This window comes from Massilibacteroides sp., from assembly GCF_028705895.1.
Lineage (GTDB): Bacteria > Bacteroidota > Bacteroidia > Bacteroidales > Tannerellaceae > Massilibacteroides.
In genome coordinates this window covers 1-52,526 of sequence record NZ_JAQWCQ010000021.1, presented here as the reverse complement: position 1 = coordinate 52,526, position 52,526 = coordinate 1, and the positions used below count along the sequence as shown (strand labels likewise).

At 38.9% G+C, this 52,526-nt stretch carries 42 protein-coding genes, 2 tRNA genes, 1 other RNA gene and 1 pseudogene; 19 read left to right on the top strand and 27 right to left on the bottom strand.

What is annotated here, in order from left to right:
* The first annotated feature begins 834 nt into the window (after positions 1–834).
* Positions 835–2,331 carry a hypothetical protein gene (locus tag PHT93_RS07245; protein ID WP_363318631.1) on the top strand — a complete coding sequence of 499 codons (1,497 nt, stop codon included), beginning with the start codon at positions 835–837 and terminating at the stop codon, positions 2,329–2,331.
* 433 nt (positions 2,332–2,764) lie between these two features.
* Here the strand turns inward: PHT93_RS07245 and PHT93_RS07240 are convergent, their stop codons facing one another.
* Positions 2,765–3,694, bottom strand: coding sequence for an endonuclease/exonuclease/phosphatase family protein (locus PHT93_RS07240; protein ID WP_300241220.1), 930 nt, complete (start codon positions 3,692–3,694; stop codon positions 2,765–2,767).
* A 7-nt stretch (positions 3,695–3,701) separates the two neighbouring features.
* Complete coding sequence (locus PHT93_RS07235) at positions 3,702–5,045, bottom strand: UDP-glucose/GDP-mannose dehydrogenase family protein (protein ID WP_300241218.1); 1,344 nt, start codon at positions 5,043–5,045, stop codon at positions 3,702–3,704.
* A gap of 12 nt (positions 5,046–5,057) precedes the next feature.
* Between PHT93_RS07235 and PHT93_RS07230 the strand changes: the two genes are divergently transcribed.
* From PHT93_RS07230 to PHT93_RS07215, 4 genes are read left to right on the top strand one after another with little or no spacing between them, the layout of a single operon-like run.
* Positions 5,058–6,416: an O-antigen ligase family protein gene (locus tag PHT93_RS07230; protein ID WP_300241215.1), complete on the top strand. Its 1,359-nt coding sequence runs from the start codon at positions 5,058–5,060 to the stop codon at positions 6,414–6,416.
* Positions 6,409–7,407 (top strand): NAD-dependent epimerase/dehydratase family protein, encoded by a 999-nt coding sequence (locus PHT93_RS07225; protein ID WP_300241212.1) that lies wholly within the window; start codon positions 6,409–6,411, stop codon positions 7,405–7,407. Before PHT93_RS07230 ends, PHT93_RS07225 begins: the two co-directional genes overlap by 8 nt.
* Positions 7,404–8,150 (top strand): WecB/TagA/CpsF family glycosyltransferase, encoded by a 747-nt coding sequence (locus PHT93_RS07220; protein ID WP_300241209.1) that lies wholly within the window; start codon positions 7,404–7,406, stop codon positions 8,148–8,150. Before PHT93_RS07225 ends, PHT93_RS07220 begins: the two co-directional genes overlap by 4 nt.
* Complete coding sequence (locus tag PHT93_RS07215) at positions 8,147–9,178, top strand: glycosyltransferase family 4 protein (protein WP_300241207.1); 1,032 nt, start codon at positions 8,147–8,149, stop codon at positions 9,176–9,178. Before PHT93_RS07220 ends, PHT93_RS07215 begins: the two co-directional genes overlap by 4 nt.
* Here the strand turns inward: PHT93_RS07215 and PHT93_RS07210 are convergent.
* The 10 genes from PHT93_RS07210 to PHT93_RS07165 all read right to left on the bottom strand — a co-directional run bounded on the left by PHT93_RS07210 (position 9,175) and on the right by PHT93_RS07165 (position 20,472).
* The gene (locus PHT93_RS07210) at positions 9,175–10,230 is read right to left on the bottom strand and encodes a sialidase family protein (RefSeq protein ID WP_300241204.1); all 1,056 of its coding nucleotides are present in this window, start codon (positions 10,228–10,230) and stop codon (positions 9,175–9,177) included. The genes PHT93_RS07215 and PHT93_RS07210 overlap by 4 nt on opposite strands.
* Before the next feature lie 50 nt (positions 10,231–10,280).
* Positions 10,281–11,342 carry a pseudaminic acid synthase gene (pseI, locus tag PHT93_RS07205; RefSeq protein WP_300241202.1) on the bottom strand — a complete coding sequence of 354 codons (1,062 nt, stop codon included), beginning with the start codon at positions 11,340–11,342 and terminating at the stop codon, positions 10,281–10,283.
* Positions 11,339–12,796: a bifunctional UDP-2,4-diacetamido-2,4,6-trideoxy-beta-L-altropyranose hydrolase/GNAT family N-acetyltransferase gene (locus PHT93_RS07200; protein ID WP_300241200.1), complete on the bottom strand. Its 1,458-nt coding sequence runs from the start codon at positions 12,794–12,796 to the stop codon at positions 11,339–11,341. Before PHT93_RS07200 ends, pseI begins: the two co-directional genes overlap by 4 nt.
* Positions 12,793–13,494, bottom strand: a complete 702-nt coding sequence (gene pseF, locus PHT93_RS07195) for a pseudaminic acid cytidylyltransferase (RefSeq protein WP_300241198.1) — start codon at positions 13,492–13,494, stop codon at positions 12,793–12,795. The genes PHT93_RS07200 and pseF overlap by 4 nt, the downstream gene beginning before the upstream one ends.
* 3 nt (positions 13,495–13,497) lie before the next feature.
* Entirely contained in the window at positions 13,498–14,658 is a 1,161-nt protein-coding gene (gene pseC / locus PHT93_RS07190) for a UDP-4-amino-4,6-dideoxy-N-acetyl-beta-L-altrosamine transaminase (protein WP_300241196.1), read from the bottom strand.
* Position 14,659: 1 nt separating this feature from the next.
* Positions 14,660–15,661, bottom strand: a complete 1,002-nt coding sequence (gene pseB / locus PHT93_RS07185; RefSeq protein ID WP_300241193.1) for a UDP-N-acetylglucosamine 4,6-dehydratase (inverting) — start codon at positions 15,659–15,661, stop codon at positions 14,660–14,662.
* An 18-nt stretch (positions 15,662–15,679) separates the two neighbouring features.
* The gene (locus tag PHT93_RS07180) at positions 15,680–16,609 is read right to left on the bottom strand and encodes a hypothetical protein (RefSeq protein WP_300241190.1); all 930 of its coding nucleotides are present in this window, start codon (positions 16,607–16,609) and stop codon (positions 15,680–15,682) included.
* Positions 16,610–17,749, bottom strand: a complete 1,140-nt coding sequence (locus PHT93_RS07175) for a hypothetical protein (RefSeq protein WP_300241188.1) — start codon at positions 17,747–17,749, stop codon at positions 16,610–16,612.
* A 318-nt stretch (positions 17,750–18,067) separates the two neighbouring features.
* Positions 18,068–19,663 carry a GNVR domain-containing protein gene (locus PHT93_RS07170; protein WP_300241185.1) on the bottom strand — a complete coding sequence of 532 codons (1,596 nt, stop codon included), beginning with the start codon at positions 19,661–19,663 and terminating at the stop codon, positions 18,068–18,070.
* A gap of 8 nt (positions 19,664–19,671) precedes the next feature.
* Complete coding sequence (locus PHT93_RS07165; protein WP_300241183.1) at positions 19,672–20,472, bottom strand: polysaccharide biosynthesis/export family protein; 801 nt, start codon at positions 20,470–20,472, stop codon at positions 19,672–19,674.
* Positions 20,473–20,653: 181 nt separating this feature from the next.
* On the opposite strand from PHT93_RS07165, the gene PHT93_RS07160 reads away from it, so the two are divergent.
* On the top strand, positions 20,654–21,487 hold the full coding sequence (locus PHT93_RS07160) for a S1-like domain-containing RNA-binding protein (RefSeq protein ID WP_300241180.1): 834 nt from the start codon (positions 20,654–20,656) through the stop codon (positions 21,485–21,487).
* Positions 21,488–21,545: 58 nt separating this feature from the next.
* Here the strand turns inward: PHT93_RS07160 and PHT93_RS07155 are convergent, their stop codons facing one another.
* Together PHT93_RS07155 and PHT93_RS07150 are read right to left on the bottom strand one after the other, a co-directional pair.
* On the bottom strand, positions 21,546–22,406 hold the full coding sequence (locus tag PHT93_RS07155; RefSeq protein WP_300241177.1) for an RNA polymerase sigma factor RpoD/SigA: 861 nt from the start codon (positions 22,404–22,406) through the stop codon (positions 21,546–21,548).
* A gap of 132 nt (positions 22,407–22,538) precedes the next feature.
* Positions 22,539–24,032 (bottom strand): Do family serine endopeptidase, encoded by a 1,494-nt coding sequence (locus PHT93_RS07150; RefSeq protein ID WP_300241174.1) that lies wholly within the window; start codon positions 24,030–24,032, stop codon positions 22,539–22,541.
* A 406-nt stretch (positions 24,033–24,438) separates the two neighbouring features.
* Here PHT93_RS07150 and rnpB point away from each other — a divergent pair.
* The 12 genes from rnpB to PHT93_RS07090 all read left to right on the top strand — a co-directional run bounded on the left by rnpB (position 24,439) and on the right by PHT93_RS07090 (position 39,705).
* Positions 24,439–24,801: RNase P RNA component class A (gene rnpB / locus PHT93_RS07145), an RNA gene on the top strand.
* A 16-nt stretch (positions 24,802–24,817) separates the two neighbouring features.
* Complete coding sequence (locus PHT93_RS07140; protein WP_300241172.1) at positions 24,818–26,182, top strand: YihY/virulence factor BrkB family protein; 1,365 nt, start codon at positions 24,818–24,820, stop codon at positions 26,180–26,182.
* A 10-nt stretch (positions 26,183–26,192) separates the two neighbouring features.
* Positions 26,193–27,557 (top strand): MATE family efflux transporter, encoded by a 1,365-nt coding sequence (locus PHT93_RS07135; protein ID WP_300241169.1) that lies wholly within the window; start codon positions 26,193–26,195, stop codon positions 27,555–27,557.
* Positions 27,558–27,678: 121 nt separating this feature from the next.
* A complete protein-coding gene (locus PHT93_RS07130; protein ID WP_300241167.1) occupies positions 27,679–28,185 on the top strand; it encodes a hypothetical protein in 507 nt (168 codons plus the stop codon).
* A gap of 59 nt (positions 28,186–28,244) precedes the next feature.
* On the top strand, positions 28,245–28,817 hold the full coding sequence (locus PHT93_RS07125; RefSeq protein WP_300241165.1) for an RNA polymerase sigma-70 factor: 573 nt from the start codon (positions 28,245–28,247) through the stop codon (positions 28,815–28,817).
* A gap of 51 nt (positions 28,818–28,868) precedes the next feature.
* Complete coding sequence (locus PHT93_RS07120) at positions 28,869–29,813, top strand: FecR family protein (protein WP_300241163.1); 945 nt, start codon at positions 28,869–28,871, stop codon at positions 29,811–29,813.
* Positions 29,814–29,958: 145 nt separating this feature from the next.
* Positions 29,959–33,423, top strand: coding sequence for a TonB-dependent receptor (locus PHT93_RS07115; RefSeq protein ID WP_300241161.1), 3,465 nt, complete (start codon positions 29,959–29,961; stop codon positions 33,421–33,423).
* A 25-nt stretch (positions 33,424–33,448) separates the two neighbouring features.
* The gene (locus PHT93_RS07110) at positions 33,449–34,933 is read left to right on the top strand and encodes a RagB/SusD family nutrient uptake outer membrane protein (RefSeq protein ID WP_300241158.1); all 1,485 of its coding nucleotides are present in this window, start codon (positions 33,449–33,451) and stop codon (positions 34,931–34,933) included.
* Between the two features lie 97 nt (positions 34,934–35,030).
* Positions 35,031–37,322 carry a GH92 family glycosyl hydrolase gene (locus tag PHT93_RS07105; RefSeq protein ID WP_300241155.1) on the top strand — a complete coding sequence of 764 codons (2,292 nt, stop codon included), beginning with the start codon at positions 35,031–35,033 and terminating at the stop codon, positions 37,320–37,322.
* Between the two features lie 161 nt (positions 37,323–37,483).
* On the top strand, positions 37,484–38,698 hold the full coding sequence (locus PHT93_RS07100; RefSeq protein ID WP_300241153.1) for a cysteine desulfurase: 1,215 nt from the start codon (positions 37,484–37,486) through the stop codon (positions 38,696–38,698).
* 10 nt (positions 38,699–38,708) lie between these two features.
* Complete coding sequence (locus PHT93_RS07095) at positions 38,709–39,101, top strand: VanZ family protein (RefSeq protein ID WP_300241151.1); 393 nt, start codon at positions 38,709–38,711, stop codon at positions 39,099–39,101.
* 4 nt (positions 39,102–39,105) lie between these two features.
* The gene (locus tag PHT93_RS07090) at positions 39,106–39,705 is read left to right on the top strand and encodes a ribonuclease HII (RefSeq protein ID WP_300241149.1); all 600 of its coding nucleotides are present in this window, start codon (positions 39,106–39,108) and stop codon (positions 39,703–39,705) included.
* A 9-nt stretch (positions 39,706–39,714) separates the two neighbouring features.
* Here PHT93_RS07090 and PHT93_RS07085 read toward each other — a convergent pair whose 3' ends face one another.
* The 6 genes from PHT93_RS07085 to PHT93_RS07060 form a co-directional block, all read right to left on the bottom strand.
* On the bottom strand, positions 39,715–40,134 hold the full coding sequence (locus tag PHT93_RS07085) for a SufE family protein (RefSeq protein WP_300241147.1): 420 nt from the start codon (positions 40,132–40,134) through the stop codon (positions 39,715–39,717).
* Positions 40,135–40,152: 18 nt separating this feature from the next.
* The gene (locus PHT93_RS07080; RefSeq protein WP_300241145.1) at positions 40,153–41,139 is read right to left on the bottom strand and encodes a M28 family peptidase; all 987 of its coding nucleotides are present in this window, start codon (positions 41,137–41,139) and stop codon (positions 40,153–40,155) included.
* 5 nt (positions 41,140–41,144) lie between these two features.
* A complete protein-coding gene (locus tag PHT93_RS07075; protein WP_300241222.1) occupies positions 41,145–42,923 on the bottom strand; it encodes a gamma-glutamyl-gamma-aminobutyrate hydrolase family protein in 1,779 nt (592 codons plus the stop codon).
* A gap of 15 nt (positions 42,924–42,938) precedes the next feature.
* Positions 42,939–44,894 carry a DNA topoisomerase (ATP-hydrolyzing) subunit B gene (gene gyrB / locus PHT93_RS07070; RefSeq protein ID WP_300241143.1) on the bottom strand — a complete coding sequence of 652 codons (1,956 nt, stop codon included), beginning with the start codon at positions 44,892–44,894 and terminating at the stop codon, positions 42,939–42,941.
* A 237-nt stretch (positions 44,895–45,131) separates the two neighbouring features.
* Complete coding sequence (locus tag PHT93_RS07065; protein ID WP_300241140.1) at positions 45,132–46,076, bottom strand: aldo/keto reductase; 945 nt, start codon at positions 46,074–46,076, stop codon at positions 45,132–45,134.
* Positions 46,077–46,088: 12 nt separating this feature from the next.
* Entirely contained in the window at positions 46,089–46,481 is a 393-nt protein-coding gene (locus PHT93_RS07060) for a MauE/DoxX family redox-associated membrane protein (protein ID WP_300241138.1), read from the bottom strand.
* 161 nt (positions 46,482–46,642) lie between these two features.
* Between PHT93_RS07060 and PHT93_RS15160 the strand changes: the two genes are divergently transcribed.
* Positions 46,643–46,897, top strand: a complete 255-nt coding sequence (locus PHT93_RS15160; protein WP_363318632.1) for a winged helix-turn-helix transcriptional regulator — start codon at positions 46,643–46,645, stop codon at positions 46,895–46,897.
* On the opposite strand, the gene PHT93_RS07055 is transcribed toward PHT93_RS15160, so the two are convergent.
* The 7 genes and pseudogenes from PHT93_RS07055 to PHT93_RS07025 form a co-directional block, all read right to left on the bottom strand.
* Positions 46,860–46,931, bottom strand: a tRNA-Glu gene (locus PHT93_RS07055). The genes PHT93_RS15160 and PHT93_RS07055 overlap by 38 nt on opposite strands.
* Before the next feature lie 64 nt (positions 46,932–46,995).
* The gene (gene rpsT / locus PHT93_RS07050) at positions 46,996–47,250 is read right to left on the bottom strand and encodes a 30S ribosomal protein S20 (protein WP_300241136.1); all 255 of its coding nucleotides are present in this window, start codon (positions 47,248–47,250) and stop codon (positions 46,996–46,998) included.
* A gap of 41 nt (positions 47,251–47,291) precedes the next feature.
* Positions 47,292–47,363 (bottom strand) — tRNA-Glu (locus PHT93_RS07045).
* Positions 47,364–47,694: 331 nt separating this feature from the next.
* Positions 47,695–48,975: a phosphopyruvate hydratase gene (eno, locus tag PHT93_RS07040; RefSeq protein ID WP_300241134.1), complete on the bottom strand. Its 1,281-nt coding sequence runs from the start codon at positions 48,973–48,975 to the stop codon at positions 47,695–47,697.
* 68 nt (positions 48,976–49,043) lie between these two features.
* A complete protein-coding gene (locus tag PHT93_RS07035) occupies positions 49,044–49,787 on the bottom strand; it encodes a CpsB/CapC family capsule biosynthesis tyrosine phosphatase (protein ID WP_300241132.1) in 744 nt (247 codons plus the stop codon).
* 55 nt (positions 49,788–49,842) lie between these two features.
* Entirely contained in the window at positions 49,843–52,194 is a 2,352-nt protein-coding gene (locus PHT93_RS07030; protein WP_300241130.1) for a tyrosine-protein kinase family protein, read from the bottom strand.
* An 11-nt stretch (positions 52,195–52,205) separates the two neighbouring features.
* Positions 52,206–52,526 (bottom strand): annotated as a pseudogene (locus PHT93_RS07025) (polysaccharide export protein); the annotation flags it as partial.

Below are 52,526 nucleotides of genomic sequence, written 5' to 3'. Positions count from 1 at the left end.
GGCATAGGGTTGAGTATTTTATTCTTTAGACACTATAAATATACTCATTTTCAGTGATATATGAAAATCCCTATGCCTTTTTTATGCCTTAATAGCAACTCCTGTTTTTAACTTGCGAAACTTCAAGATTTAATAGAATAAAGAAAGTTAATATCCTTAGAACAAAGTTAATCCGTTTCTTCAAACAGATAGTATAACTCAAAGTAAAAATAGCCTTATCAATTGAGAAAAAAATCACGCACTTTATCCTTTTTTTAACCTACCTCCATTCGGTGTAGCACAGTATAGATGATATCAGTGCAAATACGTAGCACAAGCCGAATGGATACCCCTCAACAAAGGAGTTGACACTGATGCCCTATAAATGCAATAACAGATAATAATCAAAACAATATTTCATGAGTAACACGGCTTTTTCATTTAAACTTTGATTTATGGGTATAATCCCCCTACCCATGCCGGTGCGGTATTGGTGGAAATTCCATAGTTGTTAATCAATGTGTTACGAATATATCAAATCTAAATTTTTCTCATTTTTGGGACAGAAAATGCAACATATTAATGAAGCTTACCGATAACTCCCTTATTATCTCAACCGTACCTTTTCGCTTATCTGATACTTTTTTCCTTCTGTTCTTCCAAATGGCAATCAAATGTTAAAAACGAACGATAAGAAGAAACACCTAAGGCGGTGCTTCCGCATCGCTGCGCACGAATATAAGAGTTTTTACTACAACAACAAGCGATGAATAATATTTCTTAAATGAAAAAGCCGGGCATGAGTAAGACAAATAGAGACAAATAATATCAAGACCTCAATAAAAATATGTATTTTTGTCACAAACAGAACAAGTACCCATGTCGGTCAGGATTTTAACACTACTACCACTACTATTATTTATATTTTCTTCCTGTATAGAAAAGGATCTTTACAGAGGAAAAGAAACAAATGATAGCGATGATTCAGAAGAAACTATATCAGGTTCCTATGAAGCGTATCTATATCCTTTTGGTAATGAAATAAAAAATCCTGTAATTGAAATTCTGATCGAGACAAACGGAAATTTAGATTTGGATAAAGTTGACACAGAAATTCCTGTACTGAAATATAATAAATCCTGGTTGTTTTTATTAACACAAGACGACTGTAAACATGCAGCTTATTCGCGAACATGGGCTGCGATTAACGGTCGGCCCGTCTCTGGTTCTTTAGTGCTCCCAAATGGAAGTGAGCCTGAACTTTATTATGATGCCCGACAGCTTTATTTCGGAGACACTCCTCCTGATTCATATCTTGTAGGCAAGACCCTCGGTTCGACGGATGGCGCAGGAAACGAAGTTCGATTCCACTTTTCCACTACTATTGCTTCTGAAGAGGAATGGATGCATGCAAAAACAATTGTCGACAAAGGATTCACAGACAATTATTATCGTTTTTATATGAAATCAGGACTTATTTGGGAGAATGTAAAAGAGATGTTGAACTACGGAACCGGAATTGCCTTTCACGATGTTCTGACGGAATCGGTCAACAACGCAGATTCAATAGCTAAACATTATATAATTGCTCAAGACAGCATTCTCAAAAACCTGAATGGCAGAGGATGTAAGTTTTTAGCAGAGCCAAACGGAAACAAAACTTACATTACCGCTGCAACCGGATACAAACCTATTCAAACAATAACATTACAAAATGGCGGAATCAAGCTTTACCCCTTTCAGGTAAAGAATGATTTAGCCGGAAGCCTCATTGAAAGAGTTTTCTACTCTCCTGATGAGAATCTAAAACAAAACATCCAATCGCTTGTAAAAGAAAAGCAAGAAAACAGAGGAGCAATAGCTATTGGAGTCCATGGCACGGGAAAAGACTGGGTGGATTTTTTAATCTGGTTGAATAATAATTTTGGAAAAGATGGAGATGACTCCGTCTGGTTCCCAAATCAGGAAGAGTATTACGAATACAATTACTATCGCATCCACAGTATAATTACTAAAACCATTTCCGGAAACGCCCTGAAGATAACAATTCCTCTTCCGTCAGGTCAATATTTCTATTACCCCTCAATCACTCTCAACTTAAAAGGATTAACGGACGGGAATATAAAATCTATCCAAGCAAATGATGCGGTTTCTGGGCTATCTCATGCCGATTATAAAGAGGGGACAATGATTAATGTTGATTGTCGGCAGTTTTTAAAAGAACACGCTGAGCATTACGTTGAAGTTTACGAAAATAATAAATCAAAGACGGGCTTGAATGATGCCATTTATTTTGTCAATATGCTGAAAGACTCTCAGCGGAAAGAGGCGCTAATGGAGAGATTGAAGTGAATCTTTATGCTGCGTACAGTATATATCAATATCCAAATAAAAAAGTAACTTTACCTCCTGATTTAAGTCAGATATAAACGTACTAAAAATAAAAAAACAGGAACTGGATGAAAAGGTTATTGCATTTTCTCATCACCCACTTTACACATCTCCTGGACTGACAGCATTAAACGATCTGGGAATTCTGGAGCTTCTGTTTGCATATTCTTGTATCAAAGCGTGGATTGGGTAAGGATATAGCAAAGACGATAAAGGTTATCTTTTAATTTACACCTACCTCTAAATCATTTTTAACCTACCTCTAAATTTGATTAGACCTACCTCTAAATTTAGGTTAGTCGGGGGATTGATAATTTTCACTATTTATTCCCCTGTAAAAATTATTTTCATCATTAAAGGTTTACAATTGAAACCCGATCAATTAATCTGTCACCTATTTAGAGGAAATGACAAGATCTACAACGACAGGAAGATGGTCTGAGCCAAATTGTCCATCGACTAACTCATCGTCTAACACTCTATAATTTAAAACATCAACCTTTTCATTTACCAAAACATAATCAAGCCGCACTGTCGCCTGGTCACTAAATCCATGAAAAGTACCTTCGGGGCCACTTACCTTAGGGGATAAAGCTCTACTATCCTTTAACAGTTGATTATTTAACAAAAGAGCCAGGGTAGCAGATCCAGGAGTAGAATTAAAGTCACCGGTACAAATTACAGGATATTCACCTGCTAATTCTTTTATTTTAGCTTCTAATATAATAGCACATTGCGTCTTGGCTTCATGCCCTTCTTCAAAAACATAAAAGTGAGAATTAAAAACAAAGAAAACTGTACCCGTTGTTTTCACCTTAAACTTAGCCCATGTACATTTCCTCGGATATCCCGAATTCCAACTGTTTGACCCAGGAACATTCGGAGTCTTTGAATACCAAAAATCTCCACTTTCCAGCACCTCCAATTTATCTGTTTTATAAAACAATGCAGCATTCTCAGCTCGAGAATCATTCGTATGACCTCCCAGATCGAGCCCAAGTTTCTTGTAACCTTTTAAAGATTTTAGAAGATCATTTATTTGGAAAGTCAAAGCCTCTTGCGTTCCAATAATATCACAATCCATCTTTGAAACATACTTCTCAATCGTTTTAATACGATTCTCCCATTTTCTTTCATCTTCCACAGGAACAGATTTTTCAAACAATAAATTATACGAAACAACGCGCACACTATCGTCCAATAAAGGAGTAAAGGCATTACGACCCTCTATCAGGTTAGAAGGATCGACTGACATATCAGCCGAAGAAAAACAACAAAAAGTAAGAAGCATTGTAAACAATGCATAATAAATAAAATATTTCATATCACATTTAGTGTCTCTTATTAACGTTACATACTGAAGGACATCCTATATTATTATAAACAAAGCCTTTTTCTTCTAATTCCTTCGTATCATAAATATTACGTCCATCCAGAATAAGCGGTGTTTGCATCAGCTTTTTAATCGTATCCCACGAAGGCAACCTAAACTCCTTCCATTCTGTGACTACTAATAATCCATCGGTATCCAAAACAGTCTCGTAGATATCCTTACAGAAGACAACAGAATCTCCTAACCGACGCTTTGCCTCTTCCATTGCTACAGGGTCATAAACCCGAACTGTACATCCTGCTGCTAATAATTTGTCGATTAAAACCAATGAGGGCGCTTCCCGAATATCATCTGTCTCCGGTTTAAAAGACAACCCCCACAAAGCAATCTGTCTGCCCTTCAGATCTCCTTGAAAATAATCCTCAAGTTTTGTGAAAAGAATCGACTTCTGACGATCATTCACATCTTCAACCGCCTGCAGAATACGCATCGGATAGCCGTATTCTTTAGCTGTACTGATCAGGGCCTTGACATCTTTCGGGAAACAAGATCCTCCGTAACCACAACCGGGATAAAGGAAACGGCTGCCGATACGATTATCTGTCCCGATACCTTTACGTACCATATTTACATCAGCACCAACCAGTTCGCAAAGATTAGCAATATCATTAATAAAACTAATACGCGTTGCCAACATAGCATTAGCCGCATACTTCGTCATTTCCGCTGAAGGTACATCCATAAATATCACACGAAAATTATTCAGCAGGAAAGGACGATACAAGCGAGTCATCAACTCCTTCGCACGCTCTGTCTCTACTCCTACCACGACCCTGTCCGGGCTCATAAAATCTTTAACGGCAGCCCCCTCTTTTAGAAACTCGGGGTTAGAAGCTATGTCAAAATCAACTGTCACACCCCGCATATCGAGTTCCTCCTGAATTGTCTGTTTAATTTTCTTCGCCGTTCCGACAGGAACCGTACTTTTGGTAACAACCAATAAATAATTAGTGATATTCCGCCCAATCTCACGTGCCACATCCAACACATAATGCAAATCAGCACTTCCATCCTCATCAGGAGGCGTGCCCACTGCTGAGAACAAAACCTCAACATCATTCAGGCAGTCTTTCAGATCAGTAGTAAACCGCAACCTCTCCGCATGATAATTCCTCATCACCATCTCCTCAAGCCCAGGTTCATAAATCGGAATTATACCATTCTTCAGGTTATTTATTTTAGTTTTATCCACATCAACACAATAAACCTCCGTCCCCATTTCCGCAAAACAAGTACCCGTCACCAATCCCACATATCCTGTTCCTACGATTGCTATTTTCATTTTGTTAGTTTTATGTTCAAAGCAAAAATAATCACTCTTCGTGAAATAGCCTATCTTTGTATCATTAATATAAAACAACGAGCAATAAAGGGGGCTATATCGCGTTATTTTCATACTAAAGCAGAACGAGAAATCATGTTACAAGACACAACATCACGATTATTATATATACTATTTTTCGTTACATTACTTTTTGGAATATTACTTTATAATATTATTCGGTTTAAAGGTGCAGATGAATTATGTGCCCTGTTGTTACTGGTCATTTATATCTATCACGTTTTTAACACCAAAGACTGGGATTTCAGCAAAGGCTTCCTGACCACATTAGCGCTATTCCTGTTCTATCTGATCTACTCCATCACCATACAAAGCAACTCAACCAAAGGAATCCTGTTCGACCTGATCATCCAACTCAAGCCCTACTTGGCCTTCTTTACGATGTACCAGATGGCACCTATATTTTCCCAAAGGCAAAAAACAATACTTAAACAGACCTGTATCTTGGCTTGGTGGATTTTATTACCGATCGGACTTTTAGGCTTTCCTGACGAAGGCTTTTTTAGAAAAGTAATGGAGCACCCGACAAATTTTGCCACTTGCATCATGTCGCTTTCCATGGTCTATTTGTTATTCAGCAACTATACCCAAAAGGAGAAAATAGCTTTTATACTGATGCTTGCTATCGGTCTTGCCTCCGGACGATCCAAGTTTTACGGGTTTTTCGTACTTGCTACAGCCCTCATTTTTTATCTGAATAAGCCGGAACGACTAAAATTAAATTTCAAAACGGCATCTGTTCTTTGTGTAGTATTAGTCGGAATGTTCGTTGTGGCCTACGATAAACTCCAGCTTTATTTCATTACTGCGGCAACAGGCGAAGAGGAAGACTTGAAAGCCAGAGCAGTTTTGTATATGACTTCATTTGATATATTTAAGGATTATATGCCCTTTGGTAGTGGATTAGCCAGTTTTGGAACGCATGCTTCTGCTGTTTTTTATTCCAAAACGTACGAAGAATACGGCATAGATACGGTATGGGGGCTCAGTAAACAAATGTCTTCATTTATAGCCGACACCTATTATCCGTCTCTCGCACAGTTTGGCGTATTCGGTGCTTGCTGCTTTATCTTTTTCTGGATTTACATTATTGTAAAATCCTATAAGTATTTCAAAAAGGGACAGGATATTCAATATTTTTTATTAACCATTCTTATTACGTGCTATTTAGCTATTGAAAATGTAGCAGAAGCTTCTTTCACGAGCAATAAAGGATTTTTTATGATGATGCTTCTTGGCTTAATACTGGGGGTGCAAAATAATAAATCAAAGGAAATTGAAAATAAAAACAACATAAAGATCCATGAATAAAATATTAGTTACCGGCGGAGCAGGAATGATTGGCTCTAATTTAGTTAAACGATTAGTCAAAGAAGGAAAAGAAGTGTTCGTTGTGGACAACTTATGGCGCGGAAAATTAGCCTACCTGAATGATGACAAAGGGGAACCGGTTATTCCCCTGAACACCCATTTCTTTGAGTGCGATTTGTCTGTCGCAAATAGCTGTGACGATCTTGCATCAAAAGTAGAATGTATTATTCATTTAGCGGATATCGTAGCAGGGATCAGTTATGTATTTAATAATCAGGGAGACCTATTCAGACAAAATCTCCTGATCAACTCAAATGTCATCACTTCTGCGAGAAAAGCAAAAGACACACTTAAGGGGTTTCTATATGTTGGAACGGCTTGCAGTTTTCCGCTTACCCGTCAAAACAGTCTCGATGTTATCCCTCTGAAGGAATCCGAGCTCTACCCGGCCATGCCTGAATCTGCCTATGGATGGAGCAAACTGATGGGGCAATATGAAACGGAATTACTGGAAAAAGAAACAGGCATTCCTACCTGTGTATTGATGTTCCACAATATTTATGGTACTCCTTGTGATTTTGGAGAAAGGAGTCAGGTTATTCCGGCCTTAATCAGAAAAGCGATCAATTACCCTAAAGAAGAATTCATTGTTTGGGGCAGTGGCACACAGGGAAGAGCATTCATCCATGTTGACGATATTATAAACGCTTTATGCCTGGCCTTGGAAAAAGGCTGGAGCCAAGGTGTGATTCAAATAGGTCCGTCCGTCTGTACATCAATCAAAGAAATAGCGGAATTAGTCGTTGGCATATCCGGAAAAGAAATTTCCATCCAATATGATTTAACGAAGCCAGAGGGTGACAAAGCCAGAGCAGCAGACTATTCTAAGGCAAAACAGATTTTAGGTTGGGAACCTAAAGTTACACTAAGAGAGGGTTTAAGACAACAGTACGATTGGATAGCAAAAGAAATAGTAGAATCAACTCTATGAAACAATATTTTAATGTAAATCTGGAGTTTGACAAAACTAAAGTTGATAAGATTATTCAATCAACAATTGCGAATAAAGGGAAAGGATATGTTTGCTCAATAGAAAGTAACAATCTAACAATCGCCAATACTAACCCTGCATTCCTTAATGTTGTCAATAACGCTTTAGTAAATATTTGTGATGGTTCTAATATTGCACGTATTTTAGGCAGAATTCATAAACAGAATCTCACGTCTTATATTGGTGCGGATTTATTCACTAAGTATGTTTCTTTATGCCGATATAAACAGTATTTCTTAGGTAATACGGATGAAGTACTTGCAGGGTTAAGAACCAACCTATCAATGGTTGATCCTACGATAGAAGACATGCCATTCATCGGACTACCATTTAGGACTGTAGAAAATTTTGATTATCAAGAAATTGCCCACAGAATAAACGAATATAGTCCGGATATCATCTGGGTTTCTTTAGGCGCACCAAAGCAGGAAGAATTTATGTTTCGTCTTTTACCGTACATCGACAGAGGAGTCATGTTTGGTTTTGGCGCAATTTTTAATTTTAATGCAGGTGGAGCAGGACAGGTTAAAAGAGCACCGAACTGGATGTTAAAACTAAAATTAGAATGGTTATATAGAGCATTTGAAGAACCGAAGAAAAACATTCCACGATATGCAAAATTCATTAAAATATTACCGCGTTTAATTAACGATGAATACAATAGGATTAAAGAGAAAAAATGAACAGGCAAAGGGTTTTAATGATCGCTACTTCCAAAAAAACGAAGGGAGGAATTACAGCAGTTCTGAACATATATGAAAAGTTTCCATTCTGGGACAAATACCATGTGAAATGGCTTGAGACGCATTCCGATGGGAGTAACTTTCATAAACTAATGTTTGCAATCAAGGCTTACTTTATTAGTTTAACCATAATTCCACGTTATTCCATAATACACATTCATTTAAGTGAAGCTCCTTCATTAGTACGAAAGCTTCCTCTTTTTCTATATTCTAAACTATGGGGAAAAAAAACAGTAATTCATTTTCATACTAATACTATCAACAACACCTTCTTTCCTTTATATAAATTCGTTTTTAAAAACGCAAATGCTGTTATTACGCTTTCACGATCTGTAAGAGATTGGGTTATCAGTAGTCTTGGAGCCAAAAAAGAATGTATTGTAATTTACAACCCTTGCAGACAAGTCAATACTTTAAATATTGAGAAAGAAAAAATCGTTTTATATGCAGGTGTTCTAAATAAAAAAAAGGGATACATTGATCTAATTGAAGCTTTTGCACAAACAACAAAAGAGTATCCGGACTGGACATTAGTTTTGGCAGGGAATGGAGAAATAAAGCAAGGAAAAGAATATGCTAAAAAATCAGGCATAGAAGACCTTGTTATTTTCCCTGGATGGATTACTGGAGAGGAAAAACACAACTTATTTTCAAAAGCCTCTATTTTTTGCTTGCCAAGTTATGCTGAAGGCTTCCCTACTGCGATTTTAGACGCATGCTCTTATGGAATACCTTTCATTACCACTCCCGTAGGTGGAATACCTGACATTGTTATAGATGGGAAAAACGGCTATTTATTCCATCCTGGGGATATCGTTGAGTTAAAAGAAAAAATATCATTATTAATGGGAAGTACATTGCAACGACAAAAACTTGGTCATGCAGCAAAAGATTTATCACAGAACACATTTGGACAGAAAAAGATAAACGAGGAATTAGATAAACTATATCAGGGGTTATTGAACTAAAACTCTATAGGCTTTGTCATACAAAAAATCATATTTCTCCAATAAAAACAAATGAGATATTCCTTTTCAAGAAGCAATACATCTCCATATCCCAAATCGAAAGAACTATCAGTTATTAAAACTTCAGGTTCAGAGAGAAGAGCTTGATCAATTCCCATGGTAACCACAGAGAAATTAAAATTCGAAGTTGACGAAACATCCCGATAAGACAGAATAAAACGATCTTTAGCAAAAGTAAGAGAAGGAGCATGTCCTTGAATCGATATTTTTTCCCATGTCCATGTCATCCCGAAGTTTTCACTGATTCCGGCAAGTAGTTTTTTATCACCATTTTCCGCCTGACGACCAATGAGCAACATCTTTCCTTTATCATAGCCAATGGAAACTTCATTAATTCGCGTTCCGGGGTAATATGGGTTAATAGTTCCATCCAAACTGGTAACATACTCCCAGGTCTTCCCCATATCTTGTGATTTGACTAACCAAGAATTAGACCATTGATTATAACTCACTGAAAAAATTTCATTATTCACAAGCAACATATTCCCCCTTGCTCCACACAGATTGTTCTGTGATATATTAGGTAGTGTTGATAAATAAGTATAAGAGTGCCCATTATTTTTTGAGATAAGGCATTTCACATCTGATATTTCTTTCCCTTCAGCAGAGAAACTCCGTTCAAAGAAACGACAAAGTATAGTACCATCTGGAAGTCTCAAGAATTGCGGATCACGAGCATCAGCACCCGAAGCTGGTTGATAAATAATCTTTTTGTTAATCCATGTTTTCCCTTTATCTATACTCTCTTTCTGCATAAGAACACCATCATAACTCACATGAGTTTTACCTTCGCGATAAACAATAAAGATTTTTGGAAAATCAGCAGTTGCAGAAATAGAAGGAAAAGCTAAGTGAAAACCATCTTTTTTTTCGACTAAACTAGCATTTGTCAACGTCAAGAGAGTCCCAGAGCGTAATTCTCTTTCTACTTCCGCTTTAGAGCACGACAGTAACGTGAGAGCAAAAAACAATAAAAAGAGCTTATTTTTCATAAAATCATGTATGCCTCAATTTATTTATGGTATTAATTTGTTTCTATAGTCTATTTACGTTTTATAAATTTAAAATCAAAAGGGGTCCCGGTTTTTATATTACAAATTACTTCTTCACCCATTATTTCCGGTAGATATCTCGGAGCTAATCCATCTCCCGGCCGAATAGATTTTACATTTTCTTCCGTTATAATATCCCCCTTTTTCATGTCCTTAACTACAAAAAGAGATCGAGCAAATTTACGATTATTTTTCACTTTCTCAGATAATTCGTAAGAAACTTTCCCTAAGGCCTTTTCTACTTGCCTAATATCTTGAACCATTTTTTTAAACTCATCTTTTTCCATAGAAAAGGTAGAATCTGGCCCCCCAATAGAACGATCTAAAATAAAATGTTTCTCTACTATCCTTGCACCTAAAGCGACTGCAGCAACAGGAACTATTCCTTCCATAGTATGATCTGACAAGCCTACGGGGACGCCAAAGTCTTCGCGCATAGCAGGTATCATTTTTAGATTGGCTAATTCTATAGGCGCTGGATAAGAAGATGTGCATTTCAACATAGCAATATGTTCATTACCCACCCTTCTGCAGGCTTGTATAGCATCTTCAATTTCTTCACGGGTAGCAATACCGGTAGAAAAGATTACTGGCTTTCCTTTTGATGCAACATATTCGATCAAGGGAATATCCGTGATCTCAAAGCTGGCAATCTTATAAGCCGGTACATCCATTGTTTCCAAAAAATCGACAGCAGATTTATCAAATGGAGAAGAAAAAAAGACAAGCCCTTCTTCTTCGGCAATTTGTTTCAATTTAGGCTGCCATTCCCAAGTAGTATAGGCCTGTTGGTATAATTTATACAATGTTGTTCCATCCCACAAGGTATCTTGTTTTATCTGGAAATAAGGATTGTCACAGTCTATCGTTATTGTATCAGCTGTATAGGTTTGCAATTTTATTGCATCAGCTCCTGCCTCCTTTGCTGCACGGATTGTTTCAACAGCGATCTCAAAATTCTGATTGTGATTCGCAGAAAGTTCTGCAATCACAAACACTCGATCTGAATTCGGATCATTCAAGCAATACTGTTCAAATAAATTCATTTTCATAAACTATAATAATACTTCAACGTCTTTTCTTTTTCACAATCACAAGAGAGAAATCCAGCTTTCAAGAACAATTTCTGAGATGCAATATTATCTTCTTTTACATAAGCACAGACTAACTCCACTTCTATTCGTTCTTTTTTTAATTCCGACAAAGCCAGACGCAACATTTCAGATGCCAGACCAAGCCCCCTATATTCTGCCTGAAGACTAATACTTACCACCGCCTTGGCATCAGCTATATCCATACGTACCTGACCGACAAACGAATCACAGACAAAGAAAACAAAAAGTAACCGGTTTGTATTCTTTAGAACAGACAGAAACCAGTTGCTATGCTCCTGAAGTGTAATAGGATTCGTAGAGAAAGATTGTTTTCTGACTTCCTGATCATTGGCTAAATGAAAGAGCGGAATCAAATCTGCGTCCGTTGCCTTAGCTATTCTCATCTTTTTTATACAATGAGATGAAACGGCAGCCTTGCCAACACGTATTGCACCTTTACCATCAATAACTGATTGCCCCAAAAGAGAACGTTTTTTCCGTATATCGGCAGTTTCCAGAGCAGCTAAAGCATCCAGCAATTCATCAACCGACCATGGTTGAGTGGCATCAATATAAGTCGTAATAAAACCACTCTCTATCCAGCCCTTAATATTATTTTCCTGGTTGGCTGCCACCTTAAAAATAACGGTGGGTAATCCGGTTCGTCCCAATTCATTTATGGTTTGTCCGGCTGCAGAAACTGCCACATCAGCTTCCGCCATCAATTTCCCCATTTCTTCTGCTGTGACATTCCTGAAAAAGACAGTTTGCTCATCTCCGAGTAATTCTATTTTATTCGCTTCCGAAAAAGAAGATCCCAGAATCACATACTTTTTTACATCAGGATAGGCAGCGGTTAAAATAGGAAGAACTATTTGGCTAAGTCCCAAAAGGTCGGTTCCTCCAAAGGTTATCAGGATTGTTTCAATCCGCTCTTTGAAGAAAGTTCTTGGAGGCATATCCGGAAAAGGAGGGCGTAACAACACGTATTTTCGTCCAAGAAGAAGATCAGATTTGGCTTGTGAAGGATAGGTTAAGATTTCCGTACCGACAGTTCCGTTAACGATTATACCCGGAGGATAATCTATACGGTTAAAATCATCCAGAAAAAGGCAGGTTCCAACCGTTTCTGCAATTGACTCATATATGGTTTCGGCTGCCAAATAGGAATCTACCACAACGATATCACAAGCCGACAATCGTTCAATGAGTTGCTCTTCCTCTTCCAGCCAGTTCAGCACAACTGTATTATAATCCGCCAAAAGAGTTAACGCCGGTTTATCACCATTCAGAATAAAGGAAACATCAACATTATTAAGTTGCTGAAAAGCTTTGGCAATTGCCGTACAACGGGTAATATGTCCATAGCCGGTGTATTTGTATCCTTCGGTGACAATAACAGCCTTTATCATGGCGAGGGAAATTTTAATTTGTATTTTAGTTCGGCCAGTAACCAATCGGTTTCCGTATCAATGTCTTGTATGGAACGTTCATCTAAAACGATAGCTGTACCCTTTGCAGTAAAAAGCTTTTTCTCCGACAGTAATGTGTCCCGTTTGATCCAATAGAAAGTTCCCGTATCATGGTAAGCCGTTTTTAAATCCTGGCTACGCGTAAAAGCATATTCCGGCCATCTCATACTCAATATACCATCATCGGCAAGGTCAAGAGCCCGAAGGATAGGATAAGAAAAAGGGACAACCGCACAGGCAGAATCAAAGCCTCCTTCTGCTAATGCCGCATATCCAGCTTTCAGATCATCTATTGCCAGAAGAGGAGCTGTAGCCAACAAACAACAAAGGGTATCAAAAACTTCTCCCCGACTTTCATATTCCTGCACAACTTCAATCAAAACATCAGTCAAGGTAGCATAATCACCAGCCTTTTCTACTGAACGAAAGAAGGGAACCCTTGCCCCATATTCGACGGCAATCGCTGCAATTTCCTCATCATCCGTAGAAACCATGACTTCATCAAACAAACCGGAGCGAATGGCTATTTCTATTGAATAAGCAATGATGGGCTTTCCAAGAAAACTACGCTTATTCTTTCCGGGAATGCGTTTGCTTCCTCCACGGGCAGGTATGATGGCAAGTCTCTTTTTCGACATAGTTCAGCTTTTTCCAACAAAAGATAAGACCTTGTCTATAATGTAATTCTGTTCTTCATCTGTCAAGGTTGGGAATAGAGGCAGACTCAAGCAATGCTTATAGTATTCTTCCACCACGGGACAGTCACCCACCTTGTTCCCTCTTTCCAGATAATACGGCATCGTATGAAGCGGAACATAATGCACCTGGGCAAAAATCTGATGTTCACGCAAATAATTATATAAGCCAAGTCTGTCTTCTACCTGAATTACGTATAAATGGTACACATGACATATTCCTTTCTCTTCGACTGGAGTCTTTATCTTATCGGTTCTTGAAAAGGCGCTATTGTATCGTTCAATCAACCGACGCCGGCGTTCCACTCCCGAATCCGCTCTTTTTAGCTGCGAATAACCAAGTGCTGCTTGAAAATCGGTAATCCGGTAATTATAACCCAGTTCCTGCATCTCCATATACCAGCCGCCTTCTTGTCGCATTAGCTTTTGGGGGTCTTTTGTGATTCCGTGCGTACGATATAATAATAAGCGTTCATAAAGCAAAGGGTCATTGGTCGTAACCATTCCTCCTTCACCTGTTGTGATATGCTTCACCGGATGAAAAGAAAAGACAGTAAGGTCTGAATAAACGCCATTTCCGGTTTCTTGTTTCTGCCCTTTACTATTCAAGAAATAAGCTCCCGGTGCATGACAGGCATCTTCTATTATCCACAAACCGTAAGAATCGGCTATTTCCCGGAAAGCTTCTGCCTGAATAGGATACCCGGCAAAATCTACGGGGATAATCCCTTTGAATGTACCTTTCGGGTAAGTAGAAAGCAAAGCTCTCAACTTCTCTAAATCCATTAGGTAGGTATCTGCATTTATATCGCAGAATACAACCTCACCCCCGCAATAACGAATGCAATTTGCACTCGCGGCAAAGGTCAACGGGGTGACGATCACTTTATCCCCTGTTTTGACCTGCAAGGCCAATGCAGAAAGATGCAAGGCGGCAGTTCCGTTATTAACGGCAACAGCATACTTAGCACCGACATACGCAGCAAATGCTTTTTCAAATTGATCGATCTGTGGGCCTTGTGTCAGATAGTCAGATCTCAATACATCAACAACTGCCTGAATATCTTCCTCCGTAATATGCTGGCGTCCGTATGATATCGGTTTCATCTCAGAATTTATAGGTTGGATCGACATATTTCAATATTTTCTCGCGCATACTCTCAACGGTCTCCCAGTCTGTATTTTCTCCTGAATTATATTTAAATCCAAGAGGAACGTCTTTCGCATTATAGGCTTGTTTAAATTTCTCCTTATCTACTCCGGAAGCCAGTATAGCATAATAACGGTCGAATTCGATTGTGTTATATGAATCGCTTTCCGTAATCATTTCTTCATGCAACTTTTCTCCGGGGCGAATACCGACATATTCTAATTTAGCATCCGGAGCAATAGCCTTGGCTACGGTTTCGATCCGATAGGATGGTATTTTGGGAACAAAAATTTCTCCGCCAATTGCGTTTTCAATAGCCCACATGACCATGTCAACACCTTCTTCCAATGAAATATTAAACCGGGTCATATCCTTGTGCGTAATAGGAAGTACTCCCGAGCTCTTTTTATTCATAAAAAAGGGGATCACAGAACCTCTGGAACCCATTACGTTCCCATAACGGACAACTGAAAAGCGGAGGTCTCTTTTTCCTTTGATATTATTGGCTGCAATAAATAATTTGTCGGAGCAGAGTTTGGTCGCACCATACAGGTTAATAGGTGCTGCAGCTTTGTCCGTTGAAAGAGCCACCACTACTTTTACGTCAGTCGCCAAGGCAGCATCAATTATATTCTGGGCACCTCCTATATTTGTTTTAATGCATTCGTCAGGATTATATTCGGCTGTGGGTACCTGCTTCAATGCGGCAGCATGTATAATCACATCAATACCTTCACATGCACGTTTCAAACGAGCGGCATCACGAACATCACCAATAAAAAAGCGCAGTTGCTTAAATTTATCATGCGGATAAATCTGAGCCATCTCAAATTGTTTTAATTCATCTCTGGAATAAATAACAATCCGGGAAATTTCGGGGTATCTCTTTATTATTGTTTCAACAAATTTCTTTCCGAAAGAACCTGTGCCACCTGTTATTAAGACTGACTTATAATTCATATTTCTTATATTTTGATTCTATTGTATATTTTCTTTAATGTAATCAGCGACAATATTATACGCTTCTAATGGCTCTCCCCGGTTAACACTCTCCAATTTGTTTTGAAACCAGATAACCGATGTACTGTTTTCATGAAAAACCGTCAGTTGATTCTCGTTTTTCAATAGTAAAGTGAGCAAAAATTCAACCATGATATTAGAACGTACAATCGGCAAATTATATTGCTCGAATATGTTCAAATCTTTGAGATGCGGATGCGGTTTTATGAAAACAACATCAAAGCGTGGTTTCGCCTCAAGCAAACATCCTATCAGACGAGGGTTAAGCACATGGTTTGTTAGACAAATGGCTATTTTCTTACCCTGATAGTGCAGAAATTCTTCATACCCATCCGAGAGTTGAAGAAACAACGGCAGTTCTTGTATCATACGTTCCACGAAAGGTTTCGAGAATGTATAAACGGGTTTCGGATAGTTCGGAAACTGTTTCTTGTATAACTCCGGCAGATATAGATATTGTCCTGTGAGAAAAGATGAAAAACCGACATGCTTTCCGACTCCGGTTATCCGGTTTATTAGCCGTTTCAATCCTCTGGATTCATCTATACGGTCTGTGCGGTAACTTCCGAAACCTTCTTCAAAAATATAAAAACGACGGAAACGAAACAAAAGATGAAAGATGCCGTAAACAAATGACTTGTCGATTTCGGCAAATACATTCCCGGCCGGATGGAAAAACAAAAAAGTATATAGCTTCGTCCAGCTGTCCACAAAAACGATACGATCCCAATCTTTGTCCAGTACCTGCACTTGCTCAAAAAATCTTTTCGCATCTATGAAACGACCATGAATAATCAAAATCTTTTCCGCTTCTCCATTCTCGTACTTTATATTTCTTAGATTAAAATACTGCAACGGCTTTGAACATATGTAGATATTCCGCTTCATTTATACATTTATCACAGATGAGTCTTGCGCTATTTTCTTTAAAGTTATCATAATTTCTTTTAATTGATTTTTATTCAGCAAAACAAATAATCCCCAAACAAAAAAATAGCAGATATAAGAAGCATCAAATAAAACCAGACCTAATATTATAAAAAAGGGCACAAACAAACGTGCCGGAAAGGTCAATCGCAAGAACTTCCCAAAAGTCATGATGTCGATCAACAAACGATTAGAGAAGAAAACCAGTAATATATTATAGATAAAATAAGAGAGCAAAGTTGCCAGAATCACATACTCATAACCCGTTTTGAGGAACAAGCTGATGTACAAAGCAAACAGCACATTCAGAGCCAGCACAACACCGGATAATGCACTCAACAGTTTCTCTTTACCCATTGCTATCAGATAGCTGGAATAAGGAAAACAATTGCTATACAAAACAACAGTCAGCGTAATCAATGCAAAACATTCGAATATGGAACTATATTGAGGGAAGAAAAGTATTATCAAGGGAAAAAGAAGAATAAACAAATACATAACAAAATGAATTGATGTGATATAATTCTTACGAATCAGATCAACTATACGAAGCACTTCAGTCGAATCTGCCTTACTAAACCGGTTGATTGCCTTCGGATAAATCAGAAAAGAAAAGGAGTCAAACAATAAAACGATAGAGTTGGCCATTGTATAAGAGAAGGTAAACAATCCGAATTCAACGGCCGAATATTGTTCGCTGACAATCGTGCGGGTTGACAGCAGAATCAGATAAAAAAAAGTATTGTACAAAAATAAAAAGAAGGCCTTTTTAATCATCGGCTGCATCAGGGAAAAATCCGGTTTAAATGTCTGCAATCGTTCTCTGCTTAAAAATAAAATAAGGGCAGTGATATTGCCGATAAGCATAGCCCACAAAATCAGATTGAGCAAAGTCTCCCCTTTAAAGAAAAACAACAGACAAAAAACCGAAACAGGAATAACCGACTGACAAAAAACGATTTCATTCAACCTATTTATCACCCGAAAATAGTTCGAATACAGCGCGTTCAGATGTGAAAAGATTCCAATCAAGACTACAAAGAGGGTATAATTATGAAAATGATACTTTTCTCCTATTTCAACTCCAACCAATGGTGTCAAATAAAAAAATGCAAAAATAAACGCGAAGACAAAAAGGTAAATAAATATTGATGTAGATAAAAATTGATGCATCTTTTCTTTATTCTCTTTATTAAAAGAAAGAAAGATATTTAAGGAATAAGGAATGCCTAAATTACAAAGAGTAATATATTGCAAGACTATCAAAATAAAGCCATACGCCGGATAATAATCATAAAGTAGGACTGCAAGAAGAATAGAGTTTACAAACTGAAGTCCGTAGCTTACATAGCGCGACGATACGTATAAAAAAATCTTATTCCTTATTAATATGCCGATTTTATCATTTAAACTCACGTCTTATTTCTTCGTCTTAAGAAATTCTTTTTTCAATTCGATAAATTGTTCTTTACAGAAAAGATATCCTACAGAAACCACCAATGTGAAAACAACCATAAACAGCGCGGCAAAAAGCTTGCGTGGAGAGATTGGACGACTGGACGCGTAGGCTTTATCAACCACCAGAGCCCTATCAAAATCCTGTCCTACTTTCATTATTGCTTCTTCCTGTTTCTGAAGCAGTATAAGATAAATACCCTGATATATTTCCTTTTGTCTCACATAATCCATATACTCCCGTTCCTGCAAAGGGACTTTATCCATTCTAGCAAGAATCATTTTTTCTTTCTCCTTCATATCGCCAACAGCATATCGAATACTTTTTTGTGCATTCTGGATGGTAAGAAACACGCTCTTGCGCAGTTGCTTAATTTGTTTCTCCAGAGCATACAATGTCGGGTTATTGATATTCGTATTGAGAAGCATCCGTTCACGTTCAACCAACAATTGATTGTAAATAGTTGTAGAACCGTTCTCGCCTTCCTCAATTCCGAGTAATGAAGGAACTAAATTGTATTCATTCTTCGGATCGGAAATAAAATCTTCCATAAACTTGATTGCATATGACTGCATCTCCAGTTCGATCATTTTTTTCTGTATCTCTTTCATTTGTTCAGAATAGAACATCATATCAAATTCGATATCTGTGATTTTGTGACTGGTTTTATATTTTTCTATATTCAGCTCTGTTTCCATCAGATTCGTCACCATTTCATTAATACGTTCTTTCAGAAAACCCAACTCTTTATTTGCCTGCTTCTTTTTTATCTTGTCGGCACGCTGGTTGTATTCGTCGATGAGTGTATTCAATATATCCCGTCCTCTTTTCCTTTCATAATCCGTATAAAGAAATTCGATAAGATTAGAATTCTTGGAATACGTATCAACTGATATCTCCTCCGACAAATCTTCGGCAACCCAATTCGGAGGTGTCATGGTTATATCTAATTTTATTCTGCCATCAGTTTTATAATTCGGATTGGAACGAAGGGTAAACGTGTAGTCATTCCATTGAATAACAGCGGGCAGACTGGAATAATTGAATTGTTTTTTTTCTTCACCGTCATCCCCTTTTATTGTAACGGTTCCATCTTTTCCTACTTTGACTGAAAACTCAATCGTTCTATCCTGCGTAAGCAAGGTCATTGAATCCGCGTCCATCAACAACGGAGTTTCATCATACATGCTAAGGGGTAAAAAAAACGAAGTCGAATATTGAGCATTCAATCCGAGTTTCATCACTACATTTTTTATCAGATCGTGCGATTCAAATACGGCAACTTCATCGTCTATCATAATATTGCCGCTGGTAACACCCCCTAATCCAAAAGACTTCATCATCCCTGCGGCATCACCACTTAAAGACATACCACTTGTTCCCTCTTCATCAATGATCTGAGCGCGGGAAATAATTTCATACGTCTTCGGAGAAAGAACTAAATACAAAACAGCTATAATTAAAGAGATGAAACCAACTCCAAAAAACAGTTTCCAGTGATGTAAGTATTTAACAATAATACTTTTAAGACCAATAGTTTCGTTATCTTTTATTCCCATTTTCTTTATTATCTAGTTGTCGCAATGATAATTGAAGAGATTACAGATATAGTACTCAATATAGTAGTAAAAATAGTCAGCTTAAACTGATCTGATTGACTATATCCCGCATTCTTTTTCTTGGCATCATTCGGCTCTACGTAGAGAACATCGTTTTGTTGTAAAAAATAATACGGCGAACTAAACAATGATGTATCTGTAAAGTCCAGTCGTGCATATTCTTTCACTCCATTTGTTTCCCTGATCAGCATCACATTCTTTCTATTAGCACTAAGGTTCATATCTCCTGCCAACCCCAAAGCATCCAAAACTGAAATACGGTCATTTTTGAGGCCAATTGTACCGGGCCGGGCTACATCACCCAAGATAGTCACTTTATAATTCAAAATACGTATATCCACTAACGGATTAGACGCATACTTGGATATTTTCTCCTGTAACAATTCAACAGCATCCCGTTTTGTCAAACCGCCTATTTTGATTTTCCCCAATATGGGAAAATTTATTTCTCCGTCTGTATTGACAAGATAGGTAAACATGGATTCTGTACTGCGAATTTGCTCATCACCTTGCGCAGCATAAGCTGTTGCCGGAGGATTAAAGGCAGTAACTACCGTTGGATCCGGAGCAGTTACTGCAATCGACAATAAATCGTCAGGCTGAATACGAGCCTCGTATTGACGGGAAAGCAGGTTAATTTGTTCTTTTGTTAATTCGTCGACCCCTTGAAAATATACAACATCTTTAGGAACCGCACAAGCCCCGAGAAAAAGAGTAAAAAGTAAAAAAGAAAGAATTTTCGCTCTCATATTATTTTTCTAAATAAATTGCAAAATTATGACTTTTTCCGGTGATACGAAATATCCGGTCGGTCAACAAAAACAAGTTACCATAATAACGATGCTTTTTGTCGGATATTGCTGCATTCGGTTGTAAAAAGAGAAGAGTTTGTGATTTAAAAAGTACATTTGCAGAAATTATTTACGAAAGATGGTTAAAATCGGGGAATATAATACGCTTAAAGTCGTCAAAGACTTGGATTTTGGTATTTATCTGGATGGGGGTAATGACCTGGAAATTTTATTGCCTGCACGGTACGTTCCTAAAAACATTAAGCCTGGGGATGAGGTCGAAGTGTTTATTTATCATGACAATGAGGGTAGATTAATTGCAACGACAGCTCGTCCATATGCAACCGTCGGTGAATTCAAGTTCATGGAAGTGAAATCTGTCAATCAAATGGGAGCGTTTCTCGACTGGGGAATTATGAAAGATTTGCTTGTTCCTTTCAAGGAACAGAAGATGGCAATGCAGGAAGGGCGTTGGTATTTGGTGTACGTACGTATTGATCATGTTACGCAGCGGATTATGGGATCAGCCAGGATTGACAAGTTTCTGAATAATACTCCTCCGGAATATACCGTAAATGAAGAAGTGAATATTTTGATTGCTGATGAAACCGAAATCGGATATAAAGTTATCATCAACAATAGCCATTGGGGATTAATCTATCATAATGAAGTTTTTCAGCGTCTTGAGAAAGGAGAAGAAAGAAAGGCGTATATCAAGACGGTACGTGAGGACGAAAAAATAGATATTAGCTTAACGCCATTAGGTTATGCAAAAGTGGACGGCGTAACGGGTATTATACTGGATACATTGGAAGCACAAGGAGGATTCCTTAACGTGCACGATAAAAGCGAACCCGAATTAATCTACTCGTTGTTCCGTTGCAGCAAAAAGAATTTTAAACAGGCAATAGGGGCTTTATATAAACAGAAACGTATTTCTATCGAGGCCAATGGGATACGTTTAATAAAATAAAAAAAGGCAACCCGGGCAGGATTACCTTTTCTTGTCAGCTTAAAGTTCTTACTCCAAGTTAACCTAAATACGATTTGAGGAGCTTGCTACGTGTTCCTTGTCTTAATCTTCTGATTGCCTTTTCCTTGATCTGGCGGACGCGCTCTCTTGTGAGGCCAAATTTGTCGCCAATCTCTTCTAATGTCATTTCTTGACAGCCAATACCGAAAAACATTTTGATAATCTCACATTCTCTTTCGGTTAATGTAGCAAGTGCCCTATCAATCTCCTTCGCCAGTGATTCGTTCATTAACGACCGGTCTGCAATAGGAGCATCATCGTTAACAAGCACATCCAAGAGGCTATTGTCTTCACCTTCTACAAACGGAGCATCAACGGAGATATGTCTTCCCGATACTTTTAGCGTATCAGTAATTTTATCTACCGGTATGTCCAGTTCGTCTGCTAATTCTTCCGGCGACGGTCTGCGTTCATTTTCCTGTTCGAATTTAGAGAAAGCTTTGCTGATTTTATTCAGCGAACCTACCTGATTCAACGGAAGACGAACAATTCTCGACTGTTCTGCCAAAGCTTGCAGAATAGACTGGCGAATCCACCATACAGCATACGAAATAAACTTAAACCCTCTCGTTTCATCAAACTTTTCAGCGGCCTTAATCAAACCAAGATTACCTTCATTAATTAAGTCAGGTAAACTTAACCCTTGATTTTGGTATTGCTTTGCTACTGAAACGACGAAACGCAGATTAGCCCGAGTTAATTTTTCTAACGCTCTACGGTCTCCTCTTTTAATTGCCTGTGCCAACTCTACTTCTTCTTCAACTGTGATAAGATCCTCACGTCCAATTTCTTGGAGATACTTATCAAGCGAAGCGCTTTCGCGATTGGTAATGGACTTGGTAATTTTTAATTGTCTCATCCAACGATTTTATTGAGAAATACGGGATGCAAAGATAATACTTTTTATTGCAACAACTGGCTGGATGCATCCCACATCCAGCCAATTAAGTACCTTTAACAATCTTTTTGCTCAGAAAAAAGGCTAATTACCTTATTCAGATAAATCGATAGCATAGTAACGGGTACGCCCGTTCGGATAAAATCCTTTAATAAACAATCCTTGTTCATCAGAATTTCCTTTTAGTATTTTATCTACTATCTTATCAATATCATCTGCTGACGATACTTTCTGATTATTCACGATCATTATTATAAAGCCTTTTTTAATACCGGCATCACGCATTTTTCCATTCGTAAGTCCGGTAACTTCAATTCCATAGGATACGTTCAATTGCTTCTTCTGACTATCAGATAGTTCCTTGAACGCTGCACCAAGAACCTCTGCCGTTTCCCCACCTTTTATCACTTTTGTGCTTCCTTGCGCATTACGTAATTCTACGGTAAACGTTTTTTCGGTTCCTTTTCTGTTTACTTTTACTTTCACTTTATCTCCGGGACGATACTTACTGATTTGTTCCTGAAGAGCATTTGATGACTTTATCTTCACATCATTCACCGCAATAATAACATCACCTTCTTCTATACCAGCCTCTTTTGCCGTACTGCGTTCTGCAAATGATGCTACATAAGCACCTTCTAATACTTTTACATCCTTTTTCTTTTCTTCTTCAACATTCGCAGGATCCTGAATCATCACACCCAAAACGGCACGCTGAACAGTACCATATTGTTTCAGATCGGCTACAACCTTACCGGCGATACTAATAGGTACAGCAAATGAGTAACCTGCAAAATTTCCTGTTTGAGAATAAATTGCAGTATTTATACCGACCAACTCTCCTTTGGTATTTACAAGTGCTCCACCACTATTTCCCGGATTTACCGCAGCATCTGTTTGAATAAAAGATTGTATCCTACTTATATCTGCGCGATCAAAAGAAATAGCACGGCTTTTTGCACTGACTATACCTGCCGTAACCGTAGAAGTCAGATTAAAAGGATTACCAACTGCAAGCACCCACTCTCCTACCTTAAGTTTTTCGGAATCTCCAAATGGAATAGTTGGTAAATCTTTTTCATCTATCTTAATCAAAGCAATATCGGTCTGAGGGTCTGCGCCAATCACCTTTGCCGGATATTTACGATTATCATTCAGGGTAACTTCTAATTCATCCGCACCGACTATTACATGATTATTCGTCATAATATATCCATCGGTTGAAATGATCACCCCGGAACCTGATCCCACTTGAGGTTGCGGGTTTTGTGGGCGAGAGAATCCACGATATCCGAAGAAAAACTCAAACGGATCTACATATTGACCATCGGTCTGAACCTTGGCAACCGATTTTATATGGACTACAGCGTGCACTGTTGCCTCTGCCGCCACTGTGAAATCAGTATTTTCGGCAGCTACTGTGGCGAAATTAGTCATTCTTACCGGCTGAACAAATGCTCCTTCAGCCATTGTTGAATCAACATGTTGCTTTTTGCTCATCAGATATGTATTGGTGCCAACAGCAACAGCCGAACTAACAGCGGCTATCAGGACAAATCCAAATACATTTTTCCATGTCTTTTTCATATCTTACTTATTAAATTAAACACTTAATTTTAACACTTTGTTTGCAACAAATTAAACTCAAAAAATGTGCTATTAGTACAAATCCAACCTATTTTTCATCTCTTTTAACGGCAAATGTGATATACTTAACGGCGTTTAACAGTACCGTGTTATACCAAGTACCAAAACATCCTAAAACACGGTTATTTAAACTGTCATATTATACCTATATAACAGTCATTTTGGCTGAATGTTTTGATGAAACTGACAGATTCTATTTATTGACAACACAAACTCGCCTGTTAACGGAATTATATATATATATATGTAGGAGCATCTACTTATGTTCCCGATATATTAGAATTGACTTATCCTAAAAAAGGTTGACATCCTTTGTTCTGTATTTTTATACTATCTTTGTCAGAACACAGTCTGCCGGTCTGTCGCTTGCTTTTGGGCAAGAGGAACGTCCGGGCAACACAGGGCACCATACTTCCTAACGGGAAGCTATTCGTGAGGGTAGAGTAGCGTAACAGAAAAAAACCGCCGGATACGTCCGGCAAGGGTGAAAAGGTAAGGTAAGAGCTTACCGGGTTTCATAGCAATATGGAATGCCGTACGTCTTATGGGTTGTAAGATCATGTACACCGGCGCATGTAGGGCTGCCCGCCCGATGCCGGGGGGTAGATCGCTTGATCTTGTTGGCAACAACAAGGCTAGATAAATGACAGACGCTTCATACAGTAAAATGCATGAAGTACAGAACCCGGCTTACAGGCAGACTGTTTTATAAAAAACAATAGCTTATGAAATCTGAGGATAACCATAAGAAAACAATTATAGAACGGATAGGGAATCTCCTGTCCAGAATGATCCGGTTTGTCACGTATGACATTTGGAGAATTACAGAACATGAGGTTAGTGGTCTGAAAGAATTTTATATCAACACCATAAAAACCATTATCCTCGCTGTCAGAGGCTTTAAAAGTGAAGAACTTCAGACTAAAGCCTCAGCTTTAACGTACAACACATTACTTGCCATTGTTCCTCTTTTAGCCGTACTGGTAGGAATTGCTAAAGGTTTTGGATTTCAAGGTGCAGTAAGGCAACAATTGTATGTCTTTTTCCCTGGTCATGAATTAGAATTGAATAAGGCATTTGAGTATGTTGAAAGTTATCTGGCACAAGCGCAGGGAGGTGTGATTATCGGAGTCGGGTTAATACTCTTATTCTATACCGTAATCAATCTTATTTCAGCTGTTGAAGGGACATTCAATGATATCTGGCAAATAAAAAAATCACGTTCGTGGTCACGAAAGATCATGGATTACATGGGATTATTTCTCTTATTGCCGATTTTAATCACCACATCGAGCGGTATATCGATCTTTTTATCCACACTTAGAGGGAGTTTTCTGAGTGAATATGTTTTTTTCACTCCGGTTGTAGAGTTCATCCTGAACATATCTCCTTTTTTGATGACTATACTTGCTTTTACGACCCTCTATTTACTTTTACCAAATACAAAAGTAAGGTTTCTGAATGGTTTTCTGGCGGCAGTATTTGCAGGTACGGCATTTCAGTTTTTTCAATTGCTATACATTAACGGACAGATATGGGTGAGCAAATACAATGCGATATACGGTAGCTTCGCGGCTTTGCCTTTATTATTATTATGGTTACAACTCTCCTGGTTAATCTGTCTTTTCGGAGCGGAACTTTCTTATGCTTCACAAAACGTTAAGAAGTTTAGTTTTGAACGGGACAGCAAAAATATTTCCCGTCGTTACAAGGATTTTTTAACTCTGCTGATTGCTTCGCTGATTGTAAAACGTTTCGCGAAAGGAGAAAAGCCCTACAATGCAGACGAACTGTCCGAAACATACCGCATTCCAATCCGTATAACAACGGAGATACTTTACCTATTAAACGAGCTAAATGTAATCACGGAAGTCCGCCATGGTGATGATGAGCGTATAGTTTTTTATCAACCGGCAATGGATATTAATCAATTAAGCGTAGGTTTACTCTTCTCAAAAATAGATGAACGTGGTTCAGAGAATTTCAAGATAGATACTTCAGGTTTGTTTAAAGAAGAATGGGAAGTAACCCTGAAAGTACGTGAAGATATGATGAAACAAAACGCGTCAACACTATTAAAGGACATTTGAAACGTCAGCAATGAAGGATAGAGAAAATCGGAAAAGTGGACATAACGATCTTACTTTGGGTAAGGAATGGAAAGTAATCCTTCGTTTTGCTATTCCGCTGCTCATAGGTAATCTATTACAACAGACCTACACAATAACAGACAGTATTATTGTTGGCCAATTTCTTGGCAAAGAAGCTCTCGCTGCTATTTCCGCCTCCTTTTTTATTTATTATTTTATTATTTCGTTAGTGATCGGGATTGGTAGCGGAACATCAGTTGTAGTGTCTCAATATTTCGGAGCTCGTGATTACGACAAGGTACAAGGAGCGTTTTCGTCTTTCTTTATATTCATGTTGGGAATAGGGCTTGTCTTATCTATCGGAGGAATTATTTTTGCGGAACCAATTTTCCGTTTAACAAACACTCCGGAAGAAGTGATTCCTCAAGCTGTAGCCTATTTCAAAATTTATATCGGAGGAACTTTTCTTTTTGTCACATTTAATAGTATAATTTCAATTTTACGAGGTATAGGCGAGTCGATCAAGCCAATGGTATTTATTTTTATAACCACCATTCTGAATATTGCACTTGATCTTCTTTTCATTCTTGTCTTCAACTGGGGAATCGAAGGAGCAGCAAGGGCTACTGTTATCGCTCAGGGAGTGGGGATGTGCATCGGACTACTTTATATAAATAACACCCATCCTTTGCTATCAATCAAGAAAAAAGACCTGCTGTTTAACGTAAAACTATTTAAAGAAGGACTAAAGATCGGATTACCTACGAGTGTCCAACAATGTGCTATAGCATTAGGACTTATCGCCTTATTAAGCATAGTCAATAGTTTTGGAACAGATACCCTGACCGCCTATGGTGCAGCGGGCAAGGTAGATACAATCATTACACAGGCAATCCTGACCTTATCCGGAGCATTAGCCGCCTTTGCCGGACAAAACATTGGTGCGGGAAAATTCCACCGTGTCAGAAGAGGCCTTCGCTTTTCCCTTTATGTAAATGCAGTGTTCAGCCTGACGATGTTCGCAACCATCTGGTTATGGGGAGATACGATCATGATGGCATTTACAGATGATCTGCAAGTAATTACCATTGGAAAAGAATTCTTATTAATCACGGCAGGATTTCTTATTTTTCACGGCAGCCTGAATGTCTATAACGGCGCTCTTCGCGGTGCAGGAGACACATTTTTCACGATGATGGTCAGCCTCTTCTCTCTTTGGCTGATTCGTATTCCACTCGCCTATTACCTAAGTGAAAAATTCGGCAGGGTCGGAATCTGGTGGGCAATCGGACTAAGCATTTGCATCGGATTTATCATCACCTACATTTACTACAAAACGGGGCATTGGAAAAAACGATGCGTAGTAAAACGATAGACCTTGTCTTCTTTTTTTAGTTAAGAACCGCTATTTGTAATTATCTTGTAAAAAAAATCGCTTTTAATGCAACAATTCAAGCACTTATACGTCTTATATATATAAAGGAAGATAAAATGAGATGAAAGAACGTGTGTTGTATATAGTAATAGTCGTATCGGCATTGTTTTCGGCATGCAGCCATGACGATGCAGATACGCTGTTCGCTGAATACGCCACACCGCAAGCTTTATTATCTGATATAACTATTTCTTTGGCTGAGCAGACACAAGCCGTCGATTCGATATATGCTAACGAAGAAGGTTTTTATCTCTATATAGAAACAACGGAATACTATCCTTATTGCAACTATGGAATATTAAGAAGTACGTTCCAGACGGGAGATACCTTATTAGTCAGATTAGAAGATATAGTAAAACCAAGTGTCAATCTTTCGCCTTCGGGCCCCGCTATCACAAGCGTAAAAATACCAGAAAACACGAAACAGATCGTCTTTTTACGTGGACATAATAGTGATCGGTTTGAACTTCAGATAGAAGACGACGCCCTATTATTACAGCCGGTTTCCACATCGTTTACGACAGCAGAGCATATGATTTATTTACGTAACGACGAAACAACACCATAAAATACTTTGCATTCACATTACATTCATTTATATTTACCTTCTGTTAACTAAAGGTAGAAATGCAAAAGAAACCATCAGAAGAACTCGGCGACTTCAATAAACTCTTTAATGAATACAAAGAACGGTTTACTCGTTTTGCGAATACGTACGTGAGAGATATATCTGTCGCCGAAGACTTTACGAATGATTCCTTTTTGTACTATTGGGAGAACAGAGCAACTATCGACACGCAATCAAACCCTCCTGCCTATATATTAACAACATTAAAGCACAAATGCCTCAACTATCTCCAGTCAGTTCAAATACGGCAAGACGTTTCCGAAAAACTAAGACTGCATGCCGAATGGGAACTACAAACCCGGATTACCTCTTTGGAGGCCTGCGAGCCATATCAATTATTCACAGAAGAGATACAAAACATTGTAAATGAATCATTGAGAAACTTACCGGAGAAAACACGCAAAATATTTCTTTTAAGTAGAAAAGAGAACTATTCTCATAAAGAAATTGCAGAAAAAGTAGGTCTGTCCACAAAAAGTGTAGAATTTCATATCAACAAGACACTAAAGGTATTACGGGAAAACCTAAAAGATTATCTTCCCGTACTTACCTATTTATCTCTTTTTCTTTAGGGATACATTTCTCTCAACTGCTATTTATATAGATAGCGATAATAAAACAGGATGAGAAACGAATTACTCTATAAATTCTTCAATGGAGCAGCATCTTACGACGAAGAAGTTTACGTAAGGACCTGGATGGAATCTTCTGAAGAAAATAAACGCAAATTTTATCATGAGCGGAAAATTTTCGATGCATTGCTCCTACAGGCAAACGGTACTCTTAAAGAAATAAAGAAACCGAAAGGAATGCTTATCCACAATCATACGTTCCGGGAATTTATTAAAATCGCGTCTGTTGTTTTACTAACACTTACAGCAGGCTTTCTATATCAGACGTATCAAGAAGCCCATCAGCCCATTGCCATGCAAACCATTCATGTGCCTGCGGGACAATATATAAACATTACTCTTCCCGATGGAACATTAGTTTGGTTAAATGCCCGGACGACCTTCCGATACCCGGTTAACTTCACAAAAAAACAACGGAATGTAGAATTAAACGGAGAAGCCTATTTCGAAGTTACGAAGAACGAAAACAGCCCCTTCTCTGTAAAAACAGACAAGCATACAGTAAAAGTATTAGGAACAAAGTTCAATATTGAAGCCTATTCAGAAAAAAACAATTTTGTAACGACTCTGATGGAAGGAAAAGTCAGCATACACCCCACAGCAAGCCCGTCCACTCCCCTCCTATTAAAGCCCAATACCAAAGCTATATATGAAAACGGAGAACTAACCGTCCAATACGTAGATGACTATTCGGTTTACCGTTGGCGCGAAGGACTAATCTGTTTCAAGGATGCCTCCTTTGCTTCCATAATGGAGGATTTTGAAAAATACTACGGCGTAAAAATCAGCATCAACAATAACAAAGTAAATAAAAACAAATATACCGGAAAGTTCCGTCAAAGAGATGGGGTTGACTACGCCTTACACGTATTACAGCGAGACATTTACTTTAGTTATAAAAAAGACGATGAACTACAAACAATAACAATAGAATAAAGAAACGAACTATTAATCTTAAAAAACAATGCCTATGATATAAACACCAGAAATTTAACGAAAATGCCGATACATGTTGGCGCATATACCGGCATCCGAATAACACAATGTATAAACTGTATTAATCTAAATCAAATACAAAAGTATGAAAAAGAATACTTTACCGGATAACTATTTATTAAAATATCCGCTTCAAAAGCAAATATTCAGAATTATGAGAATAACTGCAATTATCTTACTTGTATGTGTTTTTTCAATCCACGCTGAAAACACACATTCACAAAACAGAACAGTAAACTTTATTAAAAGCAACGTCTATCTGAATGAAATTATCGAAGAAATTGAAAAACAGACAGACTATTTGTTTCTGTATAACAACAGAGTTGACATCAAACAGAAAACATCAATCTCCGCAGAAAATGAGTCGGTAGACCAAGTCCTAAAAGAACTACTTCGTGACACTGGCATAGATTACAAAGTAGAAGGAGCTCATATCATTCTTTCACAAAAAACTATAGGTAAGTTAAGCGAAAACTCAATGATCAATCAACAAGATAAGCACATAACAGGTGTAGTCCTTGACTCAAGCGGAGAACCTATCATTGGAGCTAATGTCATAGAGAAAGGAAGTACAAACGGTACGATCACAGATATTGATGGACGTTTTAACATCTCTGTTCAGGAAAATGCAATCTTAACAATTTCTTACATTGGATATAAACAACAGGATATTGCTATCAGAGAACAAAGTAACATCAATATACGCTTAGCTGAAGACACTGAGACTCTTGAAGAAGTCGTCGTCATAGGTTATGGTGTAGTGAAGAAAAAAGATTTAACAGGATCTGTTTCTCAATTATCCTCCGGATCTTTAAAAGACCTTAAGGTATCTCACCCAACACAGGCCATGGCTGGACAAATGGCAGGAGTTCAGGTTCAGCAAGTAGCAGGTGCACCTGGACAAGCAGCAACTATACGGGTGAGAGGTTCTGGTTCTATTTCAGCATCCAGTTCGCCTTTATATGTTGTTGACGGATATCCTTTAGGAGAACAAAATCTGAATTCTATTAACCCAAGTGATATAGAATCTATTGAAGTATTAAAAGACGCTTCTGCCGCAGCTATTTATGGTTCGAGGGCAGCAAACGGAGTTGTATTAGTGACAACAAAATCAGGGAAACAAGGGAAAGTTAGTATTAGCCTTGACATGTATTACGGATTACAGAATGTTACTAAGAGAATGGATTTATTGAATGCTCAGGAGTTTGCCATGATTAGTAAGGAGGCATTCAACAACAACTATATTGATCGGGTTCCGGGAGCATCGGCAAGCGATCCATTAAGCAGCCGCCCTTCAGGAAATCGTTATCGTTATCCAGCTATTTTTGATGATGATGCAGCTATGGCTAAGATCGGGGCTGGCACAGATTGGCAAGATGAGATCTTTCGTACAGCACCTGTGCAAAACTATCAATTATCCGTATCAGGAGGTGATGAGAAAACAAAATACATGTTTTCTGCCGGATATTTTAGTCAGGACGGTATCGTGATTGGAAGTGATTATGAACGTTTCTCTGCACGCGCCAAGATTGATAGTGAATTTACAAAATGGTTAAAAGTTGGAATTAATCTTGCACCTACATATATGAGATCAGACCAGATTACTCAAGGACACTGGGCGAGTGACGGAGTAATTAATGCAGCATTGGCAACATCCTCAGTAGTTCCGGTCAGAAAAGAAGATGGAACTTGGGCTTCACAATCAGAATATGCTGTTGCAGGAGATGGTTTAACAGGTGTTCCAAATGCTGTCGCAAGCGCATTAGACATACAAAATAAGCAGACAAACATGCGATTATTTGGGAATCTATATGCCGAAATATCCCTTCTAAAGAATCTTAAACTTAAAACCACATTGGGCGCTGATGTAATGGAATTAAGACAGAACTATTTCCGTCCTTCAAATGTCCCAAAAAACGGAGTTTCAGCACCCTTGCCTTCAACAGACAGAAAAGGTTCAGCAGAAAGCAAAGAGGTGATTAACTGGCTAAATGAAAACACTTTAAGTTATTATGAGTCGTTTGGATTACATGAAATTGACGCAATTGCCGGTTTTACTATTCAGAAAAACACTTATAATCAAAACAAAGCTGAAGGTTCTGATTTTCCTGATGATATCATTCGTACGATCAACAATGCTAAAGTAAAATCCGGATCATCTGACACCAATGAATGGTCACTTGTATCCTACTTAGCCCGTGTGAATTATCGTTACAACAACCGTTATTATCTCACCGCTTCCATTCGTACGGATGGTTCATCTCGCTTTGGGAAAAATAATCGTTATGGTTATTTTCCTTCAGGTTCTGTTGCTTGGAGAGTTTCACAAGAAGATTTCATGAAAGACATTAGTTGGCTGGATGATCTAAAGTTAAGATTTAGTTTTGGTTTAACGGGAAATAACAGCATTCCGAATTACGGTTCAATTGGCACTATGAGTGTACAGAACTATGTATTTGGTGCAGGACCTGGAAATGTGTATGCAGGTGCCGCACAAAAAAGTTTCTCCAATGCAGATTTAACATGGGAAAAGACAAAACAATATGATTTGGGATTAGAGTTCAGTGTACTAAACAATAGGTTGTCTTTTTCTTTTGATGCATACCAAAGAAATACAACAGATTTGCTAATGGAAGTGGATATACCAACAATAACCGGATTCTCTAAATCATGGAGAAATATTGGGAAACTCGACAATAAAGGGATTGAAATTGGAATAAACACAGTGAATGTTCAAACAAGTGATCTTACCTGGAATACAAACATAAACTTTTCCACAAATACCAATAAAGTAATTGCTTTGGGACCAACAGGAGACCCTATCTATGGAGATGGAGGTGCCGGAACAACACATATCACAATGATTGGAAAACCGATCGGAAATTTCTATGGCTATAAACAAATCGGAGTTTACATGAATCAGGCAGATTGGGAAAATAGCCCGCGATTAGCAGATTCACATGTCGGTGATGTAAAGTTTGCGGATATTGATGGAAGTGGAGATATAGATGCTGATGACCGGACAATTATCGGCAATAACATGCCTGATTTCACTTGGGGTATGACGAATAAAGTAGCCTATAAAAATTTCGATCTTAGCATTGTACTCCAGGGTGTTCACGGAGGTGAAGTTCTCCATTTAGGAAAACGTTTTTATACCCAATTGGAAGGAAATCAGAATCAGATGAAAGATGTTCTGAACAGATGGCAATCAGAGGGCAATCCCGGCGATGGATGGACTCCAAGAGCAAATTCGCTTACAACAGGTCAAAACAACGTAGTTTCATCTCGTTGGATTGAAGATGCCTCATTTGTTAGAATAAACAACCTAACATTGGGTTATACTCTTCCCCAATCATTCATACAAAGATGTAATATGCAATATGGCCGGTTGTATTTCTCTGTTCAAAATCTTGCAACAATTACAGGATACAGCGGTTTTAATCCGGAAACAAGTTTCAAGGAAGATAATGTAACAGCTCCAGGAACAGATTATGGAATGTATCCTCTGGCAAGAACAATAACATTAGGTGTAAACGTTACTTTTTAATGTCTAATCAGTTAAGTAGAAAATTATGAAACCATTCAATAAAATAGTATTACTTAGTAGTTGTGTTATACTATTATCTTCATGTAGTGATTTTTTGGATCTAAAACCAAAAACGGAGTTATCTGTAGAAGATTATTATAAGACAGCAGAGCAATTTGATGGAGCCGTAAATGGTGTTTATTCAACTTTGCAAGAAGGAAATCTATATGGAAGTTGGTATATCTTTTCCGAGATCCCTTCGGATAACACAAGAAACCAGCTATCAGGGTCTGTAACAGATCAAGACGAGTTTGATAAATATTATATCCGTACGACCAATCCAAGTCTGGCAAACCTTTGGAACAAAAGTTATGAAGCGATTAATCGCGCTAATACAGTTATCGGTCGTATAGACCAGATAGAGATGGATAATACCTTACGTGATCGTTATAAATTAGAATGTAAGTTCATTCGTGGTCTGATGTATTTCAATTTAGTTCGTGTTTTTGGGGATGTGCCTTTAGTGACTAAAGAGATATCTATTTCTGAAGCATACACTTATAAAAGAGAATCAAAAGAAAATGTATATAATCAAATTATTGCAGACTTGTCCGAAGCTGAAGCTTTGCCAGAAAGCTATTCAAAAGATTCCGATATTGGCCGGGCAACAAAAGGAGCAGCAAAAGCATTATTAGGCGATGTATATATGACATTAAAGAAATACACGGAAGCAGAAAATAAATTAGCAGAAGTCATAAACAGTGCAACATATTCTCTTTTAGAGAATGAAGCAGGTTCTCTCAACAATGCTGGATATGCCAAAGTTTTTAGTGCAGAAAATCATAATCATAAAGAATCTGTTTTCGACGTTCAATTCAAAAAAGGAGGATATAGCGAAGGTAGTAATTTCCCAAACAACTTCGCACCGGAGAATTCAGGAACAAATGTTGTTTCAGTTGGAGGTACATCAGGAAATAATGTACCGGAGATGGACATCTACAATGCCTATGAAGAAGGTGATTTACGAAGAGATTTTTCTGTAGCATTAGGTTATAATGACAACAGAAAAGATGGTGCCTGGGTAGATTCAAGATATGTAAAAAAATACTTTGATACGCCTTATAAAGATGGCGATGCAAATAACAACTTCCCTGTTATTCGTTATGCTGGTGTTTTGTTAATGTATGCAGAAGCATTAAATCAAAATGGAAAAACAGCATTGGCATGTGATTATTTAAATCAGGTCAGAAGACGCGGCTTCGGTTATCAAACAAATGAAGTATCACCTGTTGACATCAAAACAACAAGTAAAGATGAATTTTTCTTAAAAGTAGAGCATGAACGTCGCGTTGAATTAGCATTCGAAGGACATCGTTGGTTTGATTTAATCAGAACCGGCAGAGCAGTAGAAGTGATGACATCAAAAGGTTTTAAGTTGAACGAAAGTAACTTAATCTGCCCAATTCCACAGAAACAAATAGATGTAAATCCGGAATTGACTCAAAATGACTATCAAATTATTGATAAATAATCAAATCCATTAAAGAGCACAGGTTGAATAATCCTCATTATAAAGGAATTATTCAACCTGTCTTTTTATCTTTATCCTATAATTAAATAACAAATCCATGAAAAGACACATACTAATAATTCTTCCTATTATTCTATTCTTCTTAGGAGGTTGCAACAACCAAACATACCACCCCGAAACATACGTCAATCCATTGATCGGCACGGATATTCGTGTTGTTGAGGGGAAGGATCATAATTCTACGGAAGAGAGGGGGCAGGTGATGCCGGCGGTTGGCGTGCCGCATGGGATGACGAATTGGGTGGCGCAGACGCAGGAAACGGAACAAAAGTGTCATCCTCCTTATTATTATTTTCAGGATCGGATTCAGGGCTTCAGGGCGAGCCATTGGATGAATGGGTCTTGTACGCAGGATTATGGGAGTGTGACGATTATGCCTTTGTGCGGTCAACTGAAGACTGATGTGAAGGAGCGTTCTTCTGCGTTTAGTCATGAACGGGAAGTTGCCACGCCTTCTTATTATCGTGTTTTTCTGGATGATTATAAAATTGAAAGTGAACTGACTGGTTTGTCTCGCTCGGCCATTATGCGTTTTTCGTTTACGGGCGAAGGGGATCGGTTCATTGTGATTGAGCCAAATAGTGATGAAGGTTTAGGTTATTTGTCTATCGATGTTGAGAAGAAAGAGATCACGGGGTATAATCCTGTTCATCGTATTTATCAGGGCTGGGGGATGGAAACAGGCTTTAGCGGACATTTTGTGATCCGGTTTGAGGATGATTTCGAAGGCTTTGGCGTCTGGGAAGGTGATACGTTGCATGAAGGAACGAAAGAGATCAGAGGGAATAAGACCGGTGTTGGCGGTTGGGTAAAATTGGCTTCCGATGCGAAGGATATTCAGGTCAAGGTGGCTACGTCTTTTACGAATGTGGAGCATGCTTTAGAAAATCTGCAGGCGGAAATAGGCACAAAGGACTTTGAGCAGGTCAGAAAGGAGTCTTCTGCCGTTTGGAACGAGACACTCGGCAAAGTGATCGTTAAAGGAGGTACGGAAGAACAAAAGACAAAATTCTACACAGCGTTATACAGTACCCGATTTCTGCCTCGCACGTTCAGTGATGTGGACGGTTCGTATCCTCGTTTTGATACAGGAAAGGAGATTCTGAAAACAAACGGTTCAACTTATTATTGTGATTTTTCGCAATGGGATACGTATCGCGCCGTGCATCCGCTTTTCACGATTCTGGATCCGAAACGGAATGGAGAAATGGCAAACTCATTAGTTCTTAAAGCCGAACAGGGCGGTTGGTTGCCTATCTTTCCTTCGTGGAACAGTTACACGGCAGCTATGATAGGCGATCATTGTACTTCAATGTTGGGAGACGCGATCATAAAGAACATTCCGGATTTTGATTATGAGAAGGCCTACAACGCCATGCGTAAAAACGCTTTTGAAATTAATATGGATTCTGTCAGTTATAAGGATGGAAAAGGTCGCCGGGCAATGGCGTCTTATCTGAAATACAATTACATTCCTTTGGAAGATGAGGTGTTGGATGCCTTTCATAAACGGGAACAGGTATCGCGTACGTTGGAATATGCTTATGATGATTTTGTTCTTGCTCAGGTAGCGAAAAAGCTTGGTAAGATGGATGACTACGAATTACTTATTAAGCGGGCGCAGAATTACCGGAATGTAATTGATACGGAGACGGGTTACGCGCGCGGAAGGTATGCGGATGGAAGTTGGTTTAAGGATTTCGATCCCAACAAGTTTGTTTCTTTTATCTGTGAAGGAACCCCTTATCACTATACGTGGTATGTACCTCAGGATGTAGCCGGACTGATTGATCAAATAGGTGGGAAAGAGCGGTTCATAAGCCGGTTAGACACTTTCTTTGAAGACAGTTATTACTGGCACGGAAACGAACCCGGACACCATATTTCTTACTTGTATGCTTATGCCGGCGAGCCCTGGAAAACGCAAAAATGGGTTCACGACATTATCAACACGGAATATTTCACTACCCCCGACGGACATTGTGGGAATGAAGACGCAGGACAGATGTCGGCCTGGTTAGTATTCAGCATGATAGGTTTCTATCCTCTATGTCCGGGAATGCCGTATTATGTTATCGGCAGTCCCACCTTTGAAGAGAGTGTGATTACTTTAGAAAATGGGAAAATCTTTACAATCCGAGCAAAAGGGGCATCCGATAAAAATATCTATATTCAGTCAGCACAACTAAACGGAAAAGAATACAACAAAAGTTATATCCTCCACAAAGATATTATGAATGGTGGTGAGCTTTCTTTTGTTATGGGAGACACTCCGAATAAAACATGGGGAAACAGCGCAGAGTCTATTCCTCCTTCTTTATACTATTGATTTTTCAATCAAATGGGTGGATAAGTCACGATGCCCTATGTTTTCGAATTTAGACCTACCTCTAATTTAATTTAGACCTACCTCAAAAACAAATTAGAGGTAGGTCTAAATTATTGTAAACATCGTATCTTTGTTCTTGTTATATTACAATGAGACATACGATGTTTGATATAGATACGATACGAAAAGATTTTCCTATTCTGGGAGAGACGATATATAATAAGCCGCTTGTTTATTTGGACAATGGCGCTACGACGCAGAAGCCCCGTTGTGTGGTTGAGAAAATCGAACAGGGGTATTATACGCTGAATGCAAATATTCACCGTGGGGTTCATTATCTCAGCCAGAAAGCGACTGAAGCGCATGAAGAGGCGAGAAAAACAGTTCAGACTTTTCTTAATGCTCATTCATCCAATGAAATTATTTTTACGCGCGGAACAACTGAGGCTATCAATCTGATCGCTTCTTCTTTTTCGGATGAGTTCATGGAAGCGGGAGACGAGGTGATTGTGTCCGCTATGGAGCATCATTCCAACATCGTTCCGTGGCAAATTCAGGCAGCAAGGAAGAATATCGCATTGAAAGTGATTCCGATTACTTCTAAGGGCGATTTGTGTATGGATACTTACAAAGCGCTTTTCAGCGAACGGACTAAATTGGTGTCTCTCGCTCATGTATCCAATGTATTGGGCACGGTTAATCCTGTTCGCGAAATCATAGAAGAAGCACATAAAAGAGGTATCCCTGTCTTGTTGGACGGGGCACAGGCGGTTCCTCATATCAAAGTGGATGTTCAGGATTTAGATGTAGATTTTTACGTTTTTTCGGGACATAAGATTTACGGGCCGACCGGTATCGGGGTTCTTTATGGAAAAGAAGAGTGGTTAGACAAGCTTCCTCCTTATCAGGGAGGGGGGGAAATGATTGCCTCCGTTTCTTTTGAGAAAACAGTGTTTAACGAGCTGCCATTTAAGTTTGAAGCAGGAACTCCGGATTATATCGGCAGTACGGCTTTAGCCGAAGCGTTGAACTACGTAAACAGATTAGGAATAACACATATTGCCAATTACGAGAATGAATTGTTGGAATATGCGACAACACGTCTGATGGAAATAGAAGGAATGCGGATATTCGGTGAGTCTGACCACAAGAGTTGTGTCATTTCTTTCTTAGTGGGAAATATCCATCATTATGACATGGGAATGATCTTAGACCGTTTGGGTATTGCCGTCAGAACAGGGCATCATTGCGCAGAACCATTAATGCATGCTTTGGGTATTGAGGGTACTGTTCGTGCTTCTTTCGCGCTCTATAATACTAAAAACGAAATTAATACGTTAATAGAAGGTATAGACCGAGTTCGAAAAATGTTTTAATCCAAAGACAATGTTCTATTACTTAAAGAAGTATCCTTTCTCATTATTTATCATCGCAACGGTAATCTATTTATCTTTTTTCCAACCTCCGTCATTGGGGATACCTCTTTTCCCTAATTTTGATAAGGTAGTTCATTTTTGCATGTATGGCGGACTATCGGGTATGCTTTGGCTTGAATTTCTTCGTAACCATAGGCAAAGTGAATCAACAAGTCTTATGCACGCATGGATTGGAGCGACCTTTTGCCCCATTGCTTTAAGTGGCGGAATTGAAATCGCACAGGAATACCTCACAAGCTATCGCGGTGGGGAATGGACTGATTTCCTTGCAAACACGTTAGGAGTAGCCACTGCTACTTTGATCGCATATTATATTTTGCGACCGAGAATACTAAAGAATTAGTTTCATGTTATTACCGTATCTGAATGAGGGACTAATAGAAGCGGGATGTGATGAGGCAGGAAGAGGCTGTCTTGCAGGAGCTGTGTTTGCTGCTGCTGTTATTCTCCCCCCGGATTTTCAGAATGAGTTATTAAACGACAGCAAACAACTTAGCGAAAAGAAACGTTATGCTTTGCGTCCGGTTATCGAGAAAGAGGCACTTTCCTGGGCTGTCGGCATGGTCACTCCGGAAGAGATCGATAAAATAAATATTCTCAAGGCTTCTTTTCTGGCAATGCACAGGGCTATTGATCAACTATCTGTACGTCCCGAACATTTATTGATAGACGGCAATCGATTTACTCCCTATCCGAAAATACCGTATTCTACAATCATAAAAGGCGATGGCAAATATATGAGTATTGCCGCCGCCTCTGTTTTAGCGAAAACGTATCGTGATGATTATATGAATGAATTGGATAATAAATATCCGGGCTATCATTGGAAAGAGAACAAAGGGTATCCTACGAAGGTTCACCGTGAAGCAATTCGCAATTTAGGAATTACGCCTTATCATCGCAAAACATTCACACTCTTACCTGAACAACTGAGTTTTGATTTCTAAAGTTTACTGTCAGCCTTTTACCTGAAAGGCCAATGCGTACATACGCATTTGTTTCACCATTGCCACCAAGCCATTCGAGCGTGTGGGAGACAAATGCTCTTTTAATCCAATTTTTTCAATAAAATACAGATCTGCATCCAATATTTCTTTAGGGGTATGTCCTGACAAGATTGTAATAAGCAGTGAAACAATCCCTTTCACAATCACAGCATCACTCTCTCCTTGAAAAGTAATGATACCATCGGCATAGTCCGCCTGAAGCCAAACCCGACTCTGGCAACCTTCAATCAGATTACTTTCTGTTTTATATTTTTCATCTAAGTCGGGCAATGAATTACCCAAGTCTATGAGCAGGGCATATTTGTCCATCCAGTCATCGAAAACAGCAAACTCTTCGATGATGTTATCCTGCTGTTCGTTAATCGTCATCTTTTACGTGTCTTTATTTTAATTGTATATCACTTCAAGTACAGTCTGCCCTACGGCTTTTAAAGTTTCCGCACTTATAATATCCATGTTATCGTTCATTGTGTGCCAGTAGTCACCAAAGCCTTTATCCGTGTTCGGATCATTGTTGATGATATCTACACAAGGGATGTTACGACCTTTAATAACATATTCATGATCATCCGTAACCGGTATGCCTCTGGCACTGATAAAGAATTTGCCATATCCCAGTTCCCTTGCTGTAGTCCATATACGTTCAACAAAAGGAGCAGCATACTGCAGAGAAAGACCTTCTTTGTAAAATTGTGCATTCTTACTTCCCACCATATCTAACAGGATGCCATACTCTGCCGTATAGTTGGGAACATGCGGATTTTTAACCCAAAACTGCGAACCCAAACACCAGGAATGAGGGGTACGTTCTTCTTTGCTGTGATGTGTGCCGTAATCTTCCGCATCAAAGAAAATGATGTCAATACCGAGATCAGGAGTATTTTGTTGCAATAAGCGTGCAATTTCTAATAAAACACCAACTCCACTTGCTCCATCATCAGCCCCGTCGATCGGTGTATAATGATTGGCTTCATCAGGATCCCGATCGGCATAAGGACGGCTATCCCAATGCGCAAACAGCAGGACTCGTTGTTTTTGATCCGTATTATACGACCCTATTATATTCTTTGCTTCTAATTTTGTGCCGTCATAAGCTTCCAATATTGCTTCTTGTACAAACACCGATGCCCCGAAACGTTTAAGTTCGGCCTCTAAGTACAGACCGCAATCTTTATGAGCCTTTGTATTTGGCACACGAGGTCCGAAGGCAACTTGTGTAGCAACATAATGGTATGCGCTATCGGCGTTAAAATCAGGAGTCTGAGTAGTTGACGTTTGTTTTGTTTCAGCAGCAACCGTTCCTTCTGTACTTTTCGGCCTCTGACCACACGACATAAAGGAGAATGCTAAAAATAGCACGACTATTTTCCTCATATTTTTTATTTATTTGAACAGGCCTGTACCCGGGTCATCACCCGTAACAGATTTTCGCCCCATAATTTTTGTATTTCTTTTTCCGAATATCCGGCTTTTAGCAATCGTACGGTAATATTGATCAGCTCATTCGACGATCGACAGCCAATTAACTCCCCATCACCGTCAAAGTCCGATCCGATACCGACATAATCAATCCCTACTAAATTAACAATATGATCAATATGTCTGATAGCATCACTAAGGGACGCTTTCTCGGCATCCTCATTAATAAAGCCGGCATAAAGACAAACCTGCACGACTCCATCACGGGCAGCGATGGCCTTAATCTGGTCGTCTGTCAGATTTCTTGGGTGATCACACAAGGCTCTCACGGAAGAATGTGAGGCAATAACCGGAAATTCACTCAATTCTAAAACATTATAAAAAGTGCTTTCTGCGGCATGAGACAAATCAATCATAATGCCCAACCGGTTCATTTCTTTAACTACATCTTTACCAAAAGGACTCAATCCGTTCCATTCGGCCTCGCCGCGTGCGGAGTCGCAAATATCATTCGCTCCATTATGACACAACGTAATATAAGACACTCCTATGTCTTTAAACAGTTGCAGGTTCTCTATCTCCTTTCCTACGGCATAGCCATTTTCAACACCTAAGAGAATGGCCTTTTTGCCGAGCTTTTTCAGGTTGGCAATATCGGCGGCAGTATAAGCAATTCCCATACGAGATGCATTAAGTTCCTCTTGCTGTTTTACTTCCTGCAAACGTTCTATAGCATAAGCTGTAGCTCTTCGTAAAGATTCATCATCTCTTGCCCCTTGAGGTATATAGGCAACCATAAACGTAGCGTCAATCCTACCCTCTTCCATGAACGGAAGATTTACCTTTCCTCCTTCTTTCTTTCCTATATCAAAATGTCCGGGAAAAATCATCGGGGTGTCCGTATGCGAATCAACAGTGATTATTTTCTCATGTAATTCTTTTGCCTGCCTGAACACGCGTGCTTCTTCCGTAAAAAAACAGAATAATTTAAGCATTGATTCATCATCTGCAGAGGCCATCGCTTCGGGATGCCATTGTACTCCGTAAATTTGCTTCTCTGAATGAGTGATCGCTTCATTGATTCCATCCGGAGCTGTTGCGGCGGCAAGAAATTCAGGGGCTACGATATTAACTGATTGATGATGAAAAGAATTTACCAACAAAGATTTTGTATCTCCATAAATCTTCCGGAGAAAATGGGTTCCGTCTTCTATACGAACTGAATGAGAAGGGTATATACGATCAATTTTCTGACTATGCTTTATTAGAGGCTGACTATTTTGAGAATAGATATCCTGAAACAAGGTTCCACCGAATGCAAGATTAATAACCTGATGTCCTCTGCAAATACCAAGAATAGGTAATTGGCGATTCACGGCCAACCTTAATAGAATCAAATCATATTCATCCCGAAATAAATCTCCCTCATCCAATAATGGGATAGGTTCCTCTCCAACATAAAGCGGACTTAAGTCTCCGCCCCCACTTAATATTAGCCCGTCTATACTATCTACAATTACAGATAAAGCGTTAATATCTGTAATTACCGGAATCATAACCGGTACGCCTCCGGCTTTTAGAACAGACTCAATATATGTTTCTGCTAAACAAGAAAGCCCATCTTTCCGATTGGAGGATATACCTACTTTAGGAGGTTGCAAGTTGTTTGTCTGCGGTATAAAGGAATCAACCTCCTGAAATAAGTTTTCCAAATTCGGATGACGGACTTTCTTACTCATCATCTATTTATTTTTTTAAGCGTCTATCTTAGCATAAGTTGCATTCTCTTCGATAAATTCGCGGCGCGGCCCTACTTCCTCTCCCATCAACATGGAGAAAATCAGATCAGCCTGAGCTGCATTATCTATTGTTATCTGCTTGAGCGTACGATTTTCCGGGTTCATGGTTGTATCCCATAATTGATGATCGTTCATTTCCCCAAGACCTTTATAACGTTGCGTATGTATCTGGTTTTCATTTCCTGCAGCGTAGCGATCAATAAAAGATTGACGCTGTTGTTCTGTCCAACAATACTCCTCAACCTTTCCTTTCTTACAAAGATATAGCGGCGGAGTTGCCAAATACACATATCCATTCTCAATCAAGGCACGCATACGACGGAAAAAGAATGTAAGAATCAATGTGGCAATGTGGCTTCCATCCACATCGGCATCGGTCATGATTATCACTTTGTGATAGCGCAACTTACTTAAGTTTAATGCTTTCGGATCTTCTTCTGTACCCACCGTTACTCCCATAGCACGGAAGATATTCTGAATCTCTTCACTTTCAAAGATTTTATGATCCATCGCTTTCTCCACATTCAGAATTTTTCCTCTTAGAGGAAGAATAGCCTGGAAGTTTCTGTCACGTCCTTGTTTTGCCGTTCCACCTGCAGAGTCCCCTTCGACTAAGAAGAGTTCACAAATAGAAGCATCTTTCGACGAACAGTCGGCTAATTTACCAGGAAGACCGCCTCCGGTTAATGGAGATTTTCGCTGTACAAGTTCACGTGCTTTGCGTGCAGCCTGACGTGCCTGAGCAGCCAGAATTACTTTATCAACAATTATCTTTGCTTCCTTGGGGTGTTCTTCCAAATAATATCCAAGAGCTTCACCGATTGCCTGATCTACGGCACCTGTCACCTCTGAGTTTCCAAGCTTTGTTTTCGTCTGCCCTTCAAATTGAGGCTCGGCAACTTTTATAGAGATAACGGCTGTTAAACCTTCACGGAAGTCATCTCCCTGTATCTCAACTTTTGCCTTTTCTAATAACTTCGAATCCTCAGCATATTTTTTCAACGTACGGGTTAAGCCACGACGGAAACCGGCTAAATGAGTACCTCCTTCAATTGTATTGATATCATTAACGTATGAGAAAACACTTTCATTATAAGAAGTATTATATGTCAAAGCAACCTCTACAGGGATTCCTTGTTTCTCAGTTACGATATGGATAACATCAGCTATTAACTTTTCTTTCGCACGGTCAATGTAACGAACAAACTCTTTCAGTCCTTCTTCTGAACGGAATATTTCTGATTTATAAGTTCCATCCTCCTTTTTTACACGTTGGTCGGTTAATCTCAATGTAATTCCAGCATTAAGAAACGCTAATTCACGCAAACGGGTGGCCAATATATCATATTTATACTCAGTAATAGTAAAAATAGTATTATCCGGTTTAAAACTGATAATGGTTCCTGTTTTATCTGTCTCTCCAACAACCTGCACATCGTGAAGGGGTTTTCCGCAAGAAAATTCCTGCATGTGAATTTTGCCATTACGATGCACTTCGGCCTTCAGATAAGTAGAAAGAGCATTCACACAAGAGACACCAACACCATGAAGACCTCCTGAGACCTTATAACTTCCTTTATCAAATTTACCTCCGGCATGCAAAACAGTCAATACGACCTCTAAAGCAGATTTACCTTCCTTCTCATGAATATCTACAGGAATACCACGTCCGTCATCAGACACAGTGATTGAGTTATCTTCTCCTATAACAACATTAATCGTTGAACAAAAACCGGCTAAAGCTTCATCAATCGAATTGTCAACAACCTCATATACTAAATGATGAAGCCCCTTTTCGCTAATATCGCCAATATACATGGCAGGTCTTTTACGAACAGCTTCCAACCCTTCAAGTACCTGAATACTATCCGCGGAATACTCTCCCGACGTATTCTTTATCTCTTCACTCATGAGTCAATTTGGTTTAAAATCAGTAATAATCTTTTATCTGGATAAAATCTAACAAATATAATATATTTTTTTGGATTATAAGATATAGCGACCGCAAAACGGCGCAAAGCAGCAAGGAACTAAAAGAAGACCGAGCTTTTTCAAAAGAAGGATTTACACGCTCAGAAGGTTGCTTTATTCCGAAAAGTCATATTATGGATTACAGAAAGAGAAAGCCCGAACAGTTGACCGATTTCTTTATTTACTTACATCGTCCAACAACTCCAAATCTTCTGTATCCAATTTCAAATTCGGAGCATTAAACAAAGTTTCCAACTGGCTTTTACTTGTCGCACTTACAATGGGTGCACCAATATGTGGTTGTGCCAATAACCAAGCAAGGGAAACAGTAGCCTGTTTTGTGTTGTGTTTCTCTGCAATCTTATCCAATGCCGCTAATACACCCAACCCTTTTTCATTCAGATATTTTTTAGCATCACCGCCACGCACACTTTTACCAAAATCTGCTTCACTACGATATTTTCCTGTAAGGAAACCTGACGCCAATGACCAATAAGAAAAAACGGTAAGGTTATATTTCTCAACTAACGGCAAATAGTCCGTTTCATATTTCTCTCTTTCCAATAAATTGTAATGGGGTTGCAGGGCAACATATTTCGGAAAACCGTTCTGTTCGGCTATTTCAAAGGATTTAACAAATCTTTCGGGAGAAACATTGGAAACGGCAATGTGACGCACTTTGCCTGCTTTTACAATTTCATCATACGCTGATAATGTTTCCTCAATCGGCGTTATATTATCGTCAAAATGGGTGTAATACAAATCGATATAATCCGTTTGCAGACGTTGCAAGCTTTCGTCAACAGATTTCAGAATATGCTTTTTACTGATGTCAAACCCATGTTCCTTTGTTTCCGAACCTACTTTGGTTGCGATAACCATATCGTTACGGTTTCCTCTTTCTTTTAACCATTTTCCGATAATGGTTTCGGACTGTCCGCCTGTTCCGTTTACCCACCAAGAATAAGTATCCGCAGTATCTATAAAGTTAAAACCTGCCTCAGCAAATGCATCAAGTATTTCAAATGACCGCTGCTCGTCCAATGTCCAACCGAATACGTTTCCGCCAAAACTAATACGGCTTACTTCCAAATTTGTACTATTAATTTTAATCCTATTCATATTTTTATATTTTTATTGTTTCAAATCGTTTGGGATTCCAGAACTATACTTTTCCACATACCACAACAAGGCAAAAAGATAAACAGAGTGGATAAGCTGTGCCTCTATTGCTCCCCAATCCTCTACAGACGTACTTCCAAAAATCAGCACACCCATTAGCGCCAACCCTGCATAAATGCTATACTTGGCTTTATAACCAATCAGCAGCAATACCCCGAGTATAAGCTCAATAAAAGGTAAAGCATAACTCCATACTGTTACCAATGTAGACGGTAAAAAAGATTTTTCCATTGCTTCCACCATCCATTCGCTAAACATCCGCAATTTAGGCAGACGGACAAGCCCGTGCCCCAACAACGAGAGTGCTACGGGCAGTCTTATAAAGAAAAAGGTTGTTCTATTCATTTTTATAATGCTTTTATTTGTCAAATTTACACCAATACTATATTTTTATCAAGTGGTTACCTATTTGTCAAGTATTGACAAATTTGTCTAAATTTTAGTTTTAAGGGCATTATGCAGGAGAAAAAAACAAAAAAAATCCATTTGATAAAGATGCTTGTCCAATATTTTCATCCGTTGATGTAATTGGCGGTAAATGGAAACCCGTAATTATCTGGGTGCTATTGGATGGCGCAATGCGTTTTGGAGAACTACACCAATCCATCAACGGTATTGCGCTTAAAGTTTTAATTCAGTATTACATCTATCAGAAAAACATAGGATTATCTCAAAACAAAAAAAACAGGAAAAGCGATAAATTTAATCACTTCTCCTGTTTAGTAGCCCATAGGGGAGTCGAACCCCTCTTTCAAGAATGAAAATCTTGCGTCCTAACCGATAGACGAATGGGCCAAATTTGCATTAAAAAGCCGGGCTTAAAGATGGTCCGGCTTATATAAATACCTTTTATCTGATATTAAGCAAGACGATTAACGTGCTTTGCCAACTTCGATTTCAGATTACCTGCTTTATTCTTATGAATAATATTCTTCTTAGCAAGCTTATCCAGCATAGCACAAACTTTAGGATACAACTCTTTTGCAGCTTCCTTATCTTCAGTTGCACGTAATACTTTTACTGCATTTCTTGCAGTCTTAGCATAATATCTGTTGTGCAAACGACGAGCGTTAGTTTGTCTGATTCTCTTAATTGATGATTGATGATTTGCCATTTTAAGCTATCCTCTTTTTAATTCTTTAATTTTGTTTATTGTAGCCCATAGGGGAGTCGAACCCCTCTTTCAAGAATGAAAATCTTGCGTCCTAACCGATAGACGAATGGGCCAGTATGTCAAAGATCTGTTTATTTATGATCTTTAGCATCGAATTTCCGATTGCGAGTGCAAAGATAGACGATCTCTTCGAACTTCCAAAACATTTCATAAAAAAAACACAGACTCATAAGAAAATAGAGGAAGATGAAGCAGATTACTTCTTGTACTGAAACAGACCTGATGGAAATACGGGAGAATTATTGTAAAATCCGGTGCAAAATGAAGAGAAACATGCTTTGATTACCACCTAAAACAGCGCATTTTTTAGTCCTTGAAAATCAATCAAAAAAAAGCAGTTGCATCTATAGACACAACTGCTTAAACTTATTTAGTAAGCTATTCTTACTTTACCCTCTTATAACCATACACAGCCAAATCACCCAATTCTTCTTCGATGCGAAGCAATTGATTATATTTAGCCATACGGTCTGAACGGCTCAATGAACCGGTCTTAATCTGACCTGAATTAGTTGCTACAGCAATATCAGCAATAGTAGCATCTTCTGTTTCACCTGAGCGGTGAGAGGTTACAGAAGTATAACCGTGGCGGTGTGCCATTTCAATTGCATCCAAAGTTTCGCTTAATGTACCAATCTGATTTACTTTAATCAAGATTGAGTTAGCACAACCTAATTCGATACCTTTCTTCAAGTATTCAACGTTAGTTACGAACAAGTCATCACCAACTAATTGACATTTGCTACCGATCTTATCCGTAAGCACTTTCCAACCATCCCAGTCTCCTTCGCTCATACCATCTTCGATTGAATCGATAGGATACTTGCTTACTAATTCAGCAAGGAAGTCTGCCTGTTCTGCAGAAGTACGTTTTGCGCCATTAGGACCTTCGAATTTTGAATAGTCATATACACCATCCTTGTAAAATTCAGAAGAAGCACAGTCTAATGCAATCGTTACGTCTTTTCCTGGTTTGTAACCGGCCAATTCTACCGCTTTAAGGATAGATTCCAAAGCATCTTCAGTCCCTTTCAAAGTAGGAGCGAAACCGCCTTCGTCACCAACTGCAGTACTTAAACCTCTGTCATGAAGCACTTTTTTCAATGAATGAAAAACTTCAGCACCCATTCTCAAACCTTCACGGAAAGAAGGAGCACCAACCGGACGGATCATAAATTCCTGGAATGCAATAGGAGCATCAGAGTGAGATCCACCATTAATAATATTCATCATCGGAACAGGCAATACATACGTATTTGTTCCACCGATATATCTGTATAGAGGTTGATCCAAATAGATAGCAGCAGCTTTAGCAACAGCCAAAGAAACACCTAAAATGGCGTTAGCTCCTAATTTAGATTTTGTTTTCGTTCCATCAAGAGCGATCATCTTCAAGTCGATTGCACGTTGTTCCAATGCACTCATACCAATCAGAGCAGGAGCAATTACATCATTAACATTAGCAACAGCTTTCTGAACACCCTTACCCAAGTAGCGTCCTTTATCTCCGTCGCGCAATTCGATTGCTTCATTTTCTCCTGTTGAAGCGCCAGATGGTACAGCAGCACGTCCGATTACACCAGAAGCCAAAACAACATCTACCTCAACAGTAGGATTTCCACGAGAATCTAAGATCTCTCTACCTGTTACTTTTACAATTTCCATACTTTTAATCTTATTTTAGTGTTACACTTTCTAAATGCCCACAAAGATAAAAAAATAATTTATCTCTTTCACCACAACCTTTCGTTTTGACGAATAAGGTTATATAATAAATCTTGTTCTTTTGTTGTTAACTTGAGGTGGGTCATATTATGTAGAAACACTCGTAACTGGTGTATATCTGTTCCAACAAAATCATACATACCATGCTGCAAAAGATACCAAGCAGTATCAAATACCCGCTCACCATACTGTCTGGAAAGCGACATTAAATTTAATTGATATTTACACCCTTTTTCTTTCAACATTTTGTATTGACCTTCATCCATAAACAAATAACGTTCCGGATGAGCTAACAACGGAACAAAACCGGTCACCTGTAAGTCATAAATGATATTAATCAACTCAGGAGAAGGATACATATACGACATTTCAATAAGAATATAGTTCTTTCCAATAGGAAGCAAACCCGCCTGTTTCTGTTTAAAAAAATCAGCATCAAGCATATACTCCGCAGCTAAGCGTAACTCAACACCTTTCGGAGCATCCTGTTGAAAATTAAGAAAACGCTCTTTCAAAAAATCCGGATAGTTTTCCGGAAGATCAGCCATTACATGAGGAGTTAAATAGACGCGTTTCACCCCCACATCAATCATAGCGTCAAGCGCATTGATTGCATCTTCTTTTGTCTGAAATCCATCATCTACTCCCGGCAGATAATGAGAATGGATATCTGTAAATCCGGATAAAAGATCAGTTTCAAGAAACGATCGTTTGGCTGAAAAGCGATAAAATAATGATTTTTTCTTCTTCATTTTTCATTCTTGTACAGACGCAAAGATACGTTTCTTCTTTTATTCTCAAAAACTATTATTTCTTACTTTCATTACCATATCCATATCCATACCCGTAACCGTAACCATAGCCGTAGCTTCCTTTGGTATAGTCAACACCATTCAACAGGATCGACATATTATTGAATTTTTGTTCTCTGTAGAGCTGTTCCAGCTCTGGGAGCATGCGGCGAGGGAAACGGCCTGCGCGTAAAACATAGATTGTCAAGTCCACTACCCGATTTACAATATGCGCGTCTGCGATCTGCAGCGAAGGAACGTTGTCTAAGATTACATAGTCGTAGCGTTCGCGTAGTTCGGCAATGAGCACGTCTAAACGTTCACTTAATAGCAATTCCGCAGGGTTCGGTGGAACGGGACCTACTGATATCATATCCAGATTATCATCCAATCCACTTTTATTAATTAGATCGTCAATCGAATCCGTTTGTCCGGATAGATAAGTGGTAACACCTTGCGGAGTTTTACGGATACGCTCACTCAATGTTCCTTTACAGATGTCTAAGTCAACCAGGATTACCTTCTTTCCGGTTAGTGCAAAACTCATCCCAAGGTTAATTGAGATAAAGGTCTTACCCGATCCGGGGAAAGCGGAGGTAAGAGTGATTACCTTCATATCTTTTTTCTTCACACGCATAAAGTCCATATTCGTACGGATGATACGGAATGCTTCTGAAACACTATCACGACCATTCTTGTGTACTAATATTTCGTCTTTACGGTTTTTCTTCTCTCTTGCGGGTATTTCACCCAAGAAAGGCATCGAAACGGAGTCTTGCACCTCTTTACGGTTACGAATTGTCGTGTTCATGGTCTCTTTCAGCCAAAGAATACCTGCCGGAATTATACAACCTATCATCAACCCAGCCAATAAGATAATCATTGAACGGGGAGCAACAGGATTGTTGCTGCCTGTAGCAGGGTCAATAATACGGGCATTACTCTCTGCTATGGCTTGCGTCAATTCATTCTCCTCCCGTTTATTCAGCAAATACAGATAGAGTTCTTCTTTGATCTTCTGCTGGCGTTCGATAGATAGGACGTATTTTTGTTGGGAAGGAACGGCTGTAATACGGCGAACAGTCTGCGCTTCGCGCTCCTGCGTATTCCTTATCTGAATATTCAAACCGACTATCAGATTATCTATAGCCCGGATAATGGTTTGCTTCATTGCATTCAAGGAGTTATTCAGATCCATCACTACCGGGTTGCGGTCGCTACTGTTACTGATCAATTTATTACGACGAAGTAATTGTTCGTTGTATTCACTGATCTGATTTTCGATATTCACATCGGAAACTCCCGTATTCGAAGGAATCAAGTCTGAGTTTTTCGAAGGATCAGTCAGGTACTCACGGATGAATTTCGCTAATGTGATCTGATTCTCTAAGCTAAGAGCTTCTTTGCTATAGGCACTGCTCTCCTGCAGATACATCCCCGTCTCGGAATGAATATCCGTCAATTGGTTTTCCCGCTTAAAGGTTTCAATGTCGGCATCTACCGAACCTAATTCTTTTTCGATAATGATCAAACGTTCATTGATAAACTCAGATGTGTTTCGGGCAATCTGATTTTTATCATTGATTGCGTCTTCATTATAGATAGCGATCAGGGTATTCAATAAATCCTCAGCACGAGGGATAGACTCGTCGGTCAGATTCAGATTGATTATGGTTGAAAGCTTATTGGCCAAACTTACCTGTAATTTTTTCTGATAACTCAGTGAGAGCTCCGGAATGTCTAATTTCTCAAAACGGATTGTTTTATTGTAGTATTTTTCTCCATAATATAAGGTAGGGGTCAGAAGTAATCTGCCCACCGGCGTTTCCAACGTATCCTTCAACGCAACCGTCATTTCCCCTACTCCGTCTTCCGTAAAGTCAGACAAGAGTACTTCCGTTTGCGAGACAGGTGTTATATAGAAACCAAGCCTGTTCGGATGATCGGCATCGGCAAATTGCACCATGATGGGGCTCTGCGTGTAGAGTTCAACTAATTTCAGACCGTCACGAATCTTATAGCTTTTATCCAGTCCAAGGCGTGTAACCACATCCTGCATCAGACGTTTAGCCTGAAACACGAGCATTTCATTATCCACACTGTTTTTGATATTAAACATACCGAAGTCCTGAAACATAGCAGACTCCCCCATAGGGGCACTTCCTTTGGAATTATCTTTGATCAATACCGTTGCCGAACGAGCATATTCTTTCGGAGTCGCTTTGATATACACATAAGCAAGACTAAGACAAAGCAAAATTGATAAAGCAAACCATTTCCAGTTGGCTCGAAGTAAAAAAAACAAATCACTTAAGGAGAGTTCCTGCTCTTCCTGAATCGGGTTGTTGATATTCGTTTGTTGTTCCACGTTAAAACAGCTTATTTTCTGGATACAATAATAATAGAAACAATTGAAGTGAGGACAGATATAGCAGACAGCCATACTCCAACTGAATTATTCTGGTTAATTTCACTCTGGCCGATCTTAGCCCTGTTCGGTTCTACATAGACGATATCATTCTGTTGCAGGTAATAGCAGGGGGAGCGAAACAAATCTGCCGAACGAAGATCATGATACAGAATAGTACGCTTACCATCCGTCTCACGGATCACCGCCACGCGGTCACGTTTACCATAAATAGTCAGGTCACCTGCCATACTTAATGCTTCTAAGAGTGTCACACGATCAGTCGTTATCGA

Excerpts from the sequence above, each read along its gene's own strand:
- pseC (WP_300241196.1), bottom strand. The coding sequence starts at position 14,658 with ATGAAACCGATATCATACGGACGCCAGCATATTACGGAGGAAGATATT.
- PHT93_RS07135 (WP_300241169.1), top strand. The coding sequence starts at position 26,193 with ATGAAGGATAGAGAAAATCGGAAAAGTGGACATAACGATCTTACTTTG.
- PHT93_RS07100 (WP_300241153.1), top strand. The coding sequence starts at position 37,484 with ATGTTTGATATAGATACGATACGAAAAGATTTTCCTATTCTGGGAGAG.
- rpsT (WP_300241136.1), bottom strand. The coding sequence starts at position 47,250 with ATGGCAAATCATCAATCATCAATTAAGAGAATCAGACAAACTAACGCT.
- PHT93_RS07080 (WP_300241145.1), bottom strand. The coding sequence starts at position 41,139 with ATGAGGAAAATAGTCGTGCTATTTTTAGCATTCTCCTTTATGTCGTGT.
- pseF (WP_300241198.1), bottom strand. The coding sequence starts at position 13,494 with ATGTCGAAAAAGAGACTTGCCATCATACCTGCCCGTGGAGGAAGCAAA.
- PHT93_RS07090 (WP_300241149.1), top strand. The coding sequence starts at position 39,106 with ATGTTATTACCGTATCTGAATGAGGGACTAATAGAAGCGGGATGTGAT.
- PHT93_RS07235 (WP_300241218.1), bottom strand. The coding sequence starts at position 5,045 with ATGAAAATAGCAATCGTAGGAACAGGATATGTGGGATTGGTGACGGGT.
- PHT93_RS07170 (WP_300241185.1), bottom strand. The coding sequence starts at position 19,663 with ATGGGAATAAAAGATAACGAAACTATTGGTCTTAAAAGTATTATTGTT.
- PHT93_RS07095 (WP_300241151.1), top strand. The coding sequence starts at position 38,709 with ATGTTCTATTACTTAAAGAAGTATCCTTTCTCATTATTTATCATCGCA.
- PHT93_RS07065 (WP_300241140.1), bottom strand. The coding sequence starts at position 46,076 with ATGAATAGGATTAAAATTAATAGTACAAATTTGGAAGTAAGCCGTATT.
- pseB (WP_300241193.1), bottom strand. The coding sequence starts at position 15,661 with ATGAATTATAAGTCAGTCTTAATAACAGGTGGCACAGGTTCTTTCGGA.
- PHT93_RS07035 (WP_300241132.1), bottom strand. The coding sequence starts at position 49,787 with ATGAAGAAGAAAAAATCATTATTTTATCGCTTTTCAGCCAAACGATCG.
- PHT93_RS07125 (WP_300241165.1), top strand. The coding sequence starts at position 28,245 with ATGCAAAAGAAACCATCAGAAGAACTCGGCGACTTCAATAAACTCTTT.
- PHT93_RS07200 (WP_300241200.1), bottom strand. The coding sequence starts at position 12,796 with ATGATAAAGGCTGTTATTGTCACCGAAGGATACAAATACACCGGCTAT.
- PHT93_RS07215 (WP_300241207.1), top strand. The coding sequence starts at position 8,147 with ATGAACAGGCAAAGGGTTTTAATGATCGCTACTTCCAAAAAAACGAAG.
- PHT93_RS07060 (WP_300241138.1), bottom strand. The coding sequence starts at position 46,481 with ATGAATAGAACAACCTTTTTCTTTATAAGACTGCCCGTAGCACTCTCG.
- PHT93_RS07225 (WP_300241212.1), top strand. The coding sequence starts at position 6,409 with ATGAATAAAATATTAGTTACCGGCGGAGCAGGAATGATTGGCTCTAAT.
- PHT93_RS07220 (WP_300241209.1), top strand. The coding sequence starts at position 7,404 with ATGAAACAATATTTTAATGTAAATCTGGAGTTTGACAAAACTAAAGTT.
- PHT93_RS07180 (WP_300241190.1), bottom strand. The coding sequence starts at position 16,609 with ATGAAGCGGAATATCTACATATGTTCAAAGCCGTTGCAGTATTTTAAT.
- PHT93_RS07110 (WP_300241158.1), top strand. The coding sequence starts at position 33,449 with ATGAAACCATTCAATAAAATAGTATTACTTAGTAGTTGTGTTATACTA.
- PHT93_RS07230 (WP_300241215.1), top strand. The coding sequence starts at position 5,058 with ATGTTCAAAGCAAAAATAATCACTCTTCGTGAAATAGCCTATCTTTGT.
- PHT93_RS07075 (WP_300241222.1), bottom strand. The coding sequence starts at position 42,923 with ATGAGTAAGAAAGTCCGTCATCCGAATTTGGAAAACTTATTTCAGGAG.
- PHT93_RS07165 (WP_300241183.1), bottom strand. The coding sequence starts at position 20,472 with ATGAGAGCGAAAATTCTTTCTTTTTTACTTTTTACTCTTTTTCTCGGG.
- PHT93_RS07150 (WP_300241174.1), bottom strand. The coding sequence starts at position 24,032 with ATGAAAAAGACATGGAAAAATGTATTTGGATTTGTCCTGATAGCCGCT.
- eno (WP_300241134.1), bottom strand. The coding sequence starts at position 48,975 with ATGGAAATTGTAAAAGTAACAGGTAGAGAGATCTTAGATTCTCGTGGA.
- PHT93_RS07240 (WP_300241220.1), bottom strand. The coding sequence starts at position 3,694 with ATGAAATATTTTATTTATTATGCATTGTTTACAATGCTTCTTACTTTT.
- gyrB (WP_300241143.1), bottom strand. The coding sequence starts at position 44,894 with ATGAGTGAAGAGATAAAGAATACGTCGGGAGAGTATTCCGCGGATAGT.
- PHT93_RS07130 (WP_300241167.1), top strand. The coding sequence starts at position 27,679 with ATGAAAGAACGTGTGTTGTATATAGTAATAGTCGTATCGGCATTGTTT.
- PHT93_RS07105 (WP_300241155.1), top strand. The coding sequence starts at position 35,031 with ATGAAAAGACACATACTAATAATTCTTCCTATTATTCTATTCTTCTTA.
- pseI (WP_300241202.1), bottom strand. The coding sequence starts at position 11,342 with ATGAAAATGAATTTATTTGAACAGTATTGCTTGAATGATCCGAATTCA.
- PHT93_RS07210 (WP_300241204.1), bottom strand. The coding sequence starts at position 10,230 with ATGAAAAATAAGCTCTTTTTATTGTTTTTTGCTCTCACGTTACTGTCG.
- PHT93_RS07115 (WP_300241161.1), top strand. The coding sequence starts at position 29,959 with ATGAAAAAGAATACTTTACCGGATAACTATTTATTAAAATATCCGCTT.
- PHT93_RS07120 (WP_300241163.1), top strand. The coding sequence starts at position 28,869 with ATGAGAAACGAATTACTCTATAAATTCTTCAATGGAGCAGCATCTTAC.
- PHT93_RS07155 (WP_300241177.1), bottom strand. The coding sequence starts at position 22,406 with ATGAGACAATTAAAAATTACCAAGTCCATTACCAATCGCGAAAGCGCT.
- PHT93_RS07160 (WP_300241180.1), top strand. The coding sequence starts at position 20,654 with ATGGTTAAAATCGGGGAATATAATACGCTTAAAGTCGTCAAAGACTTG.
- PHT93_RS07140 (WP_300241172.1), top strand. The coding sequence starts at position 24,818 with ATGAAATCTGAGGATAACCATAAGAAAACAATTATAGAACGGATAGGG.
- PHT93_RS07085 (WP_300241147.1), bottom strand. The coding sequence starts at position 40,134 with ATGACGATTAACGAACAGCAGGATAACATCATCGAAGAGTTTGCTGTT.